The sequence below is a fragment of the Sphingobacterium wenxiniae genome, from assembly GCF_900116225.1.
Taxonomy (GTDB): domain Bacteria; phylum Bacteroidota; class Bacteroidia; order Sphingobacteriales; family Sphingobacteriaceae; genus Sphingobacterium; species Sphingobacterium wenxiniae.
On sequence record NZ_FOZZ01000006.1, the window covers coordinates 115,344 to 173,014 of the forward strand.

At 36.8% G+C, this 57,671-nt stretch carries 51 protein-coding genes (2 of these 51 cut by a window edge); 12 read left to right on the forward strand and 39 right to left on the reverse strand.

Annotated elements, in window-relative coordinates; translation table 11 throughout:
• A protein-coding gene (purB, locus tag BM375_RS09525) for an adenylosuccinate lyase (RefSeq protein ID WP_093365578.1) crosses the window boundary here: on the reverse strand, positions 1-536 show its start. Its footprint begins 820 nt before the window's first position; the window shows 536 of its 1,356 coding nt (coding positions 1-536); the start codon lies at positions 534-536; its stop codon lies beyond the left edge, outside the window.
• A gap of 814 nt (positions 537-1,350) precedes the next feature.
• On the opposite strand from purB, the gene BM375_RS09530 reads away from it, so the two are divergent.
• The 8 genes from BM375_RS09530 to ybaK all read left to right on the forward strand — a co-directional run bounded on the left by BM375_RS09530 (position 1,351) and on the right by ybaK (position 8,213).
• On the forward strand, positions 1,351-2,988 hold the full coding sequence (locus tag BM375_RS09530) for an ABC1 kinase family protein (RefSeq protein WP_093365579.1): 1,638 nt from the start codon (positions 1,351-1,353) through the stop codon (positions 2,986-2,988).
• Positions 2,989-3,083: 95 nt separating this feature from the next.
• Positions 3,084-3,212: a deoxyribodipyrimidine photo-lyase gene (locus BM375_RS17575; protein WP_262987259.1), complete on the forward strand. Its 129-nt coding sequence runs from the start codon at positions 3,084-3,086 to the stop codon at positions 3,210-3,212.
• Between the two features lie 5 nt (positions 3,213-3,217).
• The gene (locus tag BM375_RS17580; protein WP_262987260.1) at positions 3,218-3,472 is read left to right on the forward strand and encodes a deoxyribodipyrimidine photo-lyase; all 255 of its coding nucleotides are present in this window, start codon (positions 3,218-3,220) and stop codon (positions 3,470-3,472) included.
• Entirely contained in the window at positions 3,360-4,391 is a 1,032-nt protein-coding gene (locus BM375_RS09535; RefSeq protein WP_244525865.1) for a cryptochrome/photolyase family protein, read from the forward strand. The genes BM375_RS17580 and BM375_RS09535 overlap by 113 nt, the downstream gene beginning before the upstream one ends.
• A 148-nt stretch (positions 4,392-4,539) precedes the next feature.
• A complete protein-coding gene (locus BM375_RS09540) occupies positions 4,540-5,256 on the forward strand; it encodes a 3-ketoacyl-ACP reductase (RefSeq protein ID WP_093365580.1) in 717 nt (238 codons plus the stop codon).
• 295 nt (positions 5,257-5,551) lie between these two features.
• The gene (locus BM375_RS09545; RefSeq protein WP_093365581.1) at positions 5,552-6,325 is read left to right on the forward strand and encodes a DUF3050 domain-containing protein; all 774 of its coding nucleotides are present in this window, start codon (positions 5,552-5,554) and stop codon (positions 6,323-6,325) included.
• A gap of 348 nt (positions 6,326-6,673) precedes the next feature.
• The gene (locus tag BM375_RS09550; protein WP_093365583.1) at positions 6,674-7,426 is read left to right on the forward strand and encodes an SDR family NAD(P)-dependent oxidoreductase; all 753 of its coding nucleotides are present in this window, start codon (positions 6,674-6,676) and stop codon (positions 7,424-7,426) included.
• A gap of 313 nt (positions 7,427-7,739) precedes the next feature.
• A complete protein-coding gene (gene ybaK / locus BM375_RS09555; protein WP_093365584.1) occupies positions 7,740-8,213 on the forward strand; it encodes a Cys-tRNA(Pro) deacylase in 474 nt (157 codons plus the stop codon).
• 245 nt (positions 8,214-8,458) lie between these two features.
• Here the strand turns inward: ybaK and BM375_RS09560 are convergent, their stop codons facing one another.
• The 13 genes from BM375_RS09560 to BM375_RS09625 all read right to left on the reverse strand — a co-directional run bounded on the left by BM375_RS09560 (position 8,459) and on the right by BM375_RS09625 (position 22,366).
• Positions 8,459-8,908 carry a GNAT family N-acetyltransferase gene (locus tag BM375_RS09560; protein WP_093365586.1) on the reverse strand — a complete coding sequence of 150 codons (450 nt, stop codon included), beginning with the start codon at positions 8,906-8,908 and terminating at the stop codon, positions 8,459-8,461.
• 260 nt (positions 8,909-9,168) lie between these two features.
• A complete protein-coding gene (locus BM375_RS09565) occupies positions 9,169-9,936 on the reverse strand; it encodes a LytR/AlgR family response regulator transcription factor (RefSeq protein WP_093365587.1) in 768 nt (255 codons plus the stop codon).
• Positions 9,933-10,961, reverse strand: coding sequence for a sensor histidine kinase (locus tag BM375_RS09570; protein WP_093365588.1), 1,029 nt, complete (start codon positions 10,959-10,961; stop codon positions 9,933-9,935). Before BM375_RS09570 ends, BM375_RS09565 begins: the two co-directional genes overlap by 4 nt.
• A 68-nt stretch (positions 10,962-11,029) precedes the next feature.
• Entirely contained in the window at positions 11,030-11,773 is a 744-nt protein-coding gene (locus tag BM375_RS09575; protein WP_093365590.1) for a hypothetical protein, read from the reverse strand.
• Positions 11,774-11,947: 174 nt separating this feature from the next.
• Complete coding sequence (locus tag BM375_RS09580) at positions 11,948-13,516, reverse strand: IS1182 family transposase (protein WP_212611661.1); 1,569 nt, start codon at positions 13,514-13,516, stop codon at positions 11,948-11,950.
• Between the two features lie 241 nt (positions 13,517-13,757).
• Positions 13,758-14,495 (reverse strand): SDR family oxidoreductase, encoded by a 738-nt coding sequence (locus tag BM375_RS09585; protein WP_093365592.1) that lies wholly within the window; start codon positions 14,493-14,495, stop codon positions 13,758-13,760.
• A 79-nt stretch (positions 14,496-14,574) separates the two neighbouring features.
• Positions 14,575-15,141, reverse strand: coding sequence for a Crp/Fnr family transcriptional regulator (locus BM375_RS09590; protein WP_093365594.1), 567 nt, complete (start codon positions 15,139-15,141; stop codon positions 14,575-14,577).
• A 994-nt stretch (positions 15,142-16,135) separates the two neighbouring features.
• Positions 16,136-19,069 carry a DNA polymerase III subunit alpha gene (locus BM375_RS09600; RefSeq protein ID WP_093365595.1) on the reverse strand — a complete coding sequence of 978 codons (2,934 nt, stop codon included), beginning with the start codon at positions 19,067-19,069 and terminating at the stop codon, positions 16,136-16,138.
• Positions 19,070-19,071: 2 nt separating this feature from the next.
• Positions 19,072-20,235: a DNA polymerase IV gene (gene dinB / locus BM375_RS09605; protein WP_093365597.1), complete on the reverse strand. Its 1,164-nt coding sequence runs from the start codon at positions 20,233-20,235 to the stop codon at positions 19,072-19,074.
• A gap of 503 nt (positions 20,236-20,738) precedes the next feature.
• Positions 20,739-20,969, reverse strand: coding sequence for a hypothetical protein (locus BM375_RS09610; RefSeq protein ID WP_093365599.1), 231 nt, complete (start codon positions 20,967-20,969; stop codon positions 20,739-20,741).
• A 160-nt stretch (positions 20,970-21,129) separates the two neighbouring features.
• Positions 21,130-21,519 carry a type II toxin-antitoxin system VapC family toxin gene (locus BM375_RS09615; RefSeq protein WP_093365600.1) on the reverse strand — a complete coding sequence of 130 codons (390 nt, stop codon included), beginning with the start codon at positions 21,517-21,519 and terminating at the stop codon, positions 21,130-21,132.
• Positions 21,498-21,704, reverse strand: a complete 207-nt coding sequence (locus BM375_RS09620) for a hypothetical protein (RefSeq protein WP_093365602.1) — start codon at positions 21,702-21,704, stop codon at positions 21,498-21,500. Before BM375_RS09620 ends, BM375_RS09615 begins: the two co-directional genes overlap by 22 nt.
• Before the next feature lie 68 nt (positions 21,705-21,772).
• The gene (locus BM375_RS09625) at positions 21,773-22,366 is read right to left on the reverse strand and encodes an ORF6N domain-containing protein (protein WP_170852631.1); all 594 of its coding nucleotides are present in this window, start codon (positions 22,364-22,366) and stop codon (positions 21,773-21,775) included.
• A 534-nt stretch (positions 22,367-22,900) separates the two neighbouring features.
• On the opposite strand from BM375_RS09625, the gene BM375_RS09630 reads away from it, so the two are divergent.
• On the forward strand, positions 22,901-23,356 hold the full coding sequence (locus tag BM375_RS09630; protein ID WP_244525867.1) for a hypothetical protein: 456 nt from the start codon (positions 22,901-22,903) through the stop codon (positions 23,354-23,356).
• 361 nt (positions 23,357-23,717) lie between these two features.
• On the opposite strand, the gene BM375_RS17180 is transcribed toward BM375_RS09630, so the two are convergent.
• The 24 genes from BM375_RS17180 to BM375_RS17585 all read right to left on the reverse strand — a co-directional run bounded on the left by BM375_RS17180 (position 23,718) and on the right by BM375_RS17585 (position 53,343).
• Positions 23,718-23,885, reverse strand: a complete 168-nt coding sequence (locus BM375_RS17180) for a hypothetical protein (protein ID WP_170852630.1) — start codon at positions 23,883-23,885, stop codon at positions 23,718-23,720.
• A gap of 6 nt (positions 23,886-23,891) precedes the next feature.
• Positions 23,892-25,133, reverse strand: coding sequence for a beta-ketoacyl-ACP synthase II (gene fabF / locus BM375_RS09640; RefSeq protein ID WP_093365605.1), 1,242 nt, complete (start codon positions 25,131-25,133; stop codon positions 23,892-23,894).
• A 102-nt stretch (positions 25,134-25,235) separates the two neighbouring features.
• The gene (gene lipB / locus BM375_RS09645) at positions 25,236-25,841 is read right to left on the reverse strand and encodes a lipoyl(octanoyl) transferase LipB (protein ID WP_093365607.1); all 606 of its coding nucleotides are present in this window, start codon (positions 25,839-25,841) and stop codon (positions 25,236-25,238) included.
• Positions 25,834-27,240, reverse strand: a complete 1,407-nt coding sequence (locus BM375_RS09650; RefSeq protein WP_093365609.1) for an MFS transporter — start codon at positions 27,238-27,240, stop codon at positions 25,834-25,836. The genes lipB and BM375_RS09650 overlap by 8 nt, the downstream gene beginning before the upstream one ends.
• Before the next feature lie 9 nt (positions 27,241-27,249).
• Positions 27,250-28,194 (reverse strand): alpha/beta fold hydrolase, encoded by a 945-nt coding sequence (locus BM375_RS09655; RefSeq protein ID WP_093365611.1) that lies wholly within the window; start codon positions 28,192-28,194, stop codon positions 27,250-27,252.
• 10 nt (positions 28,195-28,204) lie between these two features.
• Positions 28,205-28,699: a PaaI family thioesterase gene (locus tag BM375_RS09660; RefSeq protein ID WP_093365613.1), complete on the reverse strand. Its 495-nt coding sequence runs from the start codon at positions 28,697-28,699 to the stop codon at positions 28,205-28,207.
• Positions 28,700-28,707: 8 nt separating this feature from the next.
• Complete coding sequence (locus BM375_RS09665; protein ID WP_093365615.1) at positions 28,708-29,889, reverse strand: acetyl-CoA C-acyltransferase; 1,182 nt, start codon at positions 29,887-29,889, stop codon at positions 28,708-28,710.
• A 52-nt stretch (positions 29,890-29,941) separates the two neighbouring features.
• Positions 29,942-30,535: a TetR/AcrR family transcriptional regulator gene (locus BM375_RS09670; RefSeq protein WP_013634526.1), complete on the reverse strand. Its 594-nt coding sequence runs from the start codon at positions 30,533-30,535 to the stop codon at positions 29,942-29,944.
• Between the two features lie 117 nt (positions 30,536-30,652).
• Entirely contained in the window at positions 30,653-30,865 is a 213-nt protein-coding gene (locus tag BM375_RS17475) for a beta-eliminating lyase-related protein (RefSeq protein WP_093365617.1), read from the reverse strand.
• Positions 30,866-31,055: 190 nt separating this feature from the next.
• Positions 31,056-31,619: a TetR/AcrR family transcriptional regulator gene (locus BM375_RS09680; RefSeq protein ID WP_093365619.1), complete on the reverse strand. Its 564-nt coding sequence runs from the start codon at positions 31,617-31,619 to the stop codon at positions 31,056-31,058.
• A 3-nt stretch (positions 31,620-31,622) separates the two neighbouring features.
• Positions 31,623-32,510 (reverse strand): DMT family transporter, encoded by an 888-nt coding sequence (locus BM375_RS09685; protein WP_013634528.1) that lies wholly within the window; start codon positions 32,508-32,510, stop codon positions 31,623-31,625.
• A gap of 72 nt (positions 32,511-32,582) precedes the next feature.
• Complete coding sequence (locus BM375_RS17480) at positions 32,583-33,818, reverse strand: KilA-N domain-containing protein (RefSeq protein WP_244525868.1); 1,236 nt, start codon at positions 33,816-33,818, stop codon at positions 32,583-32,585.
• Between the two features lie 194 nt (positions 33,819-34,012).
• The gene (locus tag BM375_RS09695; protein WP_093365621.1) at positions 34,013-37,159 is read right to left on the reverse strand and encodes a type I restriction endonuclease subunit R; all 3,147 of its coding nucleotides are present in this window, start codon (positions 37,157-37,159) and stop codon (positions 34,013-34,015) included.
• A 16-nt stretch (positions 37,160-37,175) separates the two neighbouring features.
• A complete protein-coding gene (locus BM375_RS09700) occupies positions 37,176-38,525 on the reverse strand; it encodes a Fic family protein (protein WP_093365623.1) in 1,350 nt (449 codons plus the stop codon).
• Positions 38,526-38,665: 140 nt separating this feature from the next.
• A complete protein-coding gene (locus BM375_RS09705) occupies positions 38,666-38,947 on the reverse strand; it encodes a helix-turn-helix domain-containing protein (RefSeq protein WP_093365625.1) in 282 nt (93 codons plus the stop codon).
• A 62-nt stretch (positions 38,948-39,009) separates the two neighbouring features.
• Entirely contained in the window at positions 39,010-39,534 is a 525-nt protein-coding gene (locus tag BM375_RS09710; RefSeq protein ID WP_093365627.1) for a hypothetical protein, read from the reverse strand.
• A gap of 85 nt (positions 39,535-39,619) precedes the next feature.
• The gene (locus BM375_RS09715; RefSeq protein WP_093365629.1) at positions 39,620-41,677 is read right to left on the reverse strand and encodes a coiled-coil domain-containing protein; all 2,058 of its coding nucleotides are present in this window, start codon (positions 41,675-41,677) and stop codon (positions 39,620-39,622) included.
• A gap of 94 nt (positions 41,678-41,771) precedes the next feature.
• Positions 41,772-42,926, reverse strand: coding sequence for a PDDEXK-like family protein (locus BM375_RS09720; protein WP_093365631.1), 1,155 nt, complete (start codon positions 42,924-42,926; stop codon positions 41,772-41,774).
• A 32-nt stretch (positions 42,927-42,958) separates the two neighbouring features.
• Positions 42,959-44,188: a restriction endonuclease subunit S gene (locus BM375_RS09725; protein ID WP_093365633.1), complete on the reverse strand. Its 1,230-nt coding sequence runs from the start codon at positions 44,186-44,188 to the stop codon at positions 42,959-42,961.
• Positions 44,178-45,737 (reverse strand): type I restriction-modification system subunit M, encoded by a 1,560-nt coding sequence (locus BM375_RS09730; RefSeq protein WP_093365635.1) that lies wholly within the window; start codon positions 45,735-45,737, stop codon positions 44,178-44,180. The genes BM375_RS09725 and BM375_RS09730 overlap by 11 nt, the downstream gene beginning before the upstream one ends.
• A gap of 630 nt (positions 45,738-46,367) precedes the next feature.
• Positions 46,368-50,144: an nSTAND3 domain-containing NTPase gene (locus BM375_RS09735; RefSeq protein ID WP_093365637.1), complete on the reverse strand. Its 3,777-nt coding sequence runs from the start codon at positions 50,142-50,144 to the stop codon at positions 46,368-46,370.
• 275 nt (positions 50,145-50,419) lie between these two features.
• Complete coding sequence (locus BM375_RS09740) at positions 50,420-51,418, reverse strand: DUF2971 domain-containing protein (RefSeq protein WP_093365639.1); 999 nt, start codon at positions 51,416-51,418, stop codon at positions 50,420-50,422.
• 58 nt (positions 51,419-51,476) lie between these two features.
• Complete coding sequence (locus BM375_RS09745; RefSeq protein WP_093365641.1) at positions 51,477-52,670, reverse strand: hypothetical protein; 1,194 nt, start codon at positions 52,668-52,670, stop codon at positions 51,477-51,479.
• A gap of 544 nt (positions 52,671-53,214) precedes the next feature.
• Entirely contained in the window at positions 53,215-53,343 is a 129-nt protein-coding gene (locus tag BM375_RS17585; RefSeq protein WP_262987261.1) for a hypothetical protein, read from the reverse strand.
• A 54-nt stretch (positions 53,344-53,397) separates the two neighbouring features.
• On the opposite strand from BM375_RS17585, the gene BM375_RS09750 reads away from it, so the two are divergent.
• Complete coding sequence (locus tag BM375_RS09750) at positions 53,398-54,861, forward strand: RNA-binding domain-containing protein (RefSeq protein ID WP_093365643.1); 1,464 nt, start codon at positions 53,398-53,400, stop codon at positions 54,859-54,861.
• A gap of 112 nt (positions 54,862-54,973) precedes the next feature.
• Positions 54,974-55,228, forward strand: a complete 255-nt coding sequence (locus tag BM375_RS09755; protein ID WP_093365645.1) for a Fic family protein — start codon at positions 54,974-54,976, stop codon at positions 55,226-55,228.
• A gap of 363 nt (positions 55,229-55,591) precedes the next feature.
• On the opposite strand, the gene BM375_RS09760 is transcribed toward BM375_RS09755, so the two are convergent.
• Positions 55,592-56,410, reverse strand: coding sequence for a KilA-N domain-containing protein (locus BM375_RS09760; RefSeq protein ID WP_093365648.1), 819 nt, complete (start codon positions 56,408-56,410; stop codon positions 55,592-55,594).
• A 656-nt stretch (positions 56,411-57,066) separates the two neighbouring features.
• Here BM375_RS09760 and BM375_RS09765 point away from each other — a divergent pair.
• Positions 57,067-57,671: the start of an ATP-binding protein gene (locus BM375_RS09765; protein ID WP_093365651.1), read on the forward strand. Its footprint extends 1,579 nt past the window's final position; the window shows 605 of its 2,184 coding nt (coding positions 1-605); its start codon is at positions 57,067-57,069; its stop codon lies off the right edge, out of view.

Here is a 57,671-nt window from a genome sequence, read left to right on the forward strand (position 1 = left end):
CCCAAACGAGTCGGGGATGCCGGCTGACCGTGAGTTTTTGCTAACATCGGGATAGCAGTCCATTCGTTTGCCAAAGCTTTCAGCTCATTCAGCAATTCCTCGATAGATGGTAGGTAAATATGGCCGATAGCCTCTTTCCAGGAATATGGGATAGCCGTGTTGTTGATGTCCTGAGAAGTCAGTCCGAAGTGGATAAATTCCAAGGAATCATGCAAACCCAATTTCTCGAATTCATTTTTCAGGAAATATTCTACAGCCTTTACATCATGGTTGGTGGTCTTTTCCTTATCCTTAACCCATTGAGCATCATCTAGGGAGAAGTTGCGGTAAATATTGCGTAGGTTTTCGTTCAGTGATCCGTCAAAATGGGCAAGCTGTGGAATGCCGGACTCGCATAAAGCGATGAAATATTCTACCTCCACCAAAACGCGGTATTTAATCAGTGCAAATTCCGAAAAATATGCAGATAAGTCTTTTGTTGTATTATAGTATCTTCCGTCAATTGGAGTAACGGCAGTCAATGCGGATAAGCTCATGTCGTAATCTGTTTTTATTTATACGTTTACAAAAGTAAGAAAACCTAAGGGATAATCCATCTTTGTTATGTAAGAGCGCCAGTTTTTCAGTCGCTCTACAAAATAGCATACGGGGCTTCGTCAAACCTACTAACACCCGAAATCGATTCATCCATCAGCACCATAACATAGGTTTAGTACCTGTGTTCTTTATAGCTTAAGAGTGAGGGGCGTGTTTTATGTAGCTTTATCTCTACATTTCAGACGATTGTATATGTGCGGTCGGTGTGAAGGCACAATTCTTGTATTCCTTAGTGAAAAGAAAAATCGTATGAGAAGAACACCCTATACAACGTCAGTTATTGTTTTAGCAGTTTCATTGGTCATGATACTTATGACGACCTGTACAGGTGTCGTATAAGCATAAAAATTAGAAAAACTTGGGTCCTTATGAACTAATCGCAATGGGATGCTTAACCAAAAATATCTCCCTTCCTTTGTATAAGATCATGGCACGGGGTTGCTCTTGTTTGACTAACATCAATTTTCAATCCACAACCTTTAGCTCCTTTTTCAAAAATCCCTGTCGTAGATATGAGTTTACTTTTCTTGACGGACTTAAGCTTTTATTGGTTATAAAGGCAGATGATGTGTACATGTAATATTATGGGCCTCAAATTTTATTTGTAAGAAAGGTATATCATGGAGAAAGCATCTGTCTGTAATAGATGCTCTAGTTATGCGCTGTATTTAGATATTGGTCTAATAATTGATAAATATCGTGTTGTCAACATAAAAATTATCTTAGGAATGACAATCTTTATATCATGTTAATATGGAGAATCCTTTCAAAAACCAAGTGATTAAAATTAAGCGTACGGCCAAGCTGACCCAAATATTAGCTAAGTATGGCTTTCGAGACTTGTTGGCAAGAAGATCGGACGGGAGTCGTGAAGATGAGGACTATATAGATGGATCCTTTTATAAACGTATTCGATTAGCTATTGAAGAATTAGGTCCAACTTTTGTTAAGTTTGGGCAGACCTTAGCTTCTAGAGAAGATCTATTGCCTGGTGAATTGATAATTGAACTACGAAAACTGCAAGACCGAGTTCCACCTCAAGATATAGACATTATTGCTTATCTCCAAGAACAGCTAGGAGAGAACTTCTCAAAAGTGTTTAGAGAGGTAAACAAGGAGCCTATCGCTTCAGCTTCTATAGCGCAGGTTTATAAAGCAGTATTGATAGATGGTCGTCCAGTTATTCTTAAAGTCAGGCGTCCTCATATTCGAAAAACCATAGAATCTGACTTGCTCATCCTTAAGGATATCATTTATTTTCTTTCCGATTACTCTGCCGCAATTCGTCAGATAAATCTAACGTACATTTTGGAGGCTTTTCAAAAAACATTGATTGAGGAGCTCTCTTTTATTCACGAAGCTCGAAACATTCAGCAATTTGCGCAAAATTTTAAAGACCATGACAAAGTCCATAGTATGCAGCTGTTTGATGAGCTGTCTAACGATGAAATGATCTGTGTTAGTTGGGTGGAAGGCTTTAAAGTTACAGATAAAGAGCAGGCTCAGTTATATAATATTAAATTAGAATATATCGTAGAACTGGGGGTTGAGCTTTTTCTCACGCAGGTTTTAGAACATGGTTTTTTTCATGCCGATCCACACCCAGGTAACGTTGTGGTTACCCCAGATGGCAAAATGAGCTTTTTAGATCTGGGGGCCATGGGGCGAATGTTACCATCTGATCAGCAATTGCTGGAAGATTTTATTGTTGCATTCATTAACAAAGATGCGGATAGTTTGATTTACACCATTAAGAAAATGGCGATACATATTGAAATAGAAAATGAAAAGGCACTTAAGCGTGAAATTCTTGATATTTTCGATATGGTCACGTCAAATACATTGGAGCATATCGATATCAAAACCTTCTTTAGTAAGTTCTCAGGCGTTCTTAATAAAAATAACATTCTTATGCCGGACCATATCTATCTTTTGGTACGCGGTGTTGTAATAATGGAAGGTATTGGCCGTGACCTTGTTCCAGGGCTCAATCTTGTTAAAATATTAGAGCCCTATATAAGTCGTATAGTGCGAAAGCGACTTTCCTTTGAGAATTTGCAAGAAGAAGTGTTGCGAAAGCTCCAGGAAAGCTATTGTATATTAAATACAGCTCCTGGCATGATAAAAACTATTGGACAGCAGCTTGAGCAGGGAGAATTAAGCTTTAAAGTACACAATAGTGACTTAAAGAATTTGTATCGTGGATACCAAAAGAATCAATCCATCAACCGTTATCTGGCTATAGGTTGTGTGTTTTTTGTTGGTGGTTGTCTCCTTGTGTCTGTCGATCAGTTCAGTTTTTTTGGATTATCTGTTATTTCTTGGATTTTTTTTGTGATAGGTATCAGTTTTCTTCTGATTGCAAAATTTCGAGGATTCCGGGTTGATTAGTCAGTATTTCTTTATGCTGATTCCGTTGTGGATAATTGTTTTGTATGTGTTAATAGCAAGTGTTTTTCTTTGCAATGATTAATTACTTTTCCTGAATGAGAATTAAAGTTTCTGTTTTCTGGTTCCGTAGAGACCTACGTTTAGAAGATAATATTGGTTTACATCATGCTCTTTCTTCAGGAAATGCTGTTCTCCCCATTTTTATTTTTGACAGAAAATATTAGATGGCTTGAGCATTAAAACGGACAGGAGAGTTGATTATATACATCAGTCTCTTTGTAAAATAAATCTTGAATTAAAAGTTTGGAATGCTGCACTCAATGTTTTCTATGGTAACCCCATCGATATTTTTGAAAGGCTTTGTGAAAAGTATGAAATTCAGTCTGTTTTTTGCAATAAGGATTATGAACCGAGCGCTATTAAAAGAGATACGGAAGTCTATCATTTTTTTTTTAAAACAAAAAATCCCTTTTTACGCACATAAGGATCAGGTTATTTTTGATACAAATGATGTTTTAAAAAACGATGGTACCCCATATACCGTATTTACACCATATTCAAAAAAATGGAAAGAGCTTTTACGTGAAGCAGATTATATGCGATACCTTCTTGATTATAGTTGTTTTCTTAATCAGGATTTTGTTGAGATCCCTTCGTTGAGTGAAATTGGGTTTAAGAAAACAGACCTGATTTATCTTAAGCCACAATTAGATGAAGAGCTTATTGGTCAATATGATAAATTTAGGGATTATCCAGCTTTACAATGGACAACACAATTGGGAGTAGCTTTGCGATTTGGCACAATTAGTATTCGTGAATGTGTAGCCTTTGCATTGCACTCGAATGGAGCTTGGTTAGATGAGTTGATTTGGCGGGAGTTTTTTATGCAGATTCTATATCATTTCCCTAGAGTTGTAAACCAATCCTTCAAAGCTAAATATGACAATATCAACTGGCGGAACGATGAGGATGAGTTTCAAAGATGGTGTGAGGGTAAGACTGGTTATCCGATCGTGGATGCGGGTATGCGTCAATTGAACGAAACAGGGTATATGCACAATCGGGTTAGGATGATTAGCGCAAGCTTTTTGTGTAAGCATCTACTGATCGATTGGCGTTGGGGTGAAGCTTATTTCGCGGAGAAATTGACTGATTACGATTTAGCGGCTAACAATGGGAATTGGCAGTGGGCATCAGGATCTGGGTGCGATGCTGCTCCCTATTTCAGGGTGTTTAACCCCACTGTGCAGACTGAAAAATTCGATAAAGAGTTACTATATATAAAAAAATGGGTTCCTGAATTTGGATCTGTCGGTTATGCAACGCGGATTGTAGAACACCGATTCGCGAGAGAAAGAGCATTGAAAATATACCAAAAAGCTGTTCGCGGGAATATAGAATAGCTTCGAATTATAGGGTAGTAAACTTCGAACTTATTAAGTATTAGTTCTATTCTTCGCTTTGCAGATCGTGCCAGCAAGCTTCGTTCCTATGATGTGGTTTTTTCAACACAATTCTTTGTATTTTTGACTGGATTACAACAACATCAAGATGACAGAATTAAAAGGGAAAAAAGCAATTATTACAGGAGGCGGCCGTGGTTTAGGAAAAGCCGTTGCATTAGCACTTGCCGGACAGGGTGTTCAGGTGGGTATCACGGGACAAAACGAGGAGAATCTCCAAGCTACAATAGACGAGCTTCGTGGTCAGGGTGTGGAAGCACACTATGCTGTGTTTGATGTAGCAAATAATGTGCAGGTCGAAACAGGTATAAAAGCGTTAGTTGAGAAGCTGGAAGGAGTACAGATTTTAGTGAATAATGCTGGTGTGGGGCAGTTTGGAAAAGTGATGGAAATGGCACCTGAAGATTTTCAAAAGGTATTCGATGTAAACTTTTTTGGGGTGTATCTCGTGGCAAGAGCAGTATATCCTTATTTAAGAGAAGCAGGACAGGGGGATGTGATCAATGTTGCGTCTACGGCAGGTTTAAAGGGTGGAGCGGGCATGGCGGCCTATGCAGCTTCCAAAGCAGCAGTCATTTCATTATCACAGTCGATGATGGCGGAATGGCGAAAAGACGATATCCGGGTAGTGACCCTAACGCCGAGCACTATTGCTACAGATATGAGTATCCGAGGAGGTTTAACCGATGGTAACCCCGATAAGGTATTACAACCTGAAGACTTTGCAGAATGGGTGGTAGATATCCTTAAGATGAATCGACGTGCGCTTATTGCAAATGGTTCTATTTTCAGTACGAACCCTTAGAAAAGTAACAAGATTATCCCGAAGCAAACTAAATTTTTGATTTTTTTTCTACTGCTGTAATGGGTGAGCATGGGCTGATTGTCTCGAAGACTATGGGTTGTTGGTAATTGTTAAGTTGTCCTCAGGGAGCTAAGATACCTCTCAGGGAGAACCTTGGCTTAAACCGTTACAACCATATCTAATGGATAAATGCGAAACGACTCAAGCCTGTAGTTTTTTGTAATGTTTGCATCATAATATCATGTTCCTGCGAGGACTGCTTTTGAGATAGTAAATCGTAGTGTATTTTTGCAAAATGGATAGGATACAGGAAATCAAGAAATATATACAGGAAGAACAGGCTATACTGTTGCAGCATTCATTGTACAACAAAATAAGCGATATCACACACCTGCGCAAGTTCACAGAGACACATGTATATGCGGTCTGGGATTTTATGTCTTTGTTAAAAGCTTTGCAATCACAGCTTACCTGTGTGCGTATTCCTTGGTTTCCCAGTATTCATAGCAATGCACGCTATCTTATCAATGAGATCGTTTTGGCAGAGGAGTCCGACGAATGGATTGATGGTCGTCGCTTAAGTCACTACGAAATGTACCTTGATGCTATGAAACATATTGGAGCGGATACTACGTACATACAAACTTTTGTTCAGAACATACAAGCAGGAGCTGAAATTGATAGCGCGATCGCTGCGCTGGTGGCAGATAGCCGAGTGAAGGATTTTCTATATTTTACATTTGATACGATAGCCCGTGGAAAAGCACACGAAATTGCATCTGCCTTTACCTTTGGACGGGAAGATTTAATCCCAGTTATGTTCACATCTATATTGCGCAAGTTGCAACATCAATTTCTGGATATCGATATGGATCCTTTGTTGTACTATTTTCAAAGGCATATCGAACTGGATGGAGATGAACATGGACCGTTGGCTATGCAGATGATATTGGAGCTCGGTGGAGATGAAAAGCATAAATGGGAAGAGATGAAAGAGATAGCTAAGCAAGCGCTAAGCAAGCGTATTGCATTATGGGACGCTATTGAAGAAGGTTTAACAGTAGCCTAAAACGTTCTGGGATTGATTTATTTTCTCGTTGATAATTATACTCCCTTTGCCAATCAGCTGGACTTTAAAATCGCTTGGGATACAGATTTTCTTTTTGAACCTGAACTCAATAAAGGGTAGAACGCGTATTTGTTGCGTATGAAAAAAAGGTTTTCGAATGACGAGTTTCTAAAAAGGGTGATCAAGGCAATACCGAATTATTGCATATGTCAGGCAATCGCAGTCCTTATCCCGGAAAGCTTGGTGTGATCGGGAGTCTAACACTATCGGTTCATTCTAGCCTTAGATGGACATAGATTCATAACTTATGCATATATTTACAAAAAGAAAATAAGAAGAATAATCATTATGGCAGATTTAAAAAATAAAGTAGCAATCGTAACAGGTGCTGGAGCTGGTATCGGAAAAGCCATCGCATTGTCATATGCACAAGGCGGGGCTAAAGTTGTCGTATCAGACATTAACGAACAAAATGGTCTGGCTGTGGTGGAGGAGATTCAAAAAGGAGGAGCCGAAGCTATTTTTGTGAAAGCAGATTCTTCCAGTGCAGAAGATAATAAAAATCTTGTTGCCAAGACGGTAGAAAAATTTGGTCGACTAGATATTGCGTGCAACAATGCGGGAATTGGTGGCCCGGCACAGCTGACTGGTGAATATGATATCGAAGGTTGGAATAAGGTTATCGCAGTCAACTTGAACGGCGTGTTTTACGGCTGCCGCTACCAGCTGGAGCAAATGGTGAAAAATGGAGGCGGAAGCATCGTGAACATAGCTTCTGTACATGGAATCGTCGCAGCACCGATGAGCTCGGCCTATACGGCAACCAAACATGCCGTGGTGGGACTGACTAAAAATATAGCTGCGGAATATGCACAGCAGAATGTTCGTTGCAATGCAGTAGGACCAGGTTATATCCTCACACCGTTGCTCGAAGCCAACCTTAATGAAGAGCAACAAAAAGTTATAGCATCCAAAGCTCCGATTAACCGTTTGGGAAAACCAACGGAAATTGCTGAACTTGTTACGTTTCTGAGCTCCGATAAGGCTTCTTTCGTTACCGGTGCGTACTATATTGCTGATGGCGGCTATACTGCGCTATAGAAGAGCAAAACAGTTGTAGCAATGCGCGGCTCTTAACATCATTTCCCCCAAAAGCTATTTCACGTTAGAAATAGCTTTTTTTACGTTTTGCATAGAGAAACTTTAGTTCAATAATGATGTTGACCTGCCCTGAGCGCCCGCTTAAAATCTCTCGTAGGAAATCGCCGAAGGCCTTATGGAGAAATATTGTGCCCTACGCCGGCAAAGGAATGGACTCTGTGTGGAATAACACATTACGGAATGCTTGCACAATTTCTTGCTTTTTTGATACTTTTGAAAAAAACAGAACTTTGTCTGATTAGATGTTGTAGACATGTCACAGAAAACAAATGCAATTCGGATTTTAGAACAGTTGAACATTGATTTTGAACTCCAGGAGTACAAAGTAGATGAAGAAGACCTTAGTGCGGAGCACGTCGCTGCGGTACTGGGGATTCCTGCCGACTCGATTTACAAAACGCTGGTTTTGACAGGTATGCAGGAACCGTATCTTGTCGCATTGATTCCGGGAGATTCGCATCTGGATTTTAAGAAAATGGCCAAGGTTTCTGGTAACAAGAGTTGCGAAATGCTGCCGCTGAAAGACCTGCAAAAAATAACTGGGTATGTTCGGGGCGGATGTTCGCCTATCGGCATGAAGAAATCTTTCCCTACTTATATCGAGGAGTTTGCTGCATTGCAGGAAAAGATTATTATTAGCGCGGGAAAGCGAGGACTGCAGATTTGTATTACCCCTCAGGACGTACAAAAATGTACGGATGCTGTCTTCGCCGACCTCGTGAAATGATTGTTTTAACGGCTGTGGTACGGGAGGATTACATTCACAGCAATAAGGCTAAAAAGTAGAACGTCAAGCCTTAAATTGCTAAAAAAACAAAAACGCAGGTGCAAAAAAACAAGAACTCCATCCGGTTCCTTTCAACAGAGTTTTCATTGTTGGCCTTTCAGACCCAACGAACCCGAGCTTGCGAGCTCAGCGAAGCTAAACTTAGTTATTAGCGGTTCGTTGTTTTTCATGTTTAATCTTGTCAATTACAATAATTTTTCAAAACAAATACTACTTGCTACATTCTCGTATTGTCCATAATTTTTAATGATTTTGTAACCACTCTTTTTATATAAGCCAATCGCTTCAAGCATTTTGTTGCCTGTTTCTAAAACACATCTTTTATAGCCTAATTCTCTCGCCCAATTCTCCAAATCATTTAAAACTGCTACTGCAATTCCTTTTCCTCGCATTTCAATTGGCACATACATTCTTTTTATTTCCATTGTTGATTTGTCATATTCCTTTATAGCACCACAACCAATGGGTAAATTATCATTCAATGCAACAACTACATTTTTAATAAGGTCAATTTTATTATACTGTACAAAAAAATCATTCGTCTCTCCATTTTTCTTTGCTAGGTCTTTGTCAAGTTCTAAAACTAAATTTTGAAAGTCTATATTGCCTGAATTTGTCCTGTTTAATGTTGTCATATTTAATTATATAGAATTGTGTTTTTTCAATATTACTAACTGTGTCTATAAAATTGCCTATAACAGTTTGGCAGCTTGGCGAAGGAGCGGAAAATCGAAGCCTAAAGTTTCGATTTAGACGACACGTAGCAAAAGCCAATTTCTATTTGCTAATTTATCAAAAAAAGAGCAAGAAAATTGTTTTTGCGAGAAAATATGCAGAAGTTTTCAACTTAGCCGTTTCCCCACCATTTTACCAATGCGATGTTGTGCGATCGCTCTTATTTTTCAATCCACTCTCGAAATGTTGCCGTATTACTCTGACTGGTCTTTAAGTAAGTCTCAAATCCTCTTAATTTGATGGCAAGTGTATTTTTGTTGTACCGCTCTATTTTTTCGATGTAAGGTTTGTGAACAAATTCACTTCGATTGATTCGGAAAAAGTCAGAGGGGTTAAGTTGCTGTTCTATTTCTTTTAATGTAGCTTCGGTAAGCAAGTGTTTCTTCCCTTTGCTATCGTAGGCAAAAATAACACCTTCATTAGCTTCAAAAAACAAGATATTTTCCGTTTCTAAAAAATAAATTCCTTGATGTGTGTTGATGGAAAAACGCTTTTTATATCGTTTTTCGGTAAAGTTTTGCTGAAAAAGTTTCGTGAGATTGGCAATTGAATCATCTTCTCTCGAATTAGAATTTCTAAATAAGAGATATTTGTCCCAAGCTTTTTGAAATCGTTCTTTAGAAAAAGGCTTCAATAGATAAGCGATACCATTTCCATCAAAAGCATCCATCCAAAATTGGTCATAAGCTGTGGTAAATATGATAGGGCAGTCAACCTGAACTTGTCTGTAAATTTCGAAAGCATTTCCATCCAATAGTTCAATGTCTGAAAAGATGATGTCTGGGTTTTGATTTTTAAGAAACTCAACCGCATCTTCAACCGTGTCCAATTCAGCTATGATTTCGGTAGTTGAATTTAATTCTTCAATAAACCGTTTAAGCTTTTTACGAGCTGGGATTTCGTCCTCTATAATGAGTATTTTTATCATTGGTTTTTCATATGAATAATGGGAATGGTTACGGAAAATTCTTTTTCAGATTGATAGACTTTAATTGGATTGTCAGACAACAATTGATATTGTTCTTTTAAGTTTTTCAATGCCCTTCCCGATGTTGGCTTTATGTTTCGCTTCAGATTCATATTGTTCGAAACCATAATGTTTTCGTCAATGTGTACATTGATACAAACAGGATTTTCTGATGTGCCCATATTGTGCTGAATGGCATTTTCAATCAGTAATTGTAGACTCAGCGGAACGACAAAACCATTGCTGTTTTTTTCAATATTCAGTTGATACGTATTTTCGTATTTATGTTGAATAAGTTTAAAATACTGTTTGGCAAAATCTATTTCTTCGTTGATATTTATTAATTCTTTTTCTGATGATTGCAATACATATCGGTAAATTTCAGCAAATTCATTCAAGAAATCAGATGCTTTGTGTTTATCTTCTTCAATTAATTGATCCAATACATTCAAATTATTAAATAAAAAATGCGGATTGAGCTGTGTTTTCAATTGATTGATCTTGCTGTCGGCAAGTGCTTTATGATAGTTCACTAATTGCTCCTGGTGTTTTTTGCTTTTATGGTAGTAGTAGTAAGCAAGAAAAAAACTACCATAAATAAGACCGTCCAAAAAATCTGAAAATAGAGCAAGGACAAATGTTTGTTGGTTAAAATTCTGTTCTATTTTGTTTAATGTAAAAGCAATAAGAAGCCCACTTGTCTGCATAATAACAACATATACGATAAGTGATGTGCCAAATATTTTCAACATTTCTTTTGTGTTGAAAACATCGGACTGCTGCGATTTTCTGATAAAGAAAAGAATCACTAAAAAAAGTAAACCTGAAGCAAGTAGAGAAGCTATTGCCGCTTCGGGTGTAAATGTATATGCATTGATATGTTGTCTTACTGAAATCCTCGTATAAATAGACTGTACATAGGCAAACAGTGTAATAAACAACAGAAAATGACGGTTTTGATATATTCTATAAAGAAGGGTTTTCATTTCTATATGCTAGTTTCGCAAAAATAGCCCTATAAATCGTATAAGGCTATTTGATAAATTGATTTATTTTATTTTTCTTCCGGAAAAGACGCAATTATTTCTCCCTTTTCATCAAAGAAATCAAGCTTTGCCTTATTACTCTTATCTACATAAAACATAGCTCTTGGGGATCCTATATCATCAAAGAGAAACAGCCCGTTGTTTTCACTTCTGTTTTTCCCTATCATCACACGAACAGCACCTCCTACAAGACCTTGTTTTTCGTATTCTTTGTATTTTTCCCGCATCGCTTTCGGATTTGTTTTTCTAAGTTCTCCAAGCTCTTTCATAATTTCGAAAGTTTTAAGTTGAGATTCCTTACTTGGGCGATCATTAAATGTCAATCCACTACTTACAATCCTTTCATCACCTTGCTGGAAATCTGTTGTAAGTAATTGCATTACCTGATCTCCGTCATACTGGTCATATGTTAGAGAAAGTCCTGCCGAATGACCATTTTCATTTTTTTGCCCGTCGTAGATAAATCCTCCGCATTCAATGCCATCCTCATTGAAAAACAACATTCCCGAACGTTTTTTTCTATCATCATTCGTTGGTCTGCCATTGATTGTGTCATTTCCGTGTGGAAATCTATCCACATTAGTTATCACCATTTTTACAGTGCCGTCTTTTTCCACGATGTTGATGCGTTCTACGTCTATTTCGTTGAATCTTTGGTTACCCATCTTTTTAAATGCAGATGTTGTAATAAAAAAAACTCCAATGACTGTAGCTAAAGCAAATGTTCTTAAAAAAACTAATTCTCTGTTCATCTTTTTTGATTTTAAATGTTTGATGAAGCAAAAATATTGTGACATAATTTCTTGTTCAATATAAAAACAATAATTACAGGATAAAATCGAATGAACTGAGGAAATTAAGCGTTGAATTCAGTTAGAGTGTCGCACAACGGCAGTTTGTCTAATAACCTAAATTGATTTTCAGATCTAACTCCTATTAGTTAAATATACGCGATTTAAGGCTATAATAAAAGTGTCCTTATTGTACAAATATGTATTTACGAAATGCAAGAAACTCCCTAAGAAAAGCTTAAAATGACAGACAAAAAGGTAATAAAAACAAGCAAGCATAATCAGATGCTTTTGAAGTGTATTTTTGTCTATCAAGTTGAATATTCTTCTCAGATTGAATGCTGTAAATATTAAGCCTACATCAGCAGAAGCATGTTTAATGGTTTTCTTTGTCATGATATAATAGAAGCCCCACTGGCGTTTGATGATGCCAAAAGGATGCTCGACAAAAGCCTGCCGCCTTCGGTATAATTCTTTGTTGTTTATTATACGTTGTTTATTCGCCTCAATCAGTTCTGCATGTTCAGTACGTTCTATTAACCTGCCTGCTTTGTTCTTTGTACAGGGTTCAAACAAGCTGCAAGATTTACAGGCAGCCGTCTTATAATGCTTCATCCTGTTAGTTGTTTTGCCATGTTTTTTAAAGTACCACCTTCCATTGGTTTGCAATTGCTGGCCTGCCGGGCAGGTATAGTGGTCGAGCTTTTTATCATACCTAAAGTTAGCCACATCAAAAGCAATGTTCGGAGCATGTGAGGCAACTTCCGGTACAGCGACCATTACTGATACTCCCTGTTTGTGAGCGTAATCAAACTCCGTTCCAGTATGGTAACCTTTATCATAAAGCAGTATGAAATCACTTTTTCCGATAATGTTTTTTGCTCTTCGAACCATATTTCCCATAGCTTTGCTATCGTTCTGGTTGGTTACTTTAAAATCGATCGGGATGTTGTGTTTAGCATCGACAGTAGTTTGAACATTGTAGGCCACCTCAGTAATGTTATTTCGAGTTATCAACTGTCTGCTGTCGGGATCAGAACTTGAGATCTGTACTTCATTAGTTTCTTCCAGCTGTTTCTGAAAAGTGTGGTATTTGTTTTTCTGGAGATTGTGTTTGGCTATTTTCTGTTGAATTTCTATTTTTTTAGCATCGCTAAGTATGTTGTCTTGCTCATCGAGGATGGTATTATATGCTGATAGTTTCTCATCGATATAATCTAAATGTCTTTTAATTTTAGTAGGATTAAAGTTGTTTTTCTTCGAATTTTGTGCCCTAAGTTTCGTGCTATCTCCCGCCAGAAGTTTGGCACCGATCAAATCAAAGTTTTTGGCAAGAGCAACCGTAGCATGGAATATCTTACGGATCGCCTTAGGGTTATTTTTTCTAAAATTGGCAATGGTATTGTGATCGGGCACAAGAGTTTTCAGGAGCCACATGAGTTCAATGTTTCGTTTACACTCTTTCTCTAAAGCTCTGGACGACCGAATTCGGTTGAGATAACCGTAAATATAAAGTTTTAAAAGTACCGCAGGGTGGTATGCAGGTCTACCATTGTCTACAAAGTTCATATCAAACCCGTAATCTTTCATGTTGATTGCTGAAACAAAAAGATCAATCAACCGTACTTCATTCTCTTGGCTAATAGCTTGTTCTAAACAGAAAAATTCAGTCTGATTTCTATCTTTTCCTACGATGAATTTCATACTACAAAATATGAAAAATAGATCTTATTAAAGCGAAATAGTAGGAAAAGTTATAAATACTTATGTGAATAAGTAGAAAGGTTTTTAGACAGTTTGACGGTTCGGGGCTTGGCGTTCGGGCGGGATTTTTAGCACAAACGTTGATTCGAAGAACCAAAGTCCAAATATACAAAAAAGCGTCAAACGAAGCACTAAACCCCGCCTGACGCCAAACCCTTGTTACAGGCAGTGTTTTTCGTTACTACCAATCAATTTCGCCTGTTGTTGGATTAGTTTCTTCACTGATAAATTTTCCTGTTACACCGTCTTTGTCTAATAAAGCATATTTTACAATGCGTTTTCCTGCTTCTTCAACTTCGCCACCGTTGAAACCCGTAAAGTCGGTTTTTGTGTAACCCGGACAAACTGCATTTACTTTGAAAGGTGTGTCCCGAAGTTCGTAAGCCAAATGAACAGTAAACATATTCAAAGCCGATTTTGACGAACCGTAAACTGCATATTTTGCAAAGTTGTAACCGAACCAATTCGGGTCGCTTTGAAGTGTAAGTGAACCAACACTTGTGCTTACATTTACAATTCTTGGTTCTGGCGATTTTTTAAGCAAATCAATAAATGCTTGTGTAACTCTTGCTACGCCAAATACATTGGTGTTAAACGCTGACAAAAATTGTTCTGAACTTGCTTCAAGTGCGGTATATGGTGCACCGCCATTGATACCTGCGTTGTTAATCAAAACGTCCAAACTATCTGTCTTTTTTCCGATTTCTGTTCGGGCATTTTTTACCGAATTATCATCGGTTACGTCAATTTGAATTGCTTCAACGTTTGTCAGATTTTCGGCTTTCAGTTTTTCAACGGCTTGTAAACCGCTTTCCAAATTTCGGCTTCCGATGTAAACGTAAAGTCCTTTTTGCAATAATTGTTTTGCTGTTTCAAAGCCAATGCCTTTGTTTGCTCCTGTGATAAATGCTGTCTTCATTTTTTTCTGTTTTAATATTTACGGTGCAAAGATTGACCGATTAAAAATGAAGTCATTTACCATTTGGTAAAAAGTGATTTTAGTGGATATTTTTTCTTATTCTGCTCAATGATTGTTGTGTAACGCCCAAATAAGAAGCAATGTGAGAAAGAGCAACACGATTAGTAAGTGATGGATAGTTTTCTAAAAATTCCAAATAACGTGTAGTTGCATCTTGTGAAATTACAGGGCTTTTTCTTGATTTTTGATAAAGGCACTTTTGCACCATTTTGTTTTTTATGTTGTCCCAACCTACGATTGTATGAGAAAGTTCTTCCCAATCTTGTTTTGAAAACACAATGAGTTTGCAATTTGTGCTGGCTTGCAAATATTCGGCAGAAGCCGAATATGCTTCAAAATTCACATAATCAACTACCAAATTATTTTCAGCAATAAAACAGCGTGTAATTTCTTCGCCTTTGTTGTTGTAGTAGCAACCACGAACTACACCGTCCACAACGAAACCGACTTGTCGGGGAATTTTACCTGCTTCTGAAAAATACTCGTCCTTGCGAAGTTCTATTTCCGTCACTTTACTTGTAATAAGGTCAATTTGTTGTTTGTTCAAATTTCCAAATTGTAAAATATATTCTATCAATTCTTTCATTGTCGCAAAGTTAGAAAACTGCTTCGTCTATTATTTACCATTTGGTAAAAAGTGTCTGTCTGGTTGCAAACCGTTACTACGGTGTTAGATGTTTGTCAGTCGGATAATTTTTTCTAAAAGTCAGCGATGGACTGTCCAACCGCAAAAGTTTAGAAAAGAACTGTCGTTAAAATTTAGAACAAAGTCCAATGAAAGTTCCTCAAGGACAGTCCTACGATGAGTTTTTCAAGTGTCGGGCTGTGTAGTCGTGTAACATTGCCTGTAACGGCTCGGCGGCTTTGCGAAGCGACGGAATTCATCAGGCGGTGAAGGCGCCGAGCCGATGATACGCAAGGAGCGTAGCGGATTGCGTATCATCATTAGTATTAACGAAACGAATATACAAAAAATTTCGCCTAACCAATCCTATAGGCGCATTTCGCTATTTGTTTTTAATTCTTATATAACTAATTGGTATACTTTTATTTAGTAAGTGTGGTTGTCATGGATAACGTAGCAAAATATTTAAAAGTATAATCTCTTCGATATGAATAGCGAAATCATACTTGACACGTTCGAAAAGAGATTGTCGATACAGCGATACGCAGACAACACTATTAGATCGTACAAGGACTATGCGAGTGTATTTCTCAAGCATGTCAGTAAATATCCTTCGCTTGAGGATGTCCCCTTATCAGAAATTGAAGCATTTATAAACGAAAAAGTAAAAAATACAAAAATCAGTGTTTCCTATCACAAAGGGTTGGTTGGATCTGGAAGAGCCGTGTAAGGCGAGATTTTTACGCACGGTTCTGTGAGGGCTTTGGGGTGAATTCCCCTTAGCTACTCGACACCTTAAAGATTCGTATTCCTCTTGTGTTAGTTCAAACATGAAGATGGACAGGTAGCTTAATTTCAAAGTGACGATACAATTTTGCTAATTGTTTATTAATGTTGAAACATAGTACTTATTAGACATATCGGAATATTTGGTTGTAAAAGAATTCATCTTAGATTATTCAGCCCTTGGGTCACGTCTTAACGGCATCTTGCCACACCGTGTGACTTCAATGGCTGGACAACCAAACTCTACGACAACTTTACCTTCTATCAGATATAACCCAGCGCCCCGAAGCGGAAACTTAGCCAGTGATGGTGGAAAATGCACCGTATCAAAAAAAATCCCCTCAATATCTAAAAATGTTCCAAATCGCATTTGCTCGCCACGCTTTGTTTTTACGTACTTCTCTGTCACAAAGTCGCCTACCATACGGATTGTTTTACCCTTATAGCGCAATAAGTCATTAGCTTTTGCATCGCCCCTAAAATCACTCTTAGCAAGGTCAAACATTGTTCCGCTTACAATGAATCCCATTAACTCGATTTCATCATAATAATCCTCAATGACGGAAGTTTCAAGCTTCGGAAGTACAGGCTTCCTGCCTGTAGTTTCAAAGAGTCTAGGATTCGAGTCTCCTTTTTTTCCCGACAGCAAAATATGTGCTTCCCATAGCAGGTGTTTCTTCCCGATGCCCAAGAATCGAAAAGCACCGATACGGATAAGAATGATTAACTGCTCCAATCCTGCTCCTGTCCGCATAATAAAGTTCTCCAGACTTTTATAATTCCCGTTCAATTGCCTTTCTTCAGCAATACGGCGCGCCAATTTGCTCTCAAGATTTTGCAGACCATCGAAGCCTAAGTATATATCTTTACCGTAAATGATTGTATTATAGACCGACCTATTTACACATGGCAGACAGATCGTTGCGCCTGATACCTTTGCTTCATTTACATATACTTTTCTGTTATAAAAACCACCATAATTATTTAAGACAGAAACCATAAACTCCAATGGGAAATATGTTTTCAAATACAAACTTTGGTAACTTTCGACAGCAAAACTGGCACTATGCGCCTTATTGAAACTATAGCCTGCAAAGCTCTCCATTTGTCGCCAAATTTCGCGGCTGATCTTTTCATCATAGCCCTTTGCTTTACAGTTGGCAAAATACTTATCCTCAATTTCAATAAGATGTTCTTTGCTGCGGTACTTCCCGGACATCATCCTACGGAGTACATCGGCATCCGCCATGTCAAGGCCACCATAAGCGTTAGCGATTTTCATCACATCTTCTTGGTAAACCATAACCCCGTATGTTTCCTCAAGTTCCTGTTTAAATACCGGATGCGGGTAGACCGCTAAGGAAGGGTCATGATGACGACGTATATATTCCGCCATCATACCCGAAGAAGAAACACCTGGTCGAATGATTGAAGACGCAGCAACCAATGTCAGATAATCATCACACCGGAGTTTACAGAGCAATTGACGCATGGCAGGGCTTTCAATGTAAAAACATCCTATTGAGTTTGCTGACCGCAACTGTTCCGCTATCTTCGGATCGTCAAAGAAGCGTTTGGGATTATCCGTACTGATGTCAACCCCTCGATTTAACTTCACAATCTCCTTACAGTCTTTTATATGTCCTATACCCCTTTGCGATAAAATGTCGAATTTTTCGAAGCCTATGTCTTCCGCCACATACATATCAAACTGCATGGTGGGCAAACCTTTGGGCGGGTAGTCCATTGCCGAGTAATAAGTTAAGGGCATCTCCGAAATCAGCACACCGCTCGCGTGTATAGTCCTTTGGTTGGGAAAATCAGCCATACGATTATAGACAGATAAGATCGTATTTGTTACTTCATTTTTGTTCAGCATGTGTTCCGGCTCGTCAACCAACCGATCAATTTCACTTTTAGGCAGACCGTACACTTTCCCAAGCTCGCGCAGTATGCTCCGCGAACGAAATGTACTCATTGCGCCCATCAGCGCGGTGTGCCCTGTTTGGTATCTGTTGAAAATATAGTCATACATTTCGTCACGCTCATTCCACGAAAAGTCAATATCGAAATCCGGCGGGCTTTTGCGTTTTGGATTAAGGAAACGTTCAAAAGGCAACTTCAATGCAATGGGGTCAACATCTGTAATGCCCAAGCAGTATGCTACCGCCGAATTGGCACCCGAACCACGGCCTACATAATGAAAGTCCCGTCTACGCGCATAACGGCAAATGTCGTCCGTTATCAGGAAATAACTCGAAAAACTTAACTCTTCGATTATCTCCAACTCCCGCTGTATTCGCTCGATAGCCTGTTTATCGCCTTTGGCATACCTCTTACTCAACCCGTCCAGTGTATACCTCTGAAGAAGTTGTTTATCATTATATCGATTCCCCGTGTAAGTAGCCTTGTTCTTTACAGTCGTGAAATCCAAAGAAAACGAACATTGACTTAACAAACGATTGGTATTGGAGAGCAATTGCGGAAGTTCGGCAAATAAATGCATCAACTTTGTTTTTGGTATGAAAACTTCGTCAATAGGCGCTATCTGTTCCGGTTGCAACTGTGAGATAAGCAGGTTATTGTCAATAGCCCGCAATTGCTTGTGAAATGTATGTTCCGATCTTCGGAAACTTACCGGAGCGAAGATAACGCAACGGTCAAGCAGTCCCTTTTGCAGCAGAATTGCCTTTGACCGATCAGACGGGCGAACGCCTACATATTCATTATCGCGCAGCACAATTTCGTTTAGCCTTCTAAAGGGGTAAATGATGAAAACATCGTTAAAATCGGGAGCCAGATCGGGAACAGGTCTTTTGTCCCTATTGAGCAATGTGCGATAGTCGTTAATCTCTTTAAAGCCGTTTTCATTGCGGGCGATAGCGACAAAACATAGCTTATCGCCTTCACGAAATTCCATGCCTGCGAGCGCATTAAGTCCACTTTTCCGCGCAAGCCGAATAAAGTCCAGTGATGCAGAACTGTTATTAATGTCAGTGAGCACGGCAGTATCATACCCGTTTACGATCATACCAGACAATAAATCTTCGAGGCTTAATGTTCCATACCGCAAGCTGTAATAACTATGTATATTCAACAACATCGTTACCCCCTTTGATTCCGTGGTGGTGCACAGATAGCCTTTACGATAAATTTCGCTCCATAGCGAGCGCGGATTTTATCCATCGCTTGCAGTAGGTTAATCTCCTCCGTATTGTCGCTGAATAGATCCGTTTGATAAGAACCGTGAATCAGACTGGAAAACTTGACCCCGATCAGACGAATCAACATCCTTCGACTATAGAGTTTTTTAAACAGCATCAATACCTTTTCAGTAAGTAGCCTGTCTGAATTGGTATAACCGATCTGCACCTGTTTAGTATGTGTATCTACAAAGTTGGAATACCGTATTTTCAGCGTGACACAGCCAGTCAATTTTCGCTCTTTGCGCAGTTCAAAAGCAAGCGTGTCAACCATGCCAATAAGCGTCTGTTTGAGCAAGTCCATATCAATGGTATCCTGCTGAAAAGTAGTCTCCTTGCTCATGCTCTTCTGCTCGTGAAATGGCAATACAGGGCTATCGTCCAGTCCGTTTGCCTTTTTCCATATACTCACGCCATTCATTCCTAGTACACTCTCCATCGTAGAGACTTCCATCTGCTGTATCGTTGCGATTTTGTCAATCCCCATATTACGCAGCAAGGAATATGATTTTTGTCCCACCATCGGGATTTTACGAATGCTTAATGGAGCGAGAAATGGTTTTTCAGTACCCCCATGTACATGCAGCTCTCCGCTGGGCTTTGCCTGTCCCGTAGCTATTTTGGAAACGGTCTTATTGACCGACAGGCCAAAGCTGATCGGAAGCCCTGTTTCTTTTATGATATGCTGACGCAGCTCCCGTGTCCATTGCCAACAGCCGAAAAACCGATCCATCCCCGTTAGGTCAAGATAATGTTCGTCAATGGAGGCCTTCTCGACGAGGGGAACACGCTCCTCGATTATTTCGGTGACCATCTTGGAATACTTGCTGTACATATCATGATCACCTCGTACCAATATAGCATCGGGGCAAAGCTGTCTCGCCAGTCTCATCGGCATACCCGAGTGGATGCCAAACTTTCGGGCTTCATAAGAACACGATGCCACTACTCCACGGTCGGACGAACCGCCTATCAAAATAGGCTTCCCCATCAAGTCATTATTGAGCAAACGTTCCACTGATACAAAAAAGGTATCAAGGTCACAATGCACGATACTCCGATTCATATCTTACCTCCTTTCTTTTTTTTATCCCTTTGAAAACAACCTTCCAGAGAGAAGCATTTTCAAAACGTAAAATTACTAATATTTTTAGTTTAATATGAAATGGTAAATAAAGATAAAATTATATATAGTTGATAAACAGTTGTATATATTAGCCATGACTACGTCCGGCTTATTGGCTTTGCGTTCAGATGGTTTTTTGGTTACTTCTATCAATGCTTCTTTATTTAGCCTTGTTGGCTAATATTACACAAATGGTTCTCTACTTGTATGGAAAATAGACACGACAAATACCGTTTTGAGGTTTTCATCGTATCAATAGACGATAATAAAAGGAAATTTTTTGAGTGGTGTACAACGGAAGTCTCTGTCGCCTGTATCTGGTATAGTTTGGGGTTTTTGGTGATTAGTTTGAACCTTGTTCCCAGTTCTTTGAGAAATTGGTGTGCTAATCCCTTTCTCTTTTGTTCGTACCAATCGCAAGAGTCATGTAGTTCATTCTCCGCTTAAGGGTATACACTTTCCAAGTCTTTCTTTATGTCATCCCAACTTTTTGCAGTAGTCTTACCATCCAAGAACTCTTGTTTGGATTTTTCGAAGTCTGCTAATTGAGCATCTGTAAAAACATAACTCTCGGCAGACTCATCAACGGTATATTGGATTCCGAAGCGTTCCAGTATTTCCTTTAGGACTTTTACGTCTTTGCTGTTTGGGATTTTTGCCGTTATCGTAGTCATACTGTACTGTTTTTAAAATGTTCTACACACAAATATAACGATTAATTCCTAAACTCCTCCCATACTTTCTGTATCACCGCTTTTGAGGTAGCTATATAATTGGTTCGGAAAAATTGATGGCAATGTGAATATATGCGCATTCGTCAACTAGAATGCCAAATTAGACTTCTTTTGGATTGAGGTATTTCAATGAGGGAACCCTTAGGAAGTCTTTGTCATTGTCGGCCACCAAGGTGAGTTTATATACCATGGCAGTAGCGGCTATTAAAGCATCGGGTAGTTTCAGGTTGTAGTTTTTTCTGATCCGAATGGTTTCTTGGATAATGGATTCCTCTATGCCCAATACGGTCGAACCCATTATAAATTGTAGGTAGATTTCGATATCCTGTGCGTTAGGAGGGTTCCATACTTGTAGCTCTATCTCGGTGATGAATGAGACGATACTCTCCTTGTCCAAGATCCTGTCTAATCGTTCAAGGCTCTTTTCGGGGAAAGTACCATTTAGGTATTTGATGACAGCCGAAGTATCTATGAGATATCCCTTTGCCATTCTTCTCTTAGGTTTTGTAGCTGTTCGTCGATCTGGGAATCACTCATGTTGTCCTGTACTTTATTGCGCAAAGAGGATAGCTTTGTAGAAGGTGTTTTGATCATCTTGATGAGGTTCAATTCTTCAAGCTCCTTCAACAAGCGGTATGCTTTGTGATTCTTTAACTCTATTACCAACTTTTCCATATCCAAATTTACTAAAAAAAATCAATTATTTATTGGACAGTACAATAGACAGAAAGATTAATCGAATCTCACTTTTTATTGCGTCCAATATCAAAACCTTTCACTACGGTTACACCTTTACGGGAGCGCGGTTCCGTATTTTCTTGCAATCGGTCGATGTATTCGAAGAGCAGTTCAATATTTTGGTCGTGACCTTTTTGTTTCTTGGCGATTTGTTCTACGGTGTATTTGATCTCGGCTATTTCCAACTTCATTTCAGTGTTGATATATACCATATCCCTAAGCTTGACAAAGACATCTATTATTCGAATACTCATTGTGATGGCCTGTTCTGTTTTTAGAACGTTTGAAAGCATCAATACACCATGTTCTGTAAATACGAAAGGAAGGTACTTCGAATAGCGCCCCCGTTCTAAGGTCGCATTTTGCGATCTTAGAATTATATCATACTCTTCTTTCGTTAACTCGAACATAAAATGTTCAGGAAATCGGATGATATTTCTTCTAACCTGCTCCTTAAGCCTACGCGTTTCCACACCATATAATTCTGCAAGATCATTATCCAGCATGACCTTTTGCCCTCTGAACTCGCAGATTTTATTTAATACAAGAACTTCGTCACTTATGCTCTTCAGTGTGGTGGATATTTTACTTTTACTCATAATTTCCACGTGTTATAATGATACTTATGAAATCATAATCCTTGATCTAAATGTAACAAGTATTTTTTTTGATAACTAAAGAAATTAGTTTTTAAAAATGCAAATCACTATATTTGAATCAGTAAACGGTAACGTATTTACCATAGGTCTCATTATGTGATATTATGGAATTAACAAGCAGTTTTACGTAAAACGTTTGTAATACCTTATAAATAAAGGGTTTTAGCTTACTTAGTTACAAAAAGTACAACATAAGTACAACTTTTTGAATGTAGTGTATAATCCCAAAAAAGAAATTGAAAAGAGATCATTTTGATTACAAAAATGTTCTCTTTTTTTATTGTCTGAATTTTAGATTTTCTTCAATTACTTCCATTTGATTGCTGTACTGACTTTCAGAAAGTGTTCGTTTCGGTGCGTTAGCACCGTATTACACTGCATTACAACACCTTGTATATTGTCGATAAAAACCAAGAGAGTGAACTTTGTAAAAGCTGCAGCAAAGTATTTATTAACTCTTTAATTTTTAGTAAAATGGCAAGACAAAAAGGACTTATGAAGTATGTCGGAACGATTGGCGATGTGCGACACTTCAAGATAAAAGGTCAAAAAGGATTTTTCGCCGGAATGGTTGGCGGTCCCACCGCTGAACAAATCAAAACTGCTCCCGAATTTGAACGTACGCGTGAGAATATGAACGAATTTGGTGGATGTGCCAGGGCTGGCAAATCGGTCAGAACCGCTCTTTCTTCGCTGATGTCCAAAATGGCAGATAGCAAGGTTACAGGACGTTTAACTTCAGTAATGAAGAAAATCAACTTAGAGGATGGAACGGAAGCCAGAGGCTACCGTAAAGCGTGGCAAAGAAGCGTGGGCTGTGCGGTGGGAAGAAAAAATACGGCTTCTGAACCCCGAAAAATATTAGCGTTGGCATTTGAGCGTTGGGATATTTTTCGGGGTGAAGACTATGGCATTGGCTATTTTGCATAATGTTATTATAGGACATTTTTGCGTTGGCATAGTCGCCTATAAGCGTGGGGAAAATGTACTATAATGCCACATTATGTAACTTAGCTTCCGCCGATTTACATACTGGCATAAACGGAACGGTGGTGGTGGTTGGAGTGCAGTGTCTTTTTGCTTTGTTTTTTAGTGTTGGACAGCTCTTTGCCACCGCAGGAACGAGAATAGCAATGTGCTGTGGAGCGTTGGTAAAAACAACGCAAAAAGTATGACAGTTGCAAACGGCGGCAATGCCATAGAAGACAGACGAAGCGGTGGGCTTGTGCGGTGGGTCTGGCTAAAGCCGACTTTTTTTGTGTGTTGGCAGAGCGTGGGGAATTATTCTTTCTTACCTTAATCCAAATCTATAAAAATCATCAGGTAATGCTTTGTCTTTAAATTTTAATTTACTGTCTTCAATCAAAATATCAAATAAAGCATTTTCGGACTGTTCTTGTAGAACAGCCGTTTGTTCAGGGAATTGAACAACATGCTTTATTTGATGATTATGGGGCATAAAAATTTATTCGTATTTTTTAAAAATAGTAGTCGCAATATGTCCACCAAATCCAAAGGTGTTGCTCATTGAGTAGTTTACACGTCTTTTTTGTGCAGTATTCAACGTAAGGTTAAAAACATCTTTAAATTCCGGTTCAATATCTACTGAATTAATTGTTGGCGGAACGATATCCTCTTTCACAGACAAAATGCAGGCAATTGCTTCGATTGCTCCAGCTGCGCCTAATAAGTGTCCCGTCATTGATTTAGTTGCGCTAATGTTTAGTTTGTTTTTCGTTCCAAAAACTCGTTCTACTGCTTTTAACTCGCTTAAATCTCCTTGAGGTGTTGAGGTAGCGTGTGTATTCAGATAATCGATATCATCAGCAGAAATATTAGCATCTTCTAAAGCGGCTAACATACCTAAATACGCACCTTCACCTTCAGGATGTGTTCCTGTAAGATGATATGCATCCGCAGCCATACCACCTCCAACAATTTCTGCAATGATTGGAGCATTACGTTTTATTGCGTGTTCATATTCTTCTAATATAATAGCACCTGCGCCTTCTCCCATTACAAAACCATCTCTGTTTATATCAAACGGACGAGATGCGATTTGTGGATTATCATTTAAAGTAGACAATGCTCTTGAAGCATTAAAACCTCCAATACTACTTTCGTTAATTGGAGCTTCAGAACCACCTGTAATCATCATATCGGCTTTTCCCCAACGGATGTAGTTAAAAGCATCGATAATTGCAGTATTAGAAGTTGCGCAAGCCGAAACAGTTGTGAAATTTATTCCCCTTAAACCATACTTTATAGAAATGACACCTGAAGCAATATCAACGATCATCTTCGGTATAAAAAATGGATTAAAACGAGGTGTGCCGTCACCTGTTGCAAACTCCATCACCTGTTGTTGGAAAGTGCCAATGCCACCATTTCCCGATCCCCAAATAACACCGATACGATTCTTGTTCAATGTTTCAAAATTGATATTGGCATTGTTTACGGCTTCTTCTACAGAAACTAAAGCATACTGTGTAAATAAGTCGTACTTTCTTGCTTCTGCTTTTTCAATGTGATTTAATGGGTCAAAACCCTTGAGTTCACAAGCAAACCTTGTTTTGAATTTCGAAGTGTCAAATTTGGTAATGAGATTAGTTCCGCTAACTCCATTTATAAGTGATTTCCAAAAATCATCAACGTTATTTCCAAGGGGCGTTAATGCTCCAAGCCCCGTAATTACTACTCTTTTCATACGTTTGTTATTTTACTAGTTCTGTGGAAAATACTATCGAAAAATTTGACAAAAGTATTTTCTTGATTTCCTCTATATCTACTGTTCTTCCCATTTGCTACTCTATAGAGTAGTGACTGTTCGGTTAGGTTCATTAATCCCACAAGGCACAAAATATTGATAATAATCAAGGGAGTTGTTTATGTTAAAAGCAAAACCGTGGTTGGTCACCCAGCGAGATAAATGAACACCAAATGCACAGATTTTCTTTTTGACTCCAGTGGTGTAATCATTGATCCATATTCCGGGAAAATCGACATCGTAATAGCCGTCAATTCCATATTCTTTTAAAGTGTGAATTATTACCTCTGCCAAACTCCGTATATACCATCTAACATCGGTTTTAAAGTTTTCAAGGTCTAGCACAGGATAGCCTACTATTTGCCCAGTTCCATGAAATGTTATTGATCCACCGCGTTTTATATTAGTATAAGATAAACCTACATCTGACAGTTTATCTCTTGGAATGAGTAAAGCACTTTCTTTAGCAGAACTGCCAAAAGTTAATATTGGATCATGTTCGCATAGAATTAATACATTGCTTTTCGAAGTATCAATTTTTTGCATTTTACGCTCGACAATATCCTGTCTGATACTTTGTTGTAAGACCAATGCTTCCTGATAAGGAAAATTTCCTTTATCGAGGTAAGTTGTTAAAACCTTAGCCATCCTTTGAAGTTTTGTGACGTTTTATATCCTGAATAAAATACAAAACAATAAAGGTTACAATAAGACACGCAATGCCTGCATACAAGCTATAATGAAATGCAGAAACATAATCCTGAGTTGATTGAACTATATTAAAGAATAATCCTGCAATAAAGCAAATTCCCATTGAGGAAGCGACCTGTTGAATCGTATTATAAGTACCTGATGCGATACCTACAAACTGGGGTGGAACATTCTTTAATGTCAAGTTTATGAGGCTTGGCAAAATTAAACCACCGCAGAATCCTTGTAGCGGAATTATAGTTAACAGAATTAAATCACTTGGCTGTTGATTAAAGTAATATAGCTGTAACACATAAACGAAAATCATTAGTACAGCGCTCAATTGTATCGGTTTTTTCCCATATTTATTGACAAGCCTAACCGAAAGAAATGAAGCTGCCATGAATAAAACCCCTGAGGCTACAAAATATTTCCCAGTCTCAAATGGTGTCAAATGCAAACCATTTTGCAAATAAATCGTAGACAATAGGTAATATGATGTATGCATCATAAAGTAAAATGTAACAAGAACCAACCCCAAATTATAATCCATTATCTTAAACAAGCGTACGTCCATTAATGGGTATCTGCCTAGTTTCAATTTTTTCTTTTGATCTACTATAAAGTAGATAAATAGTGCCAATGAAGAAAAAAGCATGACAAAACTCCAAAGTGGATATCCTAACTCTCGACCTTCCGTCAACGGATAGATGAAAGATCCAAGAGCCAGTGTAAACAGAACAACACCGGAAACATCTAATTTTTCTTCAGCATTTAATTTGGTATTCTGTAGATGTTTTTTCGCTGCAATTAGTGCAGCAATTCCAATTGGAAGATTAATAAAAAAGATGAATCGCCAACCAGAAATAAATGTATCTAATTCTGAAAGATATCCTCCTAAAAACTGTCCAATCAACGAGGCGATTCCTAATGTAATACCGAGATAGCCAAGGGCTTTGGTTCTTTCTTTTGTTTCCGGAAATAGTTCCTGTAAATATGCAAGAGCTTGTGATTGCATAAATGCGCCACTGATTCCCTGAAAAAATCGAGCAATAATAATTGTTGTTGCGCTGTTCGCAAAACCACATATACAAGAAGTGACAACAAAGAAGAACATTCCCCACAGGAATATCTTCTTACGTCCATATATATCACCTGATCGGCTACCCAATACCTGAAAAGAAGCATATCCCAAAAGATAAAAAACGATAATCATTTCCATTTGGGCATCGGTTGCAGAGAGGTCTTGCTGTATAGATGGAACAGCAATATTCACGATGAAAATATCGATCACTGTAAGCAATGGACCGACCAGTAAAATAAAGTGTTGCAACCACTTGTTTGAATGCTGTTCCATTTAAAATAATTATTTTGAGTTCAAAAATCTATTTACATCTCCACCAAAAAGGTCATAATATTGAAAAAGGAAACCGTGTCCTGCATCAGGATATAAAATAAGCTGGGCGTTTGGTAATAGATTAAATAATTCCATCGAATTTTGGACAGGCATTTGGACGTCTGTTTTTCCACCCGTAACTAAGATTGGAGTGGTTATCTTTTTATAATCAGAAACGATTAACTCGTCATTTCCCCAATTTTCACGCGCGATAGCTTGTGCTTTAGCTGATTCGATTCCAACCTCAACATCTTTAGGATATTTACTCTCGGCTTTGCGATTCCAAAAATCTTCGCCCAACTTACGGCTGTTATCAGAAGCATTAAAAAAGAGCGCTTGAAATTCTTTCAATCCTAAGGATGAGGCTCTTTGAACCAAAGCTGCAATTTCTGGATCACGTTTATTAATACTTCTAGCTCCCAAAGGTGCAGATCCGGCAATGACTGCTTTTCGAACAATATCTTGGTGTTGCATTAATAATTCTTGAGCAACACAACCACCTATTGAAAAACCAAGTATATCAACTTTTTCATATTTAAGTGCTTTTATGAATTGAAAAGCATCTTCTGCCATTTGTGCAAAACTTTCAGGGGTTTGTCCACTGGAACTTGCGACACCTCTATTATTAAAGGTGATTACAGTGCGTTCTGATGCTAATTTATTAATTAAAGCAGGATCCCAATTATCAAGATTTCCACGTGTATGGTTCAATAAAATAATCGGAATATTTGTGTTACTGTTGTTTTCTACTATTCTATATGCAAAATCATCGTCATTTACTTTGATGGTTTTTGTTTCGTATTCGATTTGTTTCACAGTCGTTTTTGTTTGAGCGTTTAAATTGTTTGTAAATCCGATGCTTAATAAGGAAACACTAAGGCTTAATAAAAAGCAAATTGTCTTTGTATTCTTCATAATTCTATATTTATTTGTTATTTAATATCATGCAAGTTGATACGGCATGTGCATATAAAGTCCCATTTTCATTTCGAAGGTCAGCTTCTACTAATGCAGTAGTTCTTCCCAAATGAATTAACCGACCTTCAGCGTACATTTTTCCACTTTTAAGGCTAACAGATTTGATAAAATTTACTTTTAATTCTAAAGTGGTATATGCAACATTTCGTGGTAGAACAGAGTGAACAGCACAGCCCATCGCAGTATCTAATACGGTAGAAATTATCCCGCCATGCACACTTCCTATCGGATTATAATGGAATTCGTAAGGTGTAAATTCAAACAAAACTTTTCCTTCTTCAACTTTTGAAGGATGAAAATCTAAAGTTTTTGCAATAGGTGCTGCTGGAAGTTCTCCGTTTAATATTCTATTTAAGAGCTCTAATCCTGAAATTTCTTTTGCAATTTCAACGGTTTCTAAAGGATTTTCCCATTCATAAGCTCGCTTTCTGTCTGTATTCATATCTGTCTTTAATTAAAATTTATATTCTCTATGACGATAGCAGATGATCCACCACCACCATTACAGATAGCTGCGACGCCATATTTGCCTTTTTCTTGTTGCAATACATTTAAGAGTGTTACAATAATCCTTGCTCCACTTGCTCCAATAGGATGTCCTAATGCAACTGCACCTCCATACACATTAACTTTATTTAAATCAAAATCTAAAATTTGTTGATTAGAAAGGATAACGGATGCATAAGCCTCATTTATTTCGAAAAAATCTACGTCAGTTAGCGACAAATTCGCTTGTTTCAAAGCTTTTGTAATTGCTAAACTGGGAGATGTTGTGAACCATTCCGGTGCTTGTGCTGCATCGGCGTATGAAACAATTTTTGCTAAAGGCTTAAGGTTATATTTATTAACAGCTTCTTTGGATGCGAGTAACAGAACTGCTGCACCATCATTTAAATTACTTGAATTAGCTGCGGTTAAGTTTCCGTTAGTTTCAAATGCAGGTTTTAATAAAGAAACTTTTTCAGGAACAAGTTTGTAAATATCTTCATCCTTGTTCACAATTATATTTTCTGCATTTTTTCTAATCTGTATTGGGACAATTTCAGATTTGAATTTACCTTGTTCAGTAGCTTCTTGTGCTTTTTTATAAGACTGTAATGCGTAATTATCTAATTGTTCACGCGTGAGTCCATATTTCTTAACTCCTAATTCTGCTGCACTTCCCATATGAAAATCGTTGTAAACATCCCACAGTCCATCTTTAATCATACCATCAGTGAAGTTCAAACCTCCAAGTTTTGTCCCTTTGCGTAAATATGCATAATGCGGAACATTACTCATACTTTCCATGCCTCCTGTAACCACTATTTCGTCAACGCCAATTTGGATTTGTTGTGCGCCCAAAATTGTTGCTTTCATCCCAGATGAGCATACTTTATTGATAGTTGTGGCATCTTTAGTGTTGGGAATTTTTGAAAATATTGAAGATTGTCTTGCAGGTGATTGACCAATGCCGGCACTCAACACATTTCCCATATATACACTATCAATCCATTCAGGATTTAGAGAAATACTTTCGTAAGTATTTTGAATTGTTATAGCACCCAATTGAGTTGCTGAATATTCGGACAAGCTTCCTAATAAACCACCTATAGGAGTTCTTTTAGCCGATACTATGAATACTTCTTTCATACTTAATTGTATTAAATTATACCGTTCGGTATATTATTGGTCAAAAAAAATTTTATACCTTCAATTCAGTTTCAGCAATTTTTTTTATTCTGTTTACTGCAAGCTGAAAATATTTGGGATCATTCATTGTTTTTGCTAACAATATATTGCCTTCCACAATGCTAAAAATTAGAGTAGCATATTCTTCGGCATTTACATCTTTTGAAAACTCATTTGCAGATTTCCCTTTTTCAATAGTTGAGGTAAGTAAATCAATAAATCGTTTTACACTTCTGCGAACATTTTCTCTTAAATAATCTAAACTATCATCGGCTTCAACCGCAGCATTAAGCATAGGGCAGCCACCTTTATTGAAAACAGTTTCCCATTTTTCTACATAGTAATTTCCATAAGCAATCAAACCTTCTGTTGCAGTTGATGAGTTAGCTAATATCGCCTTTATTCGTTCTGTAATTTGAGAACAACTATACTCGAAAGAGGCAGCCGCTAATTCATTTTTGTCTGAAAAATTACCATAAATAGCTCCTTTTGTCAACTTAGTAACTTGCTGTATATCGGACAAGGACGTGTTTTCGTAACCTTTGATATTAAATAAAGGTGCCGATTTCTGAATTATAAATTCCCTTGTTCTTTCTGCCTTTGACATGGTTTCTAGATATTAAAGTAATGTAATCTAGTGCAAAGATATAAATAATATACCTTTTGGTATATTTTAAATAATATATTTCTGTATCTCCAGAACTTTAAAAATATTATTCAGTAATCAAACACGTACTTCATAGGGCGGATACGTAATAACTTTATGTCCTGTCGCTTCAATCGCTCCAGTTTCATTTGCAGAAATATGTCCTGTCTTTGCACTTATTACCGCTTCGTGAACCCTTAGAAGAAAAGATATAGCAATCAGATTAGTTTGTGTACCTCCGGACAGAAAGAAAATTTCAGCTTTAGGATTTTTAATTTTTTCTTTCAGCAAATCTTTTGCTCTATGGATTAGTCATCATCTCCATATCCCAATTGCGGAATAAGATTAGTATCTACTAGGCTTTTTAGAATGTTGGGATGTGCCCCTACTGAGTAGTCATTTTTGAAATTATAAGTCATTTTTAAATTTCTATTAGTTGTTATATATCTTAGAGAGAGTTGATCTGTATTGCTGTTTAAAATCAGATTAGTCTGTCAACAATATCTTTAGCTCTACCAATCATTTCTTTGCTTTTCTGAAAACTTGCTGTAACAGTAGCTCCCTCAGCTAGCATATAAATGGTATCTGCCAATTCTTCTTTTGTAAACAGGTCATTTTGAAGCGTGATATCATTTAGCAGTTCCAAAATGTAATCCCTGAATTTCATTTTATTTTTATCAATGATTTCAAATGCTTTCTTGTCATCTTGAGGTACTTCAGCATTGGCTTTAATAAAAGGACATCCTCCGAAACTGCTCTGTGTCTGTCTTTTAATTCGAAAATCAAACAAGCCTAAAATTCTATCTTTAGGATGTTTTATTTTTTTAATGTAACTGTATAATTGCTCAAACCAACGCTCATTGATTTCTTCTAAGTAAGCATAGAACAATTCGTTTTTTGATTTGAAATGATTATACAGTGAACCTCTTGCAATATCTGCTTCATCAATAATTTGATTGATTCCTGTAGAGTTATAACCTTGTTTGTAAAACAAATCAGCTGCTGTACTCAGAATGTTTTCTCTTACATTGTTTGATGATTTCATGCTTTATTTTTTTAATATATATACACCCAAAAGAATAATTAAAGCCCCCATAATATCTGAAAAAATGATAGGCTCTCCTCCAATAAAAGCTCCTATGATTAAAGCTACAATAGGAGGAATATAGGTTACGGAAGCTGCCTTTACAGCTCCTAATTTATCGATGATAAAATAATAGATAAGAAATGCTAAACCTGTACCTAACAAGCTAAGTCCTACAACGAGTCCTAATGTTGCTTCTGTATTATTGAAAATATTAGTAATACCATCGTAGGGCGTTATAAGGCATAGAATGGCTGTAGCACCTATAAGTTGATAAGCTGTCAATGCCAAACCCGAAATCTTTAATGGACTAACAATTTTTTTTGCATAAATAAATGATGCTCCTAGACTTATCGATCCTATTATCATATACAAAATCCCTTGCCAAGTAGTATCCGTAATGCTTGCATCAAAAGGTTTTGCCAGAATTATTACTCCTAAAAAGCCAAGTATTAATCCGATAATTTTCCTAAGACTTACTTTCTCTTCATTTAGAAATATCGCAGCTAATACAAAAGAAAATAAAGGAGATGAACCACTTAATGCACCGGCAATACCTGAGTATAATAAATGCGATCCTACTACAAAGCAATAGTAGTAAACGACAGCTGCCAGTAAGGACATTATTATAAAATGATACCAATATTTTAGGTGCTCTTTTTTAAATGATCCTTTTACAAATCCGAATAGTATGATTGGAAACACTGCTAGTACAACACGTAGAAAAACAACTTGTATCGGATTTATATACTGCGTTGCCAATTTCATATAGAGAAAATTACTTCCCCAGATTAACCCTAGACAAACAAATGCCAGATTAGGTAAAAAACTCTTTGCATCTATATTTTTCATTTTGCATCCTTTTGCATCAGCAAAGATAAATGAAATATTAATAGATAGACAAATCTGTCTAAATTTTATTTTTTAAAAAATAAAATTATCTACCGCATTATCTAACTCTTCACTCACGATCTTAGCATATACCTGTGTTTGTCGGATAGAGGAATAGTCAAGTAACTTGGAAACATACTCGATACGCATACCATTGTTTAAAGCATTAGTAGCAAAAGTATGACGGCTCAAATGAAAATGAAGTTTGAAAGGCAATTTGATTTCTTCTCCCATTTTGTCCAGATGTACATCACCCAAACGGATTTTACCCCGAAGCTTTAAACTCTTGAACTGTTCATCTACAAATATTCTCTCTGGGTTTTCTAATACCGAGAATATAAAAGCATCAGGATTTGGGTTCTTTGGTTTATACTTATTGATGATTTCAACGGCTTTTGTTCCTATCTTGAAAGTATGTTGTTTCTGTGTTTTCTGAATAACTTTGGTAATTTTTTGAGTTTCTTCGTTATAGCTTTTCCATTGTAGTAACAGGACATCACTAATACGCAAACCACCTGCATATACACTGAACAAAAACATATCCCGATGAACGACAGCGTGAGGCTTCTGGCTTAAATCCAGGTTTTCCAAATCTTCCAATTGTTGCTTGTTGAGGTACTGACGTTCTACATTACTTTTCGGAATTTTGACTTTCTCAAACGGAGAAACGGCATAAGGTATCAGCTCTTCTTTCATCGCATCGTTATAGAATATCCGAAGGATTTTCAAAGACATATGTGTAGTAGTGTTTCCGTTCTTCAAGGTCTTTTTACAGTAACTCGCATAATCTTTGAGCCGTTGAAACTCCGTGATAAGATAAAGTTTAAATTCTGGAGATATCCAAGAAGCGAATTCAAATGCGATATCCTTATGCGCAAAAGTACCTCCGTACCTTCCTGATTTAGAAATTAACCCGACAGCATGAGTTTCATCAGCCCATCGTTGAGGAGAAAGTGTAAAATAATTGCTCCCTGCCTCGTTTTTAAACCTATCGAATTCGATAGGTTTAAAATCAGGATTGTTCAGTTTTTCCCATAGCCCCAAATATTCGATTGTACTGCGTGATCTTAGCCAGTTATTAATAACCGAAAAAGGTTCCAATTGATTTCTATATCTTGCAATATCGGTTAAGGATATAAAGTCTTTATTGTCAACTGTCTTTAATCCAATTGATAGATCATTTACTGTTAGACGTTTTGTAATAGGTACTTCAACAACACCGAATAGAGTTTTTGCACCGTGTAAAAAGGTACAGGCCAAAAGTCTCATAATCTTTTGGTCCCTGGTTCGAGCCCAGGTGGGCGCACTGAAAATCCCTGAAATCGTTTGATTGTCAGGGATTTATTTTTTTTAGGGGGCTAAAAGGGGGGCAGGATTGTAACAAAAGCTTAGTTATAAATAGGAAGTTTCTTCCAATCTGAATGCTTTCAGGCAATTACTTCTAGGAGATTTTGGGGTCGACTTTAACTACCTAACCTATTCTTTTTAAAATTCTCTGCTTGTTCCAATACGTTTTTATATACGTCATCTTGCGTGATAGGAGGGTAGCCGTATTCGTGTAGTTTGACGATAATGTCCATCTTTAGTTGAGCTTTGATGTCGTCACGATCAGCCCAGTCGGGATATTTGGCTGTATTATCTACGATTTTTTTTATTTCACGAGCCAATTCCAGCATTTTATCTTTGTCAAACTCAAAACCGTATTGCTGGCAAATCATATCCAAAATATCGTAGAATGCTTTTTCTTCGTAGTCAATTCCCAAATCCTGAAAAGAACCCATTTCTTCACGAAGCTTGACAATTAAATCCAACATTTGCTCTGCTGTATCCGTTTGGATTCCGTCATAATCCAGAATATCACGTTCGCTACGTTCATTGTAGCGGTTGACGACACTTTGCAAACGTTCTGAAAACTCCTGTCCTTTTACCTTATTGACTTTTTTGAAATCGTTAATCGTTTCTTTGAGCAAACGTTCCAAAATTTTGATTTTGGTATTCGGCAGTTCTAGATTACTGATGCGTTCGATGAACTTATCGCTGAACAAATCAATGGAATTGGCTTTGTTGTCGTCCAGCTTAAAAATCTCCTCCACACCTTCTGAAATAATGGCTTCTTCTACCATTTTGGCCACTTTGGCGTTCATTTGAGCCGTGTCAGGAGCATCGCCCTTGGTAAGTTTTACGACAATGGATTTTATCGCAAAATAGAAATGAATTTCGTCGACTTCTGAGGGGGTAAACAATTCCGAACCACTGACCAGATTGTAAGCCGATTTTAGTTTCTTCGTTACATTGACAAAGAACGTTTCGGAATCCTCCGTTTGCAAAACCAATTCAGAAGCACGATTTAGGCATTGCAAACGTTGGACAGGCAAACCATTGTAATAATCACCCGTGTCAAATTTATGGAAGAACTGTCGCAACAAATCCATTTGGTCACGAACAATGGTTTCGGATTGGTTCAGGTCTTCAAAATCGTCTTCAGCTGTATTGTTATTGAACAAACTCAAAGCATGATTCAGATTCTTTTTGATTCCAATATAATCCACGACCAAACCTCTGTTTTTGCCCTGATATTTTCTATTGACACGTGAAATCGTTTGAATTAGATTGTGCGTTTGCAAAGGTTTGTCAATATAAATCGTGTCCAAAAACGGCACATCAAAACCTGTGAGCCACATATCGACCACAATCGCAATCTTGAAATTCGATTTTATCTGTTTGAACTGACGGTCTAATTCTTTGCGTTCTTCCTTATTACCCAGCAAATTCCACAACTCTTCATCATCATCTTTGTTGCGGGTCATGACCATTTTCACACGCTCAATTGGCTTGATTTCTTTCTTCTCTTTTTCGGTTAAGCTTTCAGCAATGGTAATTTCTCCCCATTCGGGACGAAGTTCCAAAATCTCCTTATACAACTTATACGCAATCCCTCTCGAAGCACACACGAACATGGCTTTTCCGGCTACAGTAGCTTTTTCTTCGATTCTCTTTTCGTAGTGGTTGATAAAATCTTGTGCTATGGCTTTAATTCTATCGTTATCGCCCAAAACCACTTCCATATTGGCGATGGCTTTTTGGCTCAATTCGACGTGATATTCCGTTGCACCTTCAGCTACAGCTCTCTCGTAATACCGTTCTATTTCATCAACTTTGTTGTAGTCCAAGTTGACCTTCGCAGACCTACCCTCATAGACCAGACGAACCGTAATCTCATCATTGACCGATTCAAACATCGTGTAAGAATCCACCACATCGCCAAATACATCCAACGTTTTATCAATCGGCGTTCCGGTAAAGCCTACATACGTGGCATTGGGCAAAGAATCGTGTAAGTATTTCGCAAATCCGTAAGATTTGGTCACACCTTTTTCATCATCAATCTTCACTTTCAAATCCAGATTGACCTGCGAACGGTGGGCTTCGTCCGAAATACAAACAATATTCGTTCTGTCGGATAGGATTTCATCATCTTCGGCAAATTTCTGAACCGTAGTTAAGAATACACCTCCACTTTCTCTACCGCGCAATTTCGCTCTCAAATCGGCTCTCGATTCGATATTGATAATATTCTCATCACCGATAAAATCCTTGGCATTGGTAAAGTCTTTCGACAATTGGTCGTCCAAATCCGTTCGGTCAGAAATGATGATAATCGTCGGACTCGAAAACTTGGTCGAACGCATCAACAACCTTGTCAGGTACAACATCGTAAAGCTCTTGCCACAGCCTGTTGCTCCGAAATAGGTTCCGCCTTTTCCGTCGCCTTCGGGTTTGCGATGTTGCAGGATATTAGAAAACAATTTATTTGCTCCGTAATACTGCGGATAACGGCACAATATCTTAGCCTCGTTTTTGGACGTGTCGGGAAACAATACAAAATGATGAATAATATCGACCAATCGCTTTGGATTCAACATGCCGTGAACGATAGAAGTCGTGGTCTCGATACCCGATAAGGCTTTCTTTTCGTCTCCCGTAATTTTGTTCCAACCATAGAAAAACTCATAAGGCGAAAAAATCGCTCCTGCTTTGTTGTTCACGCCGTCACTGATGACACAGAACACATTGTATTTCAACAGTTCGGGGATATCCCTGCGATAACGGATTGTGAGCTGTTTGTATGCGTCATAAATGGTAATTTCCTCCTCAATAGCTGTTTTGAACTCAAACACGACCACAGGAATACCATTGATATATAAAATCAAATCGGGAATACGCAATTCCGAACCCTGAATCTCTAATTGATTGACTATCTTAAACGAATTATTTTGTTCGTTCTCGATGTCAACATAGCGAATATGCAAATCTTTTTTGTTCGGATTGTTTCGTTTGAAAATCAACCCATCTGCCAACAGCTTACAGATATATTTATTTGATTCGTAAAGATTGGAAGCCGATTGAAAAGCCAGTTCGTTGATGATACTTTCCAACTCGATTTCCTCCAAATCGGGATATCGCTGAATTAAAAATGCACGCAAATCTTCCTTGAGCAACACTTCCTGATTGGACGAACGTTTTAATTTCTTCCCATTGATATACTGATAGCCCTCTGTTTCCAAAAGGCTGATAAAAGCTTGTTCTAATTCAGATTCGGTATATTTCATATCTACTTATTCGTTGCTAACGTTTGCTTTTCCCTTTTTCGGTCAAGTAATATCTTTGATTTCGGCTTGTAGGTTTATCAGGAATAGTCAAAGCTACTAAACCTGCCTCAACTGCCGGTTGTAAATAAGTTTTTCTAAAATGGTCTCTATTTGCCAAATCTAACATTTTTTGTAACTCCTCTCGGGTATGTACGCCCGTAAAGACCTTCAAAAGCTCTCCAACATGCATGGTATCTTGCATGGTATCTTGCATGGCATCTTGCATGGTATCTTGTTCGGAACGAGTTACAGGTTCAGTTGAAAGCAATGTAATTCTCAAAAAGTTTTCAGAAAAATCAAAACTATCTTTAGAATAGGCTTGTAAAATCCTCGGAATACCGGAACCTAATTGTTCTACCAAATCCAAATCTTTGAAAATTCGCATCAATTCTTTGTTGCGAATAATGGAATACCCTTCAAAAAACTCGGATTTTGAAAGCCCGTCAGGCAAACTACCGTAAGAAGTAATTTCCAAACGATCGTCGAAAATTTCAAATTTAGGAGCGACTTCTTTCGTGTAGTCATTGTGTACAAAAGCATTGATAACAGCCTCACGCAAAGCAATGGCATTCCATAACCGCTGTTCTTTGCGCTCTTTCGACGTGATTTTGGTTAAGGTGCGATTTTCTAAATTCAATTTATCCAAAACCTGATGCGTGGCTTTGACTAATGATTCATACCCATATTCGTTGCTTTCTACCAAATCAACCCGATTTAAGCCTTGATAACGAGCTACTTTTATAGAAATATTGTTGATATCGTTCATCAAATACGCAACATAATTGTAACTTTCATCATCTGTAAGCAATTCCAGATTTCGGGCAAACTGTTCGTTCAAAGTTTTCCCAATAGATTGGTAATAAATATGCAATTGCTGAAACTGTAAAGCCTGTTTGGGCGATTTCATATTTCCAATCGAATTTCGGATTCGTTTGCTAAAAAGCTGTTCGATTTGTCGGGTAGGCATTGGTTCTGCCGAACTACCTACACGGATAAAAGCACCTTTTTCAGAAAGTCCGTATTTCTTTACATAATACGGTTTTTCATAACCTCCGGCAACAATGATTTTAATGATCTCTTTGCCTTCTTTCTGCTCGATGACCAAATCGAACAAACCCATACAGGATGGCAAAATATTATTTTTTAAACGGTCTTTGATAAGTAATTGTTCGTTATCGGCATCACTCACACCAACAGGAAGACCATTTTTATCTATGCCAATATAAATCACACCGCCTTCATTGGAATTTAAAAAAGCGACCACTTCTTTTTCCAATTCCGGCGTTACCTTTTGCTTGAACTCTATGTGTTTATTTTCGCTTATCATTTTTTAATATTCCTTTGTTTAGTTAATCGAAATTTTCGAACAACTAATTTTTTTGTATTTCTCAAGTTGAGTTTTTTCGATTTTTGTAACCTATAAAAATAACGTGTTACAATTTTGGCGTTTTTGTAACATATAAAAATTTACAAAAGCTCTAAATCCTGCAATTTTCTACCCAATTCATCATCAGAAGCTAATTTCAAAAAATCGTCTTGCAAACCCAATACGCGCAATACATTGAAGTACGCTCCCATAGCTACACTGGGTTCACCTTTTTCGATTAAACTTAAGGTAGAACGAGAAATATCGGCTCGTTCTGCTACTTGCACCGCGGTTAATTTACGGCGTTTGCGCGCCAATTTTATCTGTTCGCCCATTTGAGCTAATGCGTTCTTATGCTTGGGTAAAATAACTTGCTTTTTCATAAAATGTACGTTATTCTATACAAATAGAATAAAAATGACTGAAATAACGGACAATATAATTCTTACGCGATAGAAAATCTTCTTGAAAAATTCTGCAATTCCCATTGCGCTAAGCTTAGACCTTCTGCTGAAGCTTTTTCTTTTGCGAAATTTATAATTTCCTTATACTGCTCAACATCGTCCATTTCTGTCCAGGCAGTTATTGGGATTTTTAACTTTCCTTGGATAATTCGGTCAACGGGAAAATGAGGTGGACACTCAATATTACCCAAACACCAATGGTATTTCAAAAATAGATTAACTATCTTTTGAGCTACACCAAATCTCAATCTATTCTCTTTTAATAATTCTGCTTTTTGATTTGCATGAGCAATTAAACTTTCAATGTTTTGGATATGTGCATCTTCGTTGACTACAGTCTTATATTGAGGTAATAATTCTGAATCAACATAGCCCATCAAAAACTCTCGAAATTCCTTTCTTTGGTTTTCGCTTATATTCTCCTTATAGACATTGGCACGCTGAAAGGCTCCACCGAATACCAGAATCCAAATTTCAGAATTAATAAATAAGGCTTTTTGAGGCATGTTTTAATTTCTTTTTGATGTTTTGTAAACTATCTATATATTTAAAAGGCTAATAAATGCTGTTCTAGTTGTGATTCGGTGTATTTCATTGGTTGATTTCTTTTTCCCACTTTTCTCTATATTCCAAAAATTTCTTTTCTATGTTTTCTTTATCTAATAGTCTTTTATAAATAATTACTAGTGATCCTATTAATAAAGAGGTTGGTAGTAACCATAGCCATTCACAATATTTTTTCTGCATAGAACCTTCATCAAGAGAATTTGCATAATTAGTATAAACTGATACCATATTCCAAGATTTGTCTTGAAATAAAAAAACTAACAAAATAAAAACAATACACATTATTGCGACGGGAATACAATAGTAAGCTTTACGTTTATACTTAGTTAAATCAAGTTTTGCTTTTGTTTGAATTAGTTCTTGACGTATTTGATTGTTTTTTTCGATTTCTGCGTTTTTCTGTTCTTTCTCTACGTCTTTACTTTGTTTTAATACTTCAATAGCTGAAGTCGTCTGTTCTTGATATTTCTCAAATTTATTTTCTAATTTTTCTTTAGATTTTTTTAATTCTTCAATTTGCAATTCTAGATGTGATTTGGCGAATATTTTTGATTTTTCAATCACTTCCTCATCTGAATTATTTTTATCAAGTATACCTTTGAATCCTATATTAATCATTTCAGAAACAATACTACTCTGTTGAGTAAAATCTGTTGTTATCTCTGAAATACCATTCAATATCAATTGAAGATTTTCATTTGAAACACCTTTCTCACCATTACTAATATTTAAGAAACTAACAAAGCTTTTAAAATCATCATTAGTTCTATTCAAATAACGTAATAAAATACTCATCCACTGAGATGGTAATAATACTATAGGAATTGATTCATTTTGAGTATAATCCCATTTTCTTAACAATTGGTCAGCAGAAATAAAATAATATTTACAATCAAAAATATTGGAGTAATGACCATTTCGTTGTTTTTCAATTGAATAAATATTCTTCGCATCAATTATACTAGCTTCAATATTAGAAGGCTTTACATCTGATTTAAATGTATTTATTTTAGACGCTATGTTTAATACTAATTCTTCTACTTTTGAATCTTTAATATCAAAATAATCTTTATAATCTTCCTTGATATCAAATTTATTTTTTAATTCTTCAATCAATGAAAAAATATGTGCCTTGAATAGCTCTGTCGAATCATTAGTTCTTTTCCTTCTCCAATTATGGTAGTAATCAATAAAGTCTTGACTCTTACTAAAGAGAGTAAAAACATCTGAATTAATTCTAGCAGTATTGTACCTTGACATTTGTCCAATATAGAAATCTAAAGTTTTCTTTATCTCGTCAATAGTATATTTAGAAATAAACAATAATTCTTTTGCTTCTTTAAATTTTTCAAGAAAAGTTATAGTTCTATTTCTACGATTTTCGCCATTAATTCCAATAGCTCTGAAAATCACGTTTGTGTCTAAATAAAAACATTTGTTTTTTAAACTCTCTAATTTAAAATTAGCTCCTTTTTTATTTGTAATTAAACAGTATTCAAGTGCTAAATTTGATATATCAAAAATCATTTTATTCTTTTCGTCATTTTCCCAATTCAAAAAAGTATTTATAATTTCGATTTCTATATTATTTAAATTATGATCATTGATATTAATCAAATCTTCTATTTGAACTGAAGGATCAACTAGCTTACTAAAACTTAATATATTGGTTTGAAAGATTTCGTATAAAAAACTATGAATTATAGATTTTAAAACTTTTAATTCATATTGACTATTAACCTGATGGAATTCCTCAATAAAATAATCTAAATTGCTATGAACAATTTTATTTTTTATAGTATCAAATCTTTTTGCACTCAGAGTAATTTTAATTTCTTCAATTTTACAGCTCGTAATATTAAAATTATCAGTATCAGAAATTACGTTCTTAACTTCTTCTTCTGTAAAATCTAAATTATATTGTTTTTTAAGTTTATCAATTAAAGAATGTAACCCAACAAAATCATTATTATTATCTATAAAAATTGACTCTATTACCTTTTTATGAAGTGTCTTAGAGCTAACCTCATAATTATTATCAGCATATAGTACAGCTGCTAGTCTAAAAATATCTTCTTTCATTTAATTAAGTTCCCTTGGTTAATAGTAGTTTAGTTTTTGCACCTCCAACGTTGCCAAACGGGACAACAACAAACTTTGGAGTTGTATGAGGTTTTTATTTATTTATAAAATTTGTTAAAGCATTTATAATCTCTCTAGCCAATTTTTCTGATTCATTTGTATTCATTAATTGAAAAACCTCATGTCTTGAAAAATCGAAAAAAGCATAGTTTTTATCAAATAGTATTTGAAAATCAGCTTCTGTTTTATTATCTACATGACGACCTATACTAAATCCGTTTTTATCGTTACAGACATAGTATAATACATCCTGAAGTTTAAATGTTAGTAGGGTTGGAGTTTTAGAATTAAAATGGGTTACAGCAGTAATTTTTTCTTTATCTACTTCTGTTACCTCCACTTTAAATTCTTCATGGATTCTATTTGTCAATTTTGTATAAAACTCATGAACCGTGTGCCATTTGATATGGATAAACTGTTCTCTTATTAATTTTAATTCTTGGCTTTCAGCTACAGACTTATTGTTCCAAAAAAGAAAGGCGTCATCTAAGTTCTCTTCTCTACCTGAAATTTTTTTTAAATTCAATGCCAATTGTACATCATTTAAAAATTCGTATCGTGCTTGTTTATATTGCTGGATACTCCTTCTTAAATTTGAATCTTCGTTAAGTTCTTGCAAGCATAAGTCCAACCACTTCGCTATATCTGACAAATGATCCTTTTTACTAATCAAAGCCTTAACCTCAATAGGGAAATCACCTAAATCTTCTGGTTTTTTTCCATCAATAGTTAGGTAAATTATTTTAACAACATCATACTTAATGTAGTCTTTTGGTTTAATAACTAAACTATGATAGTATCTAGACAATTGGTATTTTAAATATGGATCGTTTTCTTCGGGTCTTGTCTGATCCTTTGCAAAGAATTTATTTTCAACAATAATGGCTTGATTTGAAGCATTTTTAATCAAAATATCAATATTGTAGATTTCACCTCGCTCTCTTTCATTAGGATTAACACTTACTCCATCTAAACTAAAATTAGCGATATCCATAACTTGCAAGAATAACTCTAAAAACAAAGTTCCTTGCCTGTGAGAACCGTTAGGATCTAACAAAAAAGCGATAAAGCGAGAATGTAAATATTTCTCGTCATGTGGTTTAAACATGACGTTGAAAATATTAAACCTATTATAATTAAATAGCTGATGCTCTTCAGCTAATTGATGTACCTGTTCTTCAAAATTCATAGTTTCCTTTAGTCAATAGTAGTTTAGTTTCCTCACCCCTCCAACGTTGCCAAACGGGACAACAACAAACTTTGGAGTTGAGTGAGGTTTTGGTTTTCAAAAGTTTTAAGTGTTTTAAACCCTTCTATATCATTTAATTTTATTCCTAATTTTATCGAAATTGATTCATTATTTGGAAAGCAAATTTTCATATCAGAAATAGATTTAGTATTTAAAACATCTTGCACTGATCCTGAAACTGAATTTTCAATTTGATTTATAGAATTTTTAGATGTTAAAAAACAATATAATAGTTTAGAATTTGCTATTTTTTGATTAGGTTTAATTATTATAACATTTAAGCAGTTGGCTTCAGTTTCGAGATTAAAAATTGAAGGCATCCCATTTGATCCATGTCTTGCAACTAAAATGTCCCCCTTTGTTAGTTGAGATTTTTTATTTTTATTATGAAATTCTTTAGAAACATACTTTAAATTGGAATAATCAATTCCGCTTAAATTAAGATCAGTAGTTCTAATTAAAGGTATTCCAATGTTTTTTTCACAATAATCATCATAAATACTACCCACAAAACCAACACAGATTTGTTTAGAAATATCCGATAAACTTTTCACCTCCCAACCCTCAGGGATTTCTTTTTCGAGTTCTTCGTTGTAAACCATAGCACCGCCTGAAGATTTATAAGGTTGTCCTTCTTTATTAGGGAATTCAAAATCCACAAACCAATGTTTATACAAGGCTTGTGCAGTGGCTTCTAATTTCTCACAAATGGCTTCGTTGACTTTTATTTTGTTGGCTACCGCTTCGTATTGCGCTACAATTTCACGTTGCTTTTCGATGGATGGAATGGGTAGTTCTACATCATTCATTTCATCCATATCAAAGAATTCATGCGCACTACCATGAGATTTGAATCGTGCATAACGATCAAATTCAGGTCGTTTAAACCACATTAATAAATAATCTGGATTTAATATATTTTCATCAGCTACTTCAAAAATTCTATAGGAAGGAGATACTATACAAGTTTCCCCTTTTCGTAAAGCAATAGATATTTTATCCCCATTTCTTGTGGTTGCTCTGTTAAAAACGAATTGATTATGATGGGCTACACGATATTTAGACAAATCAACACCAATAGTATTTGTTTTTGCCTTTTGAAAATATTTGTTGTTACTAACCCCTAGTAGTAAATCGTATTTATTTCCCTCATTGAATTCAACTTTTTCAATGATGTAATCGCCAAGACGCTTATAATTCATATCCTAAAGATTTAAATACGTTCACAACATCTTGCTTCAAGGCGGTTTCTTGCTCAAATAATGAAGACAATTCCGTTGTTATTTCAATCATCTTTTCATCGAAATTGAAATTCTCCTCAACATTTTTAAAGTCAATGAATTTACTTGGAACTAAAGAATAATCTTTTTTACGTATTTCATCTAATGAAACGCTTTTACAAAATTCTTCTATATTAGTATAGTTTTCTTCAAAATCAACTTGTTGCCATGCATGATAAGTTTGAGCGATTTTCGTTATCGTTTCTTCATCAAATTCAATAAATTTCTTTTCAAAAGGAACTCCTTCTCGTCTTAAATCAAAGAAAAGAACTTCGTTACTTCTATCTCTATAATGTTTAGTAATGTCATTTAACTCAACGGTTCTTGCCTTTTTATTTCTATTTACAATCCACATAGAAACACTAATATCCGTAGAATAGAACATACTTCCTGGTAAGATTAAAATCGCTTCTACCAAATCATTTTCAATAATTTGTTTACGGATCTTATATTCTTCACCACCACCCGAAAGCGCTCCATTCGCCAAGATAAATCCAGCCACTCCGTTTTGCGATAGTTTGGAAATCATATTCAAAATCCACGCATAGTTGGCATTCGATTTTGGTGGTACTTCGTAACCTGCCCAACGCGGATCGTCGGTCAATTCGTTTTCGGCACGCCAATCTTTTAAGTTAAACGGAGGATTTGCCATGATGTAATCGGCTTTCAATTCCTTGTGCTGATCGTCTGCAAACGTATCGGCCGCTTTGTTTCCTAAATTGGCAGAGATCCCACGAATTGCCAAGTTCATCTTCGCTAGTTTGAAGGTTGTATTGGTGAGTTCTTGCCCGTAAATGGAAATATCTTTTTTATTTCCTTGATGCTTTTCGATAAATTTTAAAGACTGTACAAACATACCACCCGAACCACAAGAAGGGTCATAGATTTTACCTTTGTAGGGTTCGATCATTTCAGCAATTAAGTTTACAATCGATTTTGGTGTATAGAATTCTCCTTTTCCCTTACCCTCTGCAATGGCAAATTTGGATAGGAAATACTCGTACACACGCCCTACAATATCCTGAGATTCATCTTTCAACGTATCGATATTGTTGATGGTATCTAACAGCGCCGAGAACTTGGATTGATCTAAACCTAGACGTGAAAAATAATTATCTGGTAAAGCGCCTTCCAATGATTTATTGGTGCGTTCAATGGTTTTCAAAGCAGAATCTACCTTTAAAGTGATGTCTTCTTGCTTCGCATTCTCCATAATATATGTCCAACGAGATTCTTCCGGTAAATAGAATACATTCTCCGCTTGATAGAATTCTGGAATTTCTAAGAATGCTTCTTTGCCTTCGGCTATCAATGCTTCCCTGCGTCTGTCGAACTTATCACTCGCAAACTTCAAGAAGATTAAGCTCAACACCACGTGTTTATATTCTGACGGCTCTACCGAACCCCGTAATTTATTAGCTGCATCCCAAAGGATTTCTTCGGTTGATTTTGTTACTAGTTTTTTTGCCATGAATTATTAATAATTTGCTGGTTGATTTACTTAAGCAAATCGCCATAAATGTACTCAAAAAAGCATAATTTTAATACGGAAAACCGTATTACACACTAATAAAGAAAATAAAAGTCAAATAGCATATTGATATAATTATAATTATTATTACTATATTTGTACCATAGTTGGTGCCCCTCTATACTCTATAGCTATAGAGCAGCACTTTAAAACAAGAGTTTTTTAAACCCAGCCCTTTTGGCGCTGGGTTTTTCTTTTTTACCTTGTAAAGTGTGTAAACATATAGACACAAGGATACTGATATCCTACGGTAACAAACTCCACCACATCAAAAACCCACCCAGCCTTGTCGTTCGCTCCTCACTACATCAAGCACATACCTCCGGAGTGATATTATAGCAGTCACAGACTACCTGTTATTATTTATTATGACATCCTTAGTGACCGCTACGCTGAACACTAAGGATAGGAGGGAGAATATCCCCTATATTTAGATATTTCAATAAGCTATCTCTTTTTGCTATTGATGAGGTCGCTTATGATTATTTCTATCTGCTCCAAGATTTTGCGGTTAAATTTTATACTGTCAATTAATTTCTGCTTAGAACTAATTTTGGTTTGGTAATACGATCAATAATACTTATACATAAAATCTCTTTTCATTTCCGTTTTGATGTCTTCTTTCTTCCACGCTATGAGTTGTTCAAAGTAAGCTATGTGTTCGGCGTAGTCAAGAATATCAGGGAGAGTGTTTATCATGTTTATGATGCTTTGATAAAAGTCTATTCTGCGCTGATATACCGGAACCCAACTTCCATTCGTGCTTTCACTTCGGCCGAAGTCAATTTTTTTTGTAATCTCTATATCCTTACGCAGCAGCAGGAAGTCCCTGTAATAAGGTATTATCCATTCGTTATAATTGTTAAAGACCATCTCAATCAGTATCAACAATACTTTATCATTTTGAGCGTGCGTTTGGGTCAATTTAACAATCAGTGATTTCGCTCTTTTCGTATCGCTCTCGTCAGCGTTTTTTAATCTAAACAAATTGAAGATTGCTTGTTCGTAAGTCGAACTGAACAGTTCTTTCTCTACTACATCTAATAATAGGTCCTCCACTAGTTCCTCATATTCAGGATATTCCCATAGTACGCTGGTGTTGATACTACTAAGTTCTATCTTGGCGGAGTATCCTACGCCTATAGCGCCGTTGGTAAAGCTCTCGTGGATGAAATTTCTATCCAGATCCAGCATTGCCTTTAATTCCTTGTCTTCATAATCAAAATCGGGCTCAATTTCATGCTGTTTCCAATACGCACTTTGTAGTAGCTCAATATGGTTGGAAAAATACGATGCGCATTCTGAGAAAAAATCGTGCCCAAAAGGATTACTTGTACGATTTTCTCTCGAGAGTATAAGGCTCGTGAGATAAGTAATGATATTGTGGTTGCCTAATTCTAGGTCTTTCGTCTTATAGTTTTCAAAAGCCGTCCGGTATTTTAAATAGTCATGCATGTGATTAACATCGACAGATTTATTGCCGTTGCTAAAGAGTGCCAAAAGGAGTTTTAAGAAATGCTCGTTTATCTGTTGTTCTGGTAATGACGTCACCAAAACAGATTCCCAGAAAAACCTGTCTTCGAACTCGTAGCTTTCCACGATTCTGAATAGCTCTTCTCCTGTGATAATCTCTTCCTGTAGCGGAATATAGAAAACCAGTGAACTCAATGGGAAATGGACTTTTCCGCTAAAGTGCAGTTGTAGCGCATTTTCAAATTGAGCTTTATCCTTTCTTGCTATAGCGATATAAATATTTGTCGCAGAGGCTTGTATATACCCGGCGAAATTGCGTTGATCTTGATCGTACAACGAATTAACATATAGGAGCAGTTGTTCTAAATCTGGCCAATCACTCCCGTTTACGACATCACTGATTTTGTTTAACCTTTCTTTTTGGCGTTCTTTAAAAGATTTACCTTTTCTGTCTTTCCAATCCGGCTTTAAAAGATCAGACAATTTCTGTATATCCGAATTGATGAAATCTTTCCAGCTTTCAGGAATTGCTGTTGCTACTTTTTCCAGATGTTCGGAGAGTGATGATACAAACTTACAGTGGGAAGATTGCCTATGGTCCAATTTATCGGAAATAATTTTTTCATAAATCGGCAGTTCCTCTGCGTATAAACTTTTATCTATATCTCCTCCAGGATGAACGATTTTCATCAGTAATTTATCACACTGATTATTTTCAATTTCAAACAAATCATATAATTGAGCAAGAATGCACATTCTTAAATATGATAAAGCCTCTGATTTGTATAGATTGAAATTGTAATAGGTGAATTCATGCCCTTTGGTAGAGCCATATTGCGTATATTGCCAGCCTAGTAAAACTTCTGATAAACGAAGGAAAATACCATTTACAATTGTTTTTTGCGTATCATTCCATTTGTCGTCCAATAGAACATCGAAAAGCATATTCTGCCTTAAATATTGGTGGTCTAAGTCTTCTATCTTATATTTGAAATCTTCATTAATAGATTTTGAAATTTCAGGCAATAGACTTGGTTGCCGTTCTGCAAGTTCTAAGGTCAGTTTCAGAGACGGGTTTAAATACTCGTTAGGATGGTTCCAGAAGCGTTTTAAAAGTTCGAAATGTCTTGTTTTAGGTTGAAGACTATTTACGCTATCGAAGTTAAGAGTGTCTGGATGCTCTTCCTGAGGCAAGCTCAGGATCCACTTTCTCAAGTACAGGAGGCAATCCAAATTTTTATAGATCCAAAATAAATCATAGAAAGCATATTGCTGCTCTTCATCGGATTTAATTCCTTCGCTTACCTTATTCAGATGAGGCAATACCAATTCCTTAATATGGTGATAGGTGAACGTGTTATTTACATCGACCAGCGTAATACGGATTCTGTTGGCATGCTTTTCAATAAAAGTGGCAATCCAATCCCCATAATTAATCACAGCGGTCTGGTCATCGATAAAGCATTTATAGAAAGCGTAGGTTGATAAAACCTGATCTGAGACCTTTACTATTTCATCAGCATACACATTTACCAATTCGTTGTTGTGCAATTCAAGGATAGCAGACCAGAGTTCATTCCAATCAATTCCAAATTTATCTTCAAGATCAGCCTTCAGTTTTTCGTTATTTCTGTCCAGAACACCAAAGAAAGAAACAATAGCAAGAGATTGGAGAACTATCTTATTATCAAAAATGCCAATCTCCTCCGATATCTTTTTGAAATACTTTTCATATAGCAGTACAGGGCTATTCAGATAGTTCGTTTCCGCATCAGGCGTAACTGAATAGGTGGCCATCAGGGCTACTCTCGCATTTCCTTTAGCCAAATCCACTATTTTTTGCTTTATCTCACGATGATATTGGAGCTTGGGGAACGCTGCAATAATGATGTTCTCTATCTCCGCGTCCTTAAATTCAGGTATGTTAAACTCCTGATAGGACCAATCTTGCAGCGCTGCTGATACCTGTTTTTTCACGTAGTCCCGTGACGTAATGACCACTTTTGCTGCGTACGATTTTGACTCCCTGAGTTTGCTGAGCAGGTAGTTTAGATTGTTGACCGACTTGTTGGCATCGTCAAATAATATAATGTACTGCTTGCCCGGTAAAAAAAGATGCTGATAGTCGTCCCACAGCGGTACACCTGAACTTTGAATGACTATGGGTACGTGGTCTGCTTTTGAAAGCTCATCAAGTATCTTTACCGCCAATTTCGATTTCCCTACACCGGCACCGCCTGTCAATAGTAAGATGTCGTGCTTTTTTAGTGCCGCAATACTGTTTTTTATTTCTTCTTCTCTGCCAATAAATTCATTGGTGAGTGAGGGCTGCAGTCCGGTATTTGTTTTTAGAAGAAATTCTTCAAGTGGATAAATATCCCCCTTTAAAATTGGAATCCCTAAGTACTTGTCCGCCAGTTTAGGAAATTCATCGATGAGCATGGGGAGATTCTGAATATTTAGAACCTCAATTTCAGCCCCGGCATGGTATGTCTTTACTTTGGTATCTAATAAACTATATTCTTCAGCGGTGATTTTCTGGTTACATGCTAAAACTACTTTAGCTACCTTTTCTTTAGGGATGGCTGTCTTACCTTCATCAAAACAATGGTCTATATCTTTGCTGAGCTTCTGAAAGAAAGATTTTGCTTCTCCGATCTTTTCTTGCGTTGTACATTCGACAAACAAGTATTTGTCGCCATCAACGAAGAACGCATCTGGGCTTCCTTTGCTTGTTTTCTCCTTGCCCACGACAGCACCAGGTGCACCTATGAATTTATTCCCCTGCAAATACAATAGGTGATTTACTAGCATTTGAAATTTTGCTTGATCTATTGCCTTTAAAGCATTTTCAATCTGGGTAAGGGTGTTCATAAAGTACGTTATATTATTTCCATAAAGATACAAAATACGATGCTCTTTACTATGCGAACAGTAAAACTAAAGCGCCACTTTAGAGGTAAGTCCCTACTGCCCATAAGTAGCACTAAAGATTATTTCATTATCAATAGATGTGTCAGTGCCAGATCACTTAGTAAACACTACAGATCAGCGCTGTATCTACCTGAGAAAACACCATCTTGGACGGTGATTACCCCAAATATCCAATATCTTCCAATCCATGTCAACAAAATATACGATTATTTGGCTTATAGCCTATAGGGGATATTTGAACATTTTATCTCAACTCCTTCATAATTATATTTTTTCAATAATTGATTGATGCCCAATTTTATAAGTTCGAAATCCAATGATGGGCCTACAATTATTTCCTTAATCGGTAGCTTGTCTATCACTGTTTGAGGTTTGGGATAATCTTTATCGATCCATGTTCTTTCATATCTTTTATGTTCTGTTTCCAAAATAATGAACGGGATTATAGCCGTTTCCGAAGTACGGAAATGAATTGGTTCCTCCTCTCCATAGAACTCATTGTTTGGCACCGAATACTCAAAACGATATTCCTTTTCTTCCTTAAAACTTGCACTTTTGTATGAGGAGATAATCTCTCCTAAAAATCCAATAACTGCTGTTGTGATCATCCACTCATAACCATAATCTTCCCATTCTATTAAATCTTTCCTTTCTTCGAAGAATGCTATAGACACTCGAATTAGCTCTTCGATTACTTGAAGCTGATACTTCTCATCATATTCAACGTGAGTTGCTTTAACTGATTGATATAGTGATCTAGATAGCTTACTACTGTCAAATCCTATAGAAATACCCTTCCCTTGATTTGCGTATGCTCTCCATTGACTTAACATATCTCCACTTTTTGAAAAACAGGTTACAAATCTTTCGCTATTGACGATTTTGTCTATATGTTTTTCAAATTTCTCAACTATATTTTGACTAAAACCTTCCTGTTTAAATTTCTCTAAAACGGACTTGATTTGCTCAATCCCAAACTTATACTCTTTTTTGTCATTCAAGAAATTTAAGTTTGTGCAATAGAGAGACTGACTTTCAATGATTGAGATGAAACTATGTAATGAAGTATAATGGTAAATTATATCGTTACGATCATGCCATTTGTTCATCTTCTTGTTTAGAATGGCGTGAGTTAATAATTCGTCTCCCAATTGCATTTGTATCCCAGCCCAAGTATCTGGAGTTATTTTTATCTTACTACTAAGCTTAGTCATATTAATAATCTAATTGTTGTTCATCGATAATATTCGCGTGAGTTGTATAAATAATCAATCAATTCTTAACATTAGATGCCGACAATTTCTGTGCTCCATCAATTAATATAATATTTTCAAGATCATCAAGATTCAATTCTCGTAGAATTTTAGTTAGATTCAAGTATTCTGTTTGATTAAAATAGAGAATTGCTATGACTGCTTTATTGGTATCATTAGCTTTCTTGTAGACTTCTACTTGATGCTGTAGGTTTCGCTTTAACGACGAGCTTTTCGCTAATTTAAACTCTATAACCGTTTTGTCCTTCGAACCATTTGATACTGTAAAATCTACTGCACCTCGTCCGTTATTTACTTCTACATTAATATCCCAAGCCGAACCTTCTTTGACAAATTTAAAAAGCTGCTGAAGCATAGCTTCATTTTGATTTTCTTGTATTTTGAAAACGCTGAATCCACCTTTATCTTCTATAACAGACTTTAAGATTCTTACACGATATATGGCTTCTTCGTAGGAACTGTGAATCTCTTTGCTAGTTGAAGAGTTTAATAGTTGCTTAACTTCACCCTTTAATACTGATAGCTCTTCTAACATACGACTAGTCTCTACTTCTTTCTGAGTTGGGGAGGCATTAGACGTAAGAAAAGATGAGGGGAGTGTGAAGCGAAAGTTTCTTTTGGGAGAGTTAGTATAGAGGTGGAGTGCTTCTTCAATACTTTTACATTCTATAATCTCTGGCTCAAACGATTCAAATTCGTTTTCATCGGTATCCTTAAAGAAGTCAAATAATTCCTTTAATATTTCATCTAAGTTTGAAAAGACAAAGGAAAGACAAAGGAAATCGCTATTAGTTTCAGTTCTGAAATTTAGATATTTTTGTTTGTAATGAAAAATTTGCTTTATGTCTGCCTCTGAAAAATTTCTTTTAAAATCTGATATTTCGGAAATGTTATTGTTCCAAATGCTTGTATAAATTTCATCACCAGCCCAAATTCCTAATTCTTGTAGCTTACTTGTGATTGGTTTGTAAATGTTTTCTGTAATAGGTATAAACTTTTCCTTAATTTCCTCTTGAATGAAGTCATAAGATAGTTTATCTTTATAATTTTTGTTTGGTTTTAGTGAGCTTCGTTGTTTATCAAGTTCTGTAAGCTCATTGCATAGAGGAATATACTTTTGAATGTAATGCTCTTTGTTTTTGTCTAAAAAATCAATGAACTCAAATAATGCTTGTATTTTTTGTGGAATCATTTTTCGTCAACTGTAGTTTTGGTGTCAAGTTGTACTGTCTTTATCGCTAACTACTTTTTTATCTCAACTTGTTGCGCCAATCAATCTCTATGGTCGCATCGCGTAAAAACGTGTTGGCTTGGTCAATAAGCTTCTTCTCCAGAAAATTACAAAAACTTCAGCATAAAACCAAGTTTTTCATTGCTTTACGCTAATGTTTGCCACTTCTTCAAAACTATCAAATAGGAGTGAATAAAAAAATACGGGAAACCGTATCTCGATAATATATCTGAAGGAATGATAGTTTTTTGGATGCGATGCTATCGCATTTCTCATGCATCCTCGTTACACAAACGAGGACGAGGGGGGGTATTTGATGGTTATTTGATTTTCAGATGCCTTTTTATTGTAAGTAGCTGTAAATCAGTCTTATTTTTATTTGATGGTTATTTAATAATTCTGTCAATTTTGAAGAAAAGGAATAATAGAATATAGATTGAAATGGAAGGTATAAGGAATTTTGATTTTGAGGGGACAATCGATTCACCAAGTAAATTGTGGCTTTCTAATGGTTGCTACTGATAGGCATAGCACCAAACCCGACCCAACTTTGTCGTTTGCTCCTTGCTATGCCGAGTACACGCAGTTCGCGTACGATAGGAACGGTATATTTCAGTCTCACCTCTTGCCCCATACTCCAAAAAACCGTATCTTTAACCCATTGAACCAAAACCTTTGTAGGTAACAAATGAACCTTGCATCGATTATTAAACAACCAGAAGGTAGGCGCTTAGAATTTAAGCAACAGTTACCCAGTCCACAGGATCTGGCCAAGACTGTCATCGCCTTTGCCAATGATGCGGGAGGTGATTTGATTATCGGAGTGCAGGACGATCCTCGTGCATTGGTAGGTTTGCCCGAAGAAGAACTGTTGTCTATCGAAGAGCAGATCAGTAGTATTATCTATGACCACTGTTATCCCGTCATTGTTCCGGAGATATCGTTTCGGGAGGTTGACGATGCTAGGCTGATATGGGTTCATATTCACAGGGGAAGCAACTTTCCGTACTACCTCAAATCAAAAGGAAAGCTCCATGGTACCTATATCCGTGTCGGTTCATCCAATCACTTGGCAGATGAGGAGATTATAGCAGAACTGGAACGGCAAAAGCGCAATGTGTCCTATGACGGGGAACTGATTCTTGATTGTAGTATTGAAGATATAGATATTGCCGACTTCGCAACGTTCTATGGGGCACGTATAGGAGAGATCTTGGATCAGACAGCTTTGCGCAAGCTCGAACTAATTAAGCCTCACCAAGGGAACTTAGTACCGACCAATGCCCTCATCTTGTTTTCGGATGGTGATAATCGTAGAACTTACTTCCCTTATGCCAAGATTGAATGTGCTCGGTTCAAGGGTACCGATACAGGTGTCTTTATTGACCAGAAGACCATCGACACCAATATCGCTACACAAGCAGAGCAGGCATACGAATTTGTGTTACGCCATATCAATAAATCAGCTGTCGTGGAGGGAGTATACACCAATACCCGATGGCAGTACCCTGTCGTGGCGGTTCGCGAGGCGATTCGTAATGCCGTAGTGCATCGAGATTATGCACTTTCGGGACGGGATATCAAGGTCGCCATCTTTGACGATATGATCGAGATTACCAGTCCGGGTAAGCTGTTGCCATCCATTGATTTTAATGAATTGGAAGCCCGTCAATCGGATATCCGCAACAAGGTGATAGCACCGGTGTTCAAGAAGATTGGACTGATTGACCAATGGGGCAACGGGCTTAAACTGATAGCCGATGAATTGAAAGCCTATCCCGAAATCGAGTTCAAATGGTTTGAGCGTGGAGGGTTACAGTTCCAAGTACAGTTTATTAACAGAGGCTTCGTGGCACAGCAGGAGTTACAGCAAATTGACGGTGCAATTGACGGTGCAATTGACGGTGCAATTGACGGTGCAACCAAAGCCTTGAAGAGAAAATTAGCTATACTTGCTAAAGCCATCATGAATGCCGAAGGGAAAAACGCAATAGATTATGCTGATGCAACGAACCTTGGTAGCAAACGGACACTCGAACGCTATATACAACAGCTTCGTCAGAGTGGTCTCGTTGAGTTCAGGGGGGATGCAACACAGACAGGAGGGTATTACCTGACAGAGACATTCTGGTCTAAGTTGTCCCAAGAATAAGAATCTTCGTTTCTTCCAATATGTTTAGGATTAATGATGACGATAGAATTGAGGGGAGTAATTCGAGCGAGGTGGACTACAGTTCCAGGTACAGTTTATCAATAGGGATTTCGTGGTACAGCAAGAGTTGGCAGAACCAACATTGTACAGTAGGGTACTAAAGATTGTTGACGAAAAGGCACGATCTAGAAAAGAGATATCGACAGCACTGAACCAACTAAGCATTTCGGGCCAATTGAATGTCACTATCAACTCTCTGCTGGATCATGGGCTGATCGAATGGACTATTCCAGATGTACCACATAGTCCTAAGCAACAATACAGGATTACGAGAAAAGGACAAGGGTTCTTGGACTTGTTGAAGTAATCCGCTTGGATTGTTAGGCAGTTCCCACCACATCAAAAACCCACCCAGCCTTGTCGTTCGCTCCTCACTACATCAAGCACATACCTCCGGAGTGATATTATAGCAGTCACAGACTACCTGTTATTATTTATTATGACATCCTTAGTGACCGCTACGCTGAACACTAAGGATAGGAGGGGGTACCCACTATTGTATATAGGCTAATATACCATAGTTAGTGGTAGGTATAGATACTGGTTCTATAATCGTTAATGCTGATTGAGATAGGTGTGGTAGCAAATCCCCACCATACCAAACCCCGCCCAGCTTTATTGTTTGCTCATGGCTATGCCGAGAACACGTGGTACTATTAGATGGATACTTTTACTTCTTCAACTTCTTCACCGTTTTATTCTCCAACAGCGACCTCATCTGCGTAATCGCTACCCCGTTCAGCTGGATAAGCCGGTCACTCTGCGACAACCCCTGCTGTATAAGAAGCGCATTGATACTTTCCAGATTGCTCAGCACCACCAGCTGTTCCAAAGTAGCGTGATCCCGTACATTACCTTTCTTGTCGGTATTTGCATCGCGCCATTCTTTTGCTGTGAGGCCAAATAGAGCGACGTTCAGCAAGTCTGCTTCTGTAGCATAGACCAGTCCCGCTTGTTGTTTGGTGATCTCTTTAGGTATCAGATTTTCTTTGATGGCATCGGTGTGTATATGATAATTGACTTTTGCCAAGGTGCGCTGTAGGTTCCAGTCTAATTTTAAGCGATCATTTTCATCCTCTTTGAGACGTTGGTATTCTTTGACTAGCAGTAGCTGGAATTTCGGGCTAATCCACATTCCAAAATGAAATGCAATGTCTTTGTGTGCATAAGTTCCTCCATATCTTCCTGCCTTGGCTGTAATTCCAATCGCGTTGGTTGCTTCAATCCAATTTTTTACTGACAAAACGAAATTATTGCTCCCCGCAGAATTTTTAATTGTACCGAATTCGGTATAATTAAAATTAGGATTGTACAAAGCTTCCCATTCGCCAATATATTCTATAGTGCTTTTGAGTGTGAGCCATTTTATGATAATGGCTTCCTGCATTTGGCTTTTAGCCATATCAGTAAGTGAAATGTAGTCATCTTGCTTTTGCGAAATGATGCTAATTTCTTTACCTCCGATCTCTATTTTCTTACTCTTGCTCATAACTCAATCAGTTTATAATCGATTCTTTAAACCTGTAATCTTTACTCCAAATATAACTAATATTTTTTAAAAACTAAAAATATTAGTTATGACTATTATTCTTAAAGAATCAATTGCTTAGCTTTGATATTGGCAAGATTAAGCCTACGCCCCAGACGTACTCTACGCTGAACACTAAGGATAGGAAGGGAGTTTGTTGCTGCTTCACTCCGTACTTTCAAACATAAGCCGTTGGAGCTATATTGCAAGTTAAATAAACTTGCTTTATCTTTTCTCCCAAATTACGCTAAGCTAACCGACCGGAAGGAGCTATCCGAAGGAAAACCTGAGAGATGGGGGCAGACCAGCTTGATTTTTAGTTATGGAGAGTTCTCCATAATTAACATAGAGTAAAAATAAATTCTACTTACGAGATTCTCCCTACAGATAAATATTACGGATTCCCGTATCTCTGTTTAAAATATTTGTCCAAACTTTACACTGCACAGTAAATAAGCGCTTGACCTATGTTATTTCTTAAATGAAAATATTTTACTATCTTAACCCTTGTAATCTAACTCGATTAACCAATTGGGTTATTATTAGCCGAGATATACAATTAGATATTTAATTTTTATTACTGACAAAATTTAATATAAAAAATTATTAGATAAATTATGAATACACTTTCAATAGATCTTGAGTATTGCTTTGGAATCGGAAAATTTAAACATGATTTTGATTTTGAAGCGAAGCAGTCAAATACATTTTTAATTTATGCACCTAATGGCACGATGAAAACGTCATTTGCGAAAACGCTCGATTTAATTGCTAAAAATGAACCAAAAAATATGCCTCGGGATAGAGTTTATGTAGATAGACAATCTAGGTATGATGTTTTAGTTGATGGAGAACCAATTTTACCTGGAAATATATTAGTCATTAATGCAGAAAATGAAACTTTTGATGCTTCAAGTAAGTTGAGCTCTTTTATTGCGAGTAAGGATTTGAAAGAACGTTATGATTCTATATATAAAGATCTCGAATACCAAAAAACTGAATTTATTAAGAAATTAAAAATTGTATCCCAGAGTACTGATTGTGAGGGAGAGATTATGGGAGCATTTTCGGAGAGCATTAGAGATTCTTTTTTTGACGTTATTGTAACTGCATCCAAGTCTTTATTAGATAAGTGCGATAAATACGAATTTAAATACAACGATATTTTTGATAAGAAAGAAAATGTTAAAAAATTCTTGGACAAAAATGAAGCTGTGTTAGA

What these genes read in the sequence shown, in the direction of transcription:
- BM375_RS09530 (WP_093365579.1), top strand. Translation starts at nt 1,351, where the DNA reads ATGGAGAATCCTTTCAAAAACCAAGTGATTAAAATTAAGCGTACGGCC.
- BM375_RS17575 (WP_262987259.1), top strand. Translation starts at nt 3,084, where the DNA reads ATGAGAATTAAAGTTTCTGTTTTCTGGTTCCGTAGAGACCTACGTTTA.
- BM375_RS09535 (WP_244525865.1), top strand. Translation starts at nt 3,360, where the DNA reads ATGAAATTCAGTCTGTTTTTTGCAATAAGGATTATGAACCGAGCGCTA.
- BM375_RS09540 (WP_093365580.1), top strand. Translation starts at nt 4,540, where the DNA reads ATGACAGAATTAAAAGGGAAAAAAGCAATTATTACAGGAGGCGGCCGT.
- BM375_RS09545 (WP_093365581.1), top strand. Translation starts at nt 5,552, where the DNA reads ATGGATAGGATACAGGAAATCAAGAAATATATACAGGAAGAACAGGCT.
- BM375_RS09550 (WP_093365583.1), top strand. Translation starts at nt 6,674, where the DNA reads ATGGCAGATTTAAAAAATAAAGTAGCAATCGTAACAGGTGCTGGAGCT.
- ybaK (WP_093365584.1), top strand. Translation starts at nt 7,740, where the DNA reads ATGTCACAGAAAACAAATGCAATTCGGATTTTAGAACAGTTGAACATT.
- BM375_RS09560 (WP_093365586.1), bottom strand. Translation starts at nt 8,908, where the DNA reads ATGACAACATTAAACAGGACAAATTCAGGCAATATAGACTTTCAAAAT.
- BM375_RS09565 (WP_093365587.1), bottom strand. Translation starts at nt 9,936, where the DNA reads ATGATAAAAATACTCATTATAGAGGACGAAATCCCAGCTCGTAAAAAG.
- BM375_RS09570 (WP_093365588.1), bottom strand. Translation starts at nt 10,961, where the DNA reads ATGAAAACCCTTCTTTATAGAATATATCAAAACCGTCATTTTCTGTTG.
- BM375_RS09575 (WP_093365590.1), bottom strand. Translation starts at nt 11,773, where the DNA reads ATGAACAGAGAATTAGTTTTTTTAAGAACATTTGCTTTAGCTACAGTC.
- BM375_RS09580 (WP_212611661.1), bottom strand. Translation starts at nt 13,516, where the DNA reads ATGAAATTCATCGTAGGAAAAGATAGAAATCAGACTGAATTTTTCTGT.
- BM375_RS09585 (WP_093365592.1), bottom strand. Translation starts at nt 14,495, where the DNA reads ATGAAGACAGCATTTATCACAGGAGCAAACAAAGGCATTGGCTTTGAA.
- BM375_RS09590 (WP_093365594.1), bottom strand. Translation starts at nt 15,141, where the DNA reads ATGAAAGAATTGATAGAATATATTTTACAATTTGGAAATTTGAACAAA.
- BM375_RS09600 (WP_093365595.1), bottom strand. Translation starts at nt 19,069, where the DNA reads ATGTTGTTGAATATACATAGTTATTACAGCTTGCGGTATGGAACATTA.
- dinB (WP_093365597.1), bottom strand. Translation starts at nt 20,235, where the DNA reads ATGAATCGGAGTATCGTGCATTGTGACCTTGATACCTTTTTTGTATCA.
- BM375_RS09610 (WP_093365599.1), bottom strand. Translation starts at nt 20,969, where the DNA reads ATGACTACGATAACGGCAAAAATCCCAAACAGCAAAGACGTAAAAGTC.
- BM375_RS09615 (WP_093365600.1), bottom strand. Translation starts at nt 21,519, where the DNA reads ATGGCAAAGGGATATCTCATAGATACTTCGGCTGTCATCAAATACCTA.
- BM375_RS09620 (WP_093365602.1), bottom strand. Translation starts at nt 21,704, where the DNA reads ATGGAAAAGTTGGTAATAGAGTTAAAGAATCACAAAGCATACCGCTTG.
- BM375_RS09625 (WP_170852631.1), bottom strand. Translation starts at nt 22,366, where the DNA reads ATGAGTAAAAGTAAAATATCCACCACACTGAAGAGCATAAGTGACGAA.
- BM375_RS09630 (WP_244525867.1), top strand. Translation starts at nt 22,901, where the DNA reads ATGGCAAGACAAAAAGGACTTATGAAGTATGTCGGAACGATTGGCGAT.
- BM375_RS17180 (WP_170852630.1), bottom strand. Translation starts at nt 23,885, where the DNA reads ATGCCCCATAATCATCAAATAAAGCATGTTGTTCAATTCCCTGAACAA.
- fabF (WP_093365605.1), bottom strand. Translation starts at nt 25,133, where the DNA reads ATGAAAAGAGTAGTAATTACGGGGCTTGGAGCATTAACGCCCCTTGGA.
- lipB (WP_093365607.1), bottom strand. Translation starts at nt 25,841, where the DNA reads ATGGCTAAGGTTTTAACAACTTACCTCGATAAAGGAAATTTTCCTTAT.
- BM375_RS09650 (WP_093365609.1), bottom strand. Translation starts at nt 27,240, where the DNA reads ATGGAACAGCATTCAAACAAGTGGTTGCAACACTTTATTTTACTGGTC.
- BM375_RS09655 (WP_093365611.1), bottom strand. Translation starts at nt 28,194, where the DNA reads ATGAAGAATACAAAGACAATTTGCTTTTTATTAAGCCTTAGTGTTTCC.
- BM375_RS09660 (WP_093365613.1), bottom strand. Translation starts at nt 28,699, where the DNA reads ATGAATACAGACAGAAAGCGAGCTTATGAATGGGAAAATCCTTTAGAA.
- BM375_RS09665 (WP_093365615.1), bottom strand. Translation starts at nt 29,889, where the DNA reads ATGAAAGAAGTATTCATAGTATCGGCTAAAAGAACTCCTATAGGTGGT.
- BM375_RS09670 (WP_013634526.1), bottom strand. Translation starts at nt 30,535, where the DNA reads ATGTCAAAGGCAGAAAGAACAAGGGAATTTATAATTCAGAAATCGGCA.
- BM375_RS09680 (WP_093365619.1), bottom strand. Translation starts at nt 31,619, where the DNA reads ATGAAATCATCAAACAATGTAAGAGAAAACATTCTGAGTACAGCAGCT.
- BM375_RS09685 (WP_013634528.1), bottom strand. Translation starts at nt 32,510, where the DNA reads ATGAAAAATATAGATGCAAAGAGTTTTTTACCTAATCTGGCATTTGTT.
- BM375_RS17480 (WP_244525868.1), bottom strand. Translation starts at nt 33,818, where the DNA reads ATGAGACTTTTGGCCTGTACCTTTTTACACGGTGCAAAAACTCTATTC.
- BM375_RS09695 (WP_093365621.1), bottom strand. Translation starts at nt 37,159, where the DNA reads ATGAAATATACCGAATCTGAATTAGAACAAGCTTTTATCAGCCTTTTG.
- BM375_RS09700 (WP_093365623.1), bottom strand. Translation starts at nt 38,525, where the DNA reads ATGATAAGCGAAAATAAACACATAGAGTTCAAGCAAAAGGTAACGCCG.
- BM375_RS09705 (WP_093365625.1), bottom strand. Translation starts at nt 38,947, where the DNA reads ATGAAAAAGCAAGTTATTTTACCCAAGCATAAGAACGCATTAGCTCAA.
- BM375_RS09710 (WP_093365627.1), bottom strand. Translation starts at nt 39,534, where the DNA reads ATGCCTCAAAAAGCCTTATTTATTAATTCTGAAATTTGGATTCTGGTA.
- BM375_RS09715 (WP_093365629.1), bottom strand. Translation starts at nt 41,677, where the DNA reads ATGAAAGAAGATATTTTTAGACTAGCAGCTGTACTATATGCTGATAAT.
- BM375_RS09720 (WP_093365631.1), bottom strand. Translation starts at nt 42,926, where the DNA reads ATGAATTTTGAAGAACAGGTACATCAATTAGCTGAAGAGCATCAGCTA.
- BM375_RS09725 (WP_093365633.1), bottom strand. Translation starts at nt 44,188, where the DNA reads ATGAATTATAAGCGTCTTGGCGATTACATCATTGAAAAAGTTGAATTC.
- BM375_RS09730 (WP_093365635.1), bottom strand. Translation starts at nt 45,737, where the DNA reads ATGGCAAAAAAACTAGTAACAAAATCAACCGAAGAAATCCTTTGGGAT.
- BM375_RS09735 (WP_093365637.1), bottom strand. Translation starts at nt 50,144, where the DNA reads ATGAACACCCTTACCCAGATTGAAAATGCTTTAAAGGCAATAGATCAA.
- BM375_RS09740 (WP_093365639.1), bottom strand. Translation starts at nt 51,418, where the DNA reads ATGACTAAGCTTAGTAGTAAGATAAAAATAACTCCAGATACTTGGGCT.
- BM375_RS09745 (WP_093365641.1), bottom strand. Translation starts at nt 52,670, where the DNA reads ATGATTCCACAAAAAATACAAGCATTATTTGAGTTCATTGATTTTTTA.
- BM375_RS17585 (WP_262987261.1), bottom strand. Translation starts at nt 53,343, where the DNA reads ATGGGGCAAGAGGTGAGACTGAAATATACCGTTCCTATCGTACGCGAA.
- BM375_RS09750 (WP_093365643.1), top strand. Translation starts at nt 53,398, where the DNA reads ATGAACCTTGCATCGATTATTAAACAACCAGAAGGTAGGCGCTTAGAA.
- BM375_RS09760 (WP_093365648.1), bottom strand. Translation starts at nt 56,410, where the DNA reads ATGAGCAAGAGTAAGAAAATAGAGATCGGAGGTAAAGAAATTAGCATC.